At 54.7% G+C, this 56,069-nt stretch carries 60 protein-coding genes, 4 tRNA genes and 2 rRNA genes; 55 read left to right on the top strand and 11 right to left on the bottom strand.

The features are described from left to right. Positions 1-47 precede the first annotated feature (47 nt). The 51 genes from BFP92_RS16265 (at position 48) to bfr (ending at position 38,854) form a co-directional block, all read left to right on the top strand. A 23S ribosomal RNA gene (locus BFP92_RS16265) occupies positions 48-2,939 on the top strand. Positions 2,940-3,096: 157 nt separating this feature from the next. Then, positions 3,097-3,212 (top strand): 5S ribosomal RNA (rrf, locus tag BFP92_RS16270). A gap of 219 nt (positions 3,213-3,431) precedes the next feature. Then, positions 3,432-4,391 (top strand): bifunctional biotin--[acetyl-CoA-carboxylase] ligase/biotin operon repressor BirA, encoded by a 960-nt coding sequence (gene birA, locus BFP92_RS16275; RefSeq protein ID WP_065930315.1) that lies wholly within the window; start codon positions 3,432-3,434, stop codon positions 4,389-4,391. Further along, entirely contained in the window at positions 4,381-5,130 is a 750-nt protein-coding gene (locus BFP92_RS16280) for a pantothenate kinase (protein WP_065930316.1), read from the top strand. Before birA ends, BFP92_RS16280 begins: the two co-directional genes overlap by 11 nt. Before the next feature lie 7 nt (positions 5,131-5,137). After that, the gene (locus tag BFP92_RS16285; RefSeq protein WP_065930317.1) at positions 5,138-5,584 is read left to right on the top strand and encodes a hypothetical protein; all 447 of its coding nucleotides are present in this window, start codon (positions 5,138-5,140) and stop codon (positions 5,582-5,584) included. 142 nt (positions 5,585-5,726) lie between these two features. Continuing rightward, positions 5,727-5,811, top strand: a tRNA-Tyr gene (locus BFP92_RS16290). A 24-nt stretch (positions 5,812-5,835) separates the two neighbouring features. Beyond that, positions 5,836-5,909 (top strand) — tRNA-Gly (locus tag BFP92_RS16295). A gap of 26 nt (positions 5,910-5,935) precedes the next feature. Continuing rightward, a tRNA-Thr gene (locus tag BFP92_RS16300) sits at positions 5,936-6,011 on the top strand. 161 nt (positions 6,012-6,172) lie between these two features. Further along, a tRNA-Trp gene (locus tag BFP92_RS16305) sits at positions 6,173-6,248 on the top strand. A 45-nt stretch (positions 6,249-6,293) separates the two neighbouring features. Next, positions 6,294-6,662: a preprotein translocase subunit SecE gene (secE, locus tag BFP92_RS16310; RefSeq protein ID WP_003232399.1), complete on the top strand. Its 369-nt coding sequence runs from the start codon at positions 6,294-6,296 to the stop codon at positions 6,660-6,662. A 9-nt stretch (positions 6,663-6,671) separates the two neighbouring features. Further along, positions 6,672-7,205 (top strand): transcription termination/antitermination protein NusG, encoded by a 534-nt coding sequence (nusG, locus tag BFP92_RS16315; RefSeq protein WP_003176436.1) that lies wholly within the window; start codon positions 6,672-6,674, stop codon positions 7,203-7,205. 117 nt (positions 7,206-7,322) lie between these two features. Beyond that, entirely contained in the window at positions 7,323-7,754 is a 432-nt protein-coding gene (gene rplK / locus BFP92_RS16320) for a 50S ribosomal protein L11 (protein ID WP_003176435.1), read from the top strand. Next, the gene (gene rplA, locus BFP92_RS16325; protein WP_032884532.1) at positions 7,754-8,449 is read left to right on the top strand and encodes a 50S ribosomal protein L1; all 696 of its coding nucleotides are present in this window, start codon (positions 7,754-7,756) and stop codon (positions 8,447-8,449) included. The genes rplK and rplA overlap by 1 nt, the downstream gene beginning before the upstream one ends. Before the next feature lie 199 nt (positions 8,450-8,648). Further along, on the top strand, positions 8,649-9,149 hold the full coding sequence (gene rplJ / locus BFP92_RS16330) for a 50S ribosomal protein L10 (RefSeq protein WP_056861893.1): 501 nt from the start codon (positions 8,649-8,651) through the stop codon (positions 9,147-9,149). Positions 9,150-9,227: 78 nt separating this feature from the next. Then, positions 9,228-9,593 (top strand): 50S ribosomal protein L7/L12, encoded by a 366-nt coding sequence (gene rplL / locus BFP92_RS16335; protein WP_010566858.1) that lies wholly within the window; start codon positions 9,228-9,230, stop codon positions 9,591-9,593. 219 nt (positions 9,594-9,812) lie between these two features. Then, positions 9,813-13,886, top strand: coding sequence for a DNA-directed RNA polymerase subunit beta (rpoB, locus tag BFP92_RS16340; RefSeq protein WP_065930318.1), 4,074 nt, complete (start codon positions 9,813-9,815; stop codon positions 13,884-13,886). A gap of 64 nt (positions 13,887-13,950) precedes the next feature. Beyond that, positions 13,951-18,150 (top strand): DNA-directed RNA polymerase subunit beta', encoded by a 4,200-nt coding sequence (rpoC, locus tag BFP92_RS16345; protein WP_017135962.1) that lies wholly within the window; start codon positions 13,951-13,953, stop codon positions 18,148-18,150. Positions 18,151-18,367: 217 nt separating this feature from the next. Next, positions 18,368-18,739, top strand: coding sequence for a 30S ribosomal protein S12 (rpsL, locus tag BFP92_RS16350; protein ID WP_002555494.1), 372 nt, complete (start codon positions 18,368-18,370; stop codon positions 18,737-18,739). Positions 18,740-18,857: 118 nt separating this feature from the next. After that, entirely contained in the window at positions 18,858-19,328 is a 471-nt protein-coding gene (gene rpsG / locus BFP92_RS16355) for a 30S ribosomal protein S7 (RefSeq protein WP_002555493.1), read from the top strand. Between the two features lie 30 nt (positions 19,329-19,358). Then, a complete protein-coding gene (gene fusA, locus BFP92_RS16360; RefSeq protein WP_015886136.1) occupies positions 19,359-21,464 on the top strand; it encodes an elongation factor G in 2,106 nt (701 codons plus the stop codon). A gap of 30 nt (positions 21,465-21,494) precedes the next feature. Next, positions 21,495-22,688 carry an elongation factor Tu gene (tuf, locus tag BFP92_RS16365; RefSeq protein WP_003176426.1) on the top strand — a complete coding sequence of 398 codons (1,194 nt, stop codon included), beginning with the start codon at positions 21,495-21,497 and terminating at the stop codon, positions 22,686-22,688. Positions 22,689-22,847: 159 nt separating this feature from the next. Continuing rightward, the gene (rpsJ, locus tag BFP92_RS16370; protein WP_003186070.1) at positions 22,848-23,159 is read left to right on the top strand and encodes a 30S ribosomal protein S10; all 312 of its coding nucleotides are present in this window, start codon (positions 22,848-22,850) and stop codon (positions 23,157-23,159) included. A gap of 81 nt (positions 23,160-23,240) precedes the next feature. Then, positions 23,241-23,876 carry a 50S ribosomal protein L3 gene (gene rplC, locus BFP92_RS16375; RefSeq protein ID WP_003194649.1) on the top strand — a complete coding sequence of 212 codons (636 nt, stop codon included), beginning with the start codon at positions 23,241-23,243 and terminating at the stop codon, positions 23,874-23,876. 12 nt (positions 23,877-23,888) lie between these two features. Next, on the top strand, positions 23,889-24,491 hold the full coding sequence (gene rplD, locus BFP92_RS16380) for a 50S ribosomal protein L4 (RefSeq protein WP_017135963.1): 603 nt from the start codon (positions 23,889-23,891) through the stop codon (positions 24,489-24,491). After that, positions 24,488-24,787 (top strand): 50S ribosomal protein L23, encoded by a 300-nt coding sequence (gene rplW / locus BFP92_RS16385; protein ID WP_002555488.1) that lies wholly within the window; start codon positions 24,488-24,490, stop codon positions 24,785-24,787. Before rplD ends, rplW begins: the two co-directional genes overlap by 4 nt. A 14-nt stretch (positions 24,788-24,801) precedes the next feature. Then, a complete protein-coding gene (rplB, locus tag BFP92_RS16390) occupies positions 24,802-25,626 on the top strand; it encodes a 50S ribosomal protein L2 (protein ID WP_003176423.1) in 825 nt (274 codons plus the stop codon). Between the two features lie 16 nt (positions 25,627-25,642). Continuing rightward, positions 25,643-25,918, top strand: coding sequence for a 30S ribosomal protein S19 (rpsS, locus tag BFP92_RS16395; protein ID WP_002555486.1), 276 nt, complete (start codon positions 25,643-25,645; stop codon positions 25,916-25,918). Positions 25,919-25,929: 11 nt separating this feature from the next. Further along, positions 25,930-26,262, top strand: coding sequence for a 50S ribosomal protein L22 (gene rplV / locus BFP92_RS16400; protein ID WP_003103908.1), 333 nt, complete (start codon positions 25,930-25,932; stop codon positions 26,260-26,262). Between the two features lie 13 nt (positions 26,263-26,275). Further along, positions 26,276-26,962, top strand: coding sequence for a 30S ribosomal protein S3 (rpsC, locus tag BFP92_RS16405; RefSeq protein WP_003176422.1), 687 nt, complete (start codon positions 26,276-26,278; stop codon positions 26,960-26,962). Between the two features lie 12 nt (positions 26,963-26,974). Continuing rightward, entirely contained in the window at positions 26,975-27,388 is a 414-nt protein-coding gene (gene rplP, locus BFP92_RS16410) for a 50S ribosomal protein L16 (protein WP_003232424.1), read from the top strand. After that, entirely contained in the window at positions 27,388-27,579 is a 192-nt protein-coding gene (gene rpmC, locus BFP92_RS16415; protein ID WP_002555481.1) for a 50S ribosomal protein L29, read from the top strand. Before rplP ends, rpmC begins: the two co-directional genes overlap by 1 nt. Positions 27,580-27,581: 2 nt before the next feature. Next, positions 27,582-27,848 carry a 30S ribosomal protein S17 gene (gene rpsQ / locus BFP92_RS16420; RefSeq protein ID WP_003176419.1) on the top strand — a complete coding sequence of 89 codons (267 nt, stop codon included), beginning with the start codon at positions 27,582-27,584 and terminating at the stop codon, positions 27,846-27,848. Between the two features lie 23 nt (positions 27,849-27,871). Continuing rightward, a complete protein-coding gene (rplN, locus tag BFP92_RS16425; protein WP_002555479.1) occupies positions 27,872-28,240 on the top strand; it encodes a 50S ribosomal protein L14 in 369 nt (122 codons plus the stop codon). Between the two features lie 11 nt (positions 28,241-28,251). After that, complete coding sequence (gene rplX, locus BFP92_RS16430; protein ID WP_003176416.1) at positions 28,252-28,566, top strand: 50S ribosomal protein L24; 315 nt, start codon at positions 28,252-28,254, stop codon at positions 28,564-28,566. A 20-nt stretch (positions 28,567-28,586) separates the two neighbouring features. Continuing rightward, complete coding sequence (rplE, locus tag BFP92_RS16435; RefSeq protein WP_003176415.1) at positions 28,587-29,126, top strand: 50S ribosomal protein L5; 540 nt, start codon at positions 28,587-28,589, stop codon at positions 29,124-29,126. A gap of 13 nt (positions 29,127-29,139) precedes the next feature. Then, on the top strand, positions 29,140-29,445 hold the full coding sequence (gene rpsN, locus BFP92_RS16440; RefSeq protein WP_003176414.1) for a 30S ribosomal protein S14: 306 nt from the start codon (positions 29,140-29,142) through the stop codon (positions 29,443-29,445). A 208-nt stretch (positions 29,446-29,653) separates the two neighbouring features. After that, complete coding sequence (gene rpsH / locus BFP92_RS16445) at positions 29,654-30,046, top strand: 30S ribosomal protein S8 (RefSeq protein ID WP_010566853.1); 393 nt, start codon at positions 29,654-29,656, stop codon at positions 30,044-30,046. A 12-nt stretch (positions 30,047-30,058) separates the two neighbouring features. Beyond that, positions 30,059-30,592, top strand: coding sequence for a 50S ribosomal protein L6 (rplF, locus tag BFP92_RS16450; RefSeq protein WP_003176412.1), 534 nt, complete (start codon positions 30,059-30,061; stop codon positions 30,590-30,592). A 10-nt stretch (positions 30,593-30,602) separates the two neighbouring features. Next, on the top strand, positions 30,603-30,953 hold the full coding sequence (gene rplR, locus BFP92_RS16455; protein ID WP_017135964.1) for a 50S ribosomal protein L18: 351 nt from the start codon (positions 30,603-30,605) through the stop codon (positions 30,951-30,953). Positions 30,954-30,956: 3 nt separating this feature from the next. Then, positions 30,957-31,457: a 30S ribosomal protein S5 gene (gene rpsE, locus BFP92_RS16460; protein ID WP_003176409.1), complete on the top strand. Its 501-nt coding sequence runs from the start codon at positions 30,957-30,959 to the stop codon at positions 31,455-31,457. Between the two features lie 2 nt (positions 31,458-31,459). Beyond that, positions 31,460-31,636 carry a 50S ribosomal protein L30 gene (gene rpmD, locus BFP92_RS16465; protein ID WP_003176408.1) on the top strand — a complete coding sequence of 59 codons (177 nt, stop codon included), beginning with the start codon at positions 31,460-31,462 and terminating at the stop codon, positions 31,634-31,636. Between the two features lie 3 nt (positions 31,637-31,639). Further along, a complete protein-coding gene (gene rplO / locus BFP92_RS16470) occupies positions 31,640-32,077 on the top strand; it encodes a 50S ribosomal protein L15 (protein ID WP_003176407.1) in 438 nt (145 codons plus the stop codon). Then, the gene (gene secY, locus BFP92_RS16475; RefSeq protein ID WP_016969470.1) at positions 32,078-33,406 is read left to right on the top strand and encodes a preprotein translocase subunit SecY; all 1,329 of its coding nucleotides are present in this window, start codon (positions 32,078-32,080) and stop codon (positions 33,404-33,406) included. A gap of 28 nt (positions 33,407-33,434) precedes the next feature. Then, a complete protein-coding gene (gene rpmJ / locus BFP92_RS30490) occupies positions 33,435-33,551 on the top strand; it encodes a 50S ribosomal protein L36 (RefSeq protein ID WP_002555468.1) in 117 nt (38 codons plus the stop codon). Positions 33,552-33,680: 129 nt separating this feature from the next. After that, positions 33,681-34,037: a 30S ribosomal protein S13 gene (rpsM, locus tag BFP92_RS16480; RefSeq protein WP_003210063.1), complete on the top strand. Its 357-nt coding sequence runs from the start codon at positions 33,681-33,683 to the stop codon at positions 34,035-34,037. Between the two features lie 30 nt (positions 34,038-34,067). Further along, entirely contained in the window at positions 34,068-34,457 is a 390-nt protein-coding gene (gene rpsK / locus BFP92_RS16485) for a 30S ribosomal protein S11 (RefSeq protein ID WP_002555466.1), read from the top strand. A gap of 18 nt (positions 34,458-34,475) precedes the next feature. Then, a complete protein-coding gene (gene rpsD, locus BFP92_RS16490) occupies positions 34,476-35,096 on the top strand; it encodes a 30S ribosomal protein S4 (RefSeq protein WP_003210056.1) in 621 nt (206 codons plus the stop codon). A gap of 22 nt (positions 35,097-35,118) precedes the next feature. After that, positions 35,119-36,120, top strand: a complete 1,002-nt coding sequence (rpoA, locus tag BFP92_RS16495) for a DNA-directed RNA polymerase subunit alpha (protein WP_003176403.1) — start codon at positions 35,119-35,121, stop codon at positions 36,118-36,120. Between the two features lie 41 nt (positions 36,121-36,161). Further along, a complete protein-coding gene (gene rplQ / locus BFP92_RS16500; RefSeq protein WP_017135967.1) occupies positions 36,162-36,548 on the top strand; it encodes a 50S ribosomal protein L17 in 387 nt (128 codons plus the stop codon). Between the two features lie 240 nt (positions 36,549-36,788). Then, on the top strand, positions 36,789-38,234 hold the full coding sequence (locus BFP92_RS16505) for a catalase (protein WP_065930319.1): 1,446 nt from the start codon (positions 36,789-36,791) through the stop codon (positions 38,232-38,234). Between the two features lie 155 nt (positions 38,235-38,389). Next, entirely contained in the window at positions 38,390-38,854 is a 465-nt protein-coding gene (gene bfr / locus BFP92_RS16510) for a bacterioferritin (protein ID WP_065930320.1), read from the top strand. A 64-nt stretch (positions 38,855-38,918) separates the two neighbouring features. Here bfr and uvrA read toward each other — a convergent pair whose 3' ends face one another. Further along, positions 38,919-41,753 carry an excinuclease ABC subunit UvrA gene (uvrA, locus tag BFP92_RS16515; protein ID WP_065930321.1) on the bottom strand — a complete coding sequence of 945 codons (2,835 nt, stop codon included), beginning with the start codon at positions 41,751-41,753 and terminating at the stop codon, positions 38,919-38,921. A gap of 178 nt (positions 41,754-41,931) precedes the next feature. Here uvrA and BFP92_RS16520 point away from each other — a divergent pair, with 178 nt between their 5' ends. After that, positions 41,932-43,326 carry an MFS transporter gene (locus BFP92_RS16520; RefSeq protein ID WP_065930322.1) on the top strand — a complete coding sequence of 465 codons (1,395 nt, stop codon included), beginning with the start codon at positions 41,932-41,934 and terminating at the stop codon, positions 43,324-43,326. Between the two features lie 9 nt (positions 43,327-43,335). Further along, positions 43,336-43,863 carry a single-stranded DNA-binding protein gene (locus BFP92_RS16525; RefSeq protein ID WP_010467282.1) on the top strand — a complete coding sequence of 176 codons (528 nt, stop codon included), beginning with the start codon at positions 43,336-43,338 and terminating at the stop codon, positions 43,861-43,863. 746 nt (positions 43,864-44,609) lie between these two features. Here BFP92_RS16525 and BFP92_RS16530 read toward each other — a convergent pair. The 9 genes from BFP92_RS16530 to BFP92_RS16565 all read right to left on the bottom strand — a co-directional run bounded on the left by BFP92_RS16530 (position 44,610) and on the right by BFP92_RS16565 (position 52,874). Beyond that, entirely contained in the window at positions 44,610-45,686 is a 1,077-nt protein-coding gene (locus tag BFP92_RS16530) for an alpha/beta hydrolase (RefSeq protein WP_065930323.1), read from the bottom strand. Positions 45,687-45,770: 84 nt separating this feature from the next. Further along, the gene (locus BFP92_RS16535; RefSeq protein WP_083221753.1) at positions 45,771-47,114 is read right to left on the bottom strand and encodes an FAD-dependent oxidoreductase; all 1,344 of its coding nucleotides are present in this window, start codon (positions 47,112-47,114) and stop codon (positions 45,771-45,773) included. A gap of 54 nt (positions 47,115-47,168) precedes the next feature. Next, complete coding sequence (locus tag BFP92_RS30495) at positions 47,169-47,528, bottom strand: Rieske (2Fe-2S) protein (RefSeq protein WP_342356542.1); 360 nt, start codon at positions 47,526-47,528, stop codon at positions 47,169-47,171. Next, positions 47,510-47,827 carry a YciI family protein gene (locus BFP92_RS16540; protein WP_065930325.1) on the bottom strand — a complete coding sequence of 106 codons (318 nt, stop codon included), beginning with the start codon at positions 47,825-47,827 and terminating at the stop codon, positions 47,510-47,512. The genes BFP92_RS30495 and BFP92_RS16540 overlap by 19 nt, the downstream gene beginning before the upstream one ends. Further along, complete coding sequence (locus BFP92_RS16545) at positions 47,824-48,693, bottom strand: dioxygenase family protein (RefSeq protein WP_065930326.1); 870 nt, start codon at positions 48,691-48,693, stop codon at positions 47,824-47,826. The genes BFP92_RS16540 and BFP92_RS16545 overlap by 4 nt, the downstream gene beginning before the upstream one ends. A 16-nt stretch (positions 48,694-48,709) precedes the next feature. Then, on the bottom strand, positions 48,710-49,777 hold the full coding sequence (locus BFP92_RS16550; RefSeq protein ID WP_065930327.1) for a maleylacetate reductase: 1,068 nt from the start codon (positions 49,775-49,777) through the stop codon (positions 48,710-48,712). A 10-nt stretch (positions 49,778-49,787) separates the two neighbouring features. Continuing rightward, positions 49,788-51,251 (bottom strand): aldehyde dehydrogenase family protein, encoded by a 1,464-nt coding sequence (locus BFP92_RS16555; RefSeq protein ID WP_065930342.1) that lies wholly within the window; start codon positions 51,249-51,251, stop codon positions 49,788-49,790. Positions 51,252-51,322: 71 nt separating this feature from the next. Beyond that, positions 51,323-52,342: a hydroxyquinol 1,2-dioxygenase gene (locus BFP92_RS16560; protein ID WP_065930328.1), complete on the bottom strand. Its 1,020-nt coding sequence runs from the start codon at positions 52,340-52,342 to the stop codon at positions 51,323-51,325. A 40-nt stretch (positions 52,343-52,382) separates the two neighbouring features. Then, positions 52,383-52,874 (bottom strand): cupin domain-containing protein, encoded by a 492-nt coding sequence (locus BFP92_RS16565; protein WP_065930329.1) that lies wholly within the window; start codon positions 52,872-52,874, stop codon positions 52,383-52,385. 277 nt (positions 52,875-53,151) lie between these two features. Between BFP92_RS16565 and BFP92_RS16570 the strand changes: the two genes are divergently transcribed. Then, positions 53,152-54,087, top strand: coding sequence for a LysR family transcriptional regulator (locus BFP92_RS16570; protein ID WP_065930330.1), 936 nt, complete (start codon positions 53,152-53,154; stop codon positions 54,085-54,087). An 802-nt stretch (positions 54,088-54,889) separates the two neighbouring features. Here BFP92_RS16570 and BFP92_RS31285 read toward each other — a convergent pair. Further along, positions 54,890-55,102, bottom strand: a complete 213-nt coding sequence (locus tag BFP92_RS31285) for a hypothetical protein (RefSeq protein ID WP_139114078.1) — start codon at positions 55,100-55,102, stop codon at positions 54,890-54,892. Positions 55,103-55,683: 581 nt separating this feature from the next. On the opposite strand from BFP92_RS31285, the gene BFP92_RS16575 reads away from it, so the two are divergent. Continuing rightward, positions 55,684-55,974 carry a helix-turn-helix domain-containing protein gene (locus tag BFP92_RS16575; protein ID WP_065930331.1) on the top strand — a complete coding sequence of 97 codons (291 nt, stop codon included), beginning with the start codon at positions 55,684-55,686 and terminating at the stop codon, positions 55,972-55,974. The last annotated feature ends 95 nt before the right edge of the window (positions 55,975-56,069 follow it).

Below are 56,069 nucleotides of genomic sequence, written 5' to 3' on the forward strand. Positions count from 1 at the left end.
CGGCGAATGTTGTCTTCACAGTATAACCAGATTGCTTGGGGTTATATGGTCAAGTGAAGAAGCGCATACGGTGGATGCCTTGGCAGTCAGAGGCGATGAAAGACGTGGTAGCCTGCGAAAAGCTTCGGGGAGTCGGCAAACAGACTTTGATCCGGAGATGTCTGAATGGGGGAACCCAGCCATCATAAGATGGTTATCTTACGCTGAATACATAGGCGTAAGAGGCGAACCAGGGGAACTGAAACATCTAAGTACCCTGAGGAAAAGAAATCAACCGAGATTCCCTTAGTAGTGGCGAGCGAACGGGGACTAGCCCTTAAGTGGCTTTGAGATTAGCGGAACGCTCTGGAAAGTGCGGCCATAGTGGGTGATAGCCCTGTACGCGAAAATCTCTTAGTCATGAAATCGAGTAGGACGGAGCACGAGAAACTTTGTCTGAATATGGGGGGACCATCCTCCAAGGCTAAATACTACTGACTGACCGATAGTGAACTAGTACCGTGAGGGAAAGGCGAAAAGAACCCCGGAGAGGGGAGTGAAATAGATCCTGAAACCGTATGCGTACAAGCAGTGGGAGCCCACTTTGTTGGGTGACTGCGTACCTTTTGTATAATGGGTCAGCGACTTATTTTCAGTGGCGAGCTTAACCGAATAGGGGAGGCGTAGCGAAAGCGAGTCTTAATAGGGCGTCTAGTCGCTGGGAATAGACCCGAAACCGGGCGATCTATCCATGGGCAGGTTGAAGGTTGGGTAACACTAACTGGAGGACCGAACCGACTACCGTTGAAAAGTTAGCGGATGACCTGTGGATCGGAGTGAAAGGCTAATCAAGCTCGGAGATAGCTGGTTCTCCTCGAAAGCTATTTAGGTAGCGCCTCATGTATCACTGTAGGGGGTAGAGCACTGTTTCGGCTAGGGGGTCATCCCGACTTACCAAACCGATGCAAACTCCGAATACCTACAAGTGCCGAGCATGGGAGACACACGGCGGGTGCTAACGTCCGTCGTGAAAAGGGAAACAACCCAGACCGTCAGCTAAGGTCCCAAAGTTATGGTTAAGTGGGAAACGATGTGGGAAGGCTTAGACAGCTAGGAGGTTGGCTTAGAAGCAGCCACCCTTTAAAGAAAGCGTAATAGCTCACTAGTCGAGTCGGCCTGCGCGGAAGATGTAACGGGGCTCAAACCATACACCGAAGCTACGGGTATCACGTAAGTGATGCGGTAGAGGAGCGTTCTGTAAGCCTGTGAAGGTGAGTTGAGAAGCTTGCTGGAGGTATCAGAAGTGCGAATGCTGACATGAGTAACGACAATGGGTGTGAAAAACACCCACGCCGAAAGACCAAGGTTTCCTGCGCAACGTTAATCGACGCAGGGTTAGTCGGTCCCTAAGGCGAGGCTGAAAAGCGTAGTCGATGGAAAACAGGTTAATATTCCTGTACTTCTGGTTATTGCGATGGAGGGACGGAGAAGGCTAGGCCAGCTTGGCGTTGGTTGTCCAAGTTTAAGGTGGTAGGCTGAGATCTTAGGTAAATCCGGGATCTTAAGGCCGAGAGCTGATGACGAGCTAACTTTTAGTTAGCGAAGTGGTTGATGCCATGCTTCCAAGAAAAGCTTCTAAGCTTCAGGTAACCAGGAACCGTACCCCAAACCGACACAGGTGGTTGGGTAGAGAATACCAAGGCGCTTGAGAGAACTCGGGTGAAGGAACTAGGCAAAATGGCACCGTAACTTCGGGAGAAGGTGCGCCGGTGAGGGTGAAGGACTTGCTCCGTAAGCTCATGCCGGTCGAAGATACCAGGCCGCTGCGACTGTTTATTAAAAACACAGCACTCTGCAAACACGAAAGTGGACGTATAGGGTGTGACGCCTGCCCGGTGCCGGAAGGTTAATTGATGGGGTTAGCTAACGCGAAGCTCTTGATCGAAGCCCCGGTAAACGGCGGCCGTAACTATAACGGTCCTAAGGTAGCGAAATTCCTTGTCGGGTAAGTTCCGACCTGCACGAATGGCGTAACGATGGCGGCGCTGTCTCCACCCGAGACTCAGTGAAATTGAAATCGCTGTGAAGATGCAGTGTATCCGCGGCTAGACGGAAAGACCCCGTGAACCTTTACTATAGCTTTGCACTGGACTTTGAATTTGCTTGTGTAGGATAGGTGGGAGGCTTTGAAGCGTGGACGCCAGTCTGCGTGGAGCCAACCTTGAAATACCACCCTGGCAACTTTGAGGTTCTAACTCAGGTCCGTTATCCGGATCGAGGACAGTGTATGGTGGGTAGTTTGACTGGGGCGGTCTCCTCCTAAAGAGTAACGGAGGAGTACGAAGGTGCGCTCAGACCGGTCGGAAATCGGTCGTAGAGTATAAAGGCAAAAGCGCGCTTGACTGCGAGACAGACACGTCGAGCAGGTACGAAAGTAGGTCTTAGTGATCCGGTGGTTCTGTATGGAAGGGCCATCGCTCAACGGATAAAAGGTACTCCGGGGATAACAGGCTGATACCGCCCAAGAGTTCATATCGACGGCGGTGTTTGGCACCTCGATGTCGGCTCATCACATCCTGGGGCTGAAGCCGGTCCCAAGGGTATGGCTGTTCGCCATTTAAAGTGGTACGCGAGCTGGGTTTAGAACGTCGTGAGACAGTTCGGTCCCTATCTGCCGTGGACGTTTGAGATTTGAGAGGGGCTGCTCCTAGTACGAGAGGACCGGAGTGGACGAACCTCTGGTGTTCCGGTTGTCACGCCAGTGGCATTGCCGGGTAGCTATGTTCGGAATAGATAACCGCTGAAAGCATCTAAGCGGGAAACTAGCCTCAAGATGAGATCTCACTGGGACCTTGAGTCCCCTGAAGGGCCGTCGAAGACTACGACGTTGATAGGTTGGGTGTGTAAGCGCTGTGAGGCGTTGAGCTAACCAATACTAATTGCCCGTGAGGCTTGACCATATAACACCCAAGCAATTTGACTACTCGAAAGAGCATCAGATTGCGGTGTGTGAAGACGAGATGAACCGAAAGTTCGACGCTCACAAAACACCGAAAGCTGTCACATACCCAATTTGCTGAAGCGAAGCCATCTGGCTACGACTCAGTACCCGAATTTCTTGACGACCATAGAGCATTGGAACCACCTGATCCCATCCCGAACTCAGTAGTGAAACGATGCATCGCCGATGGTAGTGTGGGGTTTCCCCATGTGAGAGTAGGTCATCGTCAAGATTAAATTCCGAAACCCCTGATTGCTAACGCAATCAGGGGTTTTGTTTTGGGCGGTCGTATAGTGGGCAAAGCTTGCTCATGTTTAGCGTTAATCGCAACGCGACCAGCCTGAGCTGTCGCGAACGCTTTTGTGCGACCAGCAGTGCTAAATCCCGTCCTTTCTATGCAATGACCTTGCGCATGGCTATCATGCGTGCCTCATTGTGAGGCGATGCTTGCATGCTGACGTTGTTAACACTTCTCAAAGATGGTCGATTCCACTCCGGAGAGGCGCTGGGTGCTGCCCTGGGTGTCAGCCGCAGTGCTGTTTGGAAGCAGCTCCAGCATCTGGAGTCCGAATTGAACCTGCCCATCCATAAAGTTCGTGGCAGGGGGTATCAACTGGCATCTCCATTGGTGTTCTTGAATGCTGAAGAAATTCAAGGGCATGCTCCGGCTTTGACGTGGCCTGTTTACATATCAGATTCCATAGACTCCACTAATGCTGAGGCCTTGCGCCTCGTCGACGCCGGTTGCGCGGCGCCATTTCTGGTGCTTGCGGAGCAGCAAACAGCAGGAAGGGGTAGGCGGGGTCGTAAGTGGGTCAGTCCGTTCGCTCAAAACCTGTATTACAGCCTCGTATTGCGCATTGACGGCGGGTTAAGGCAATTGGAGGGGCTTAGTCTTGTCGTGGGATTGGCGGTCATGCAGGCCCTGCGTGAGCTGGGTGTCCAGGCTGCTGCATTGAAATGGCCGAACGACGTTCTGGTTGGGCAGAAAAAAATTGCCGGCATCTTGCTGGAATTGGTTGGGGATCCCGCTGATGTTTGTCACGTTGTCCTCGGTGTAGGGATCAACGTAAATATGCAGAAGGCCGCAGAGGTCGATCAGCAGTGGACGTCGGCGCAGTTGGAGACAGGTTCCCCTGTCGACCGTAATCACTTGGTCGCACGGCTTGGGCTCCAACTGCAAAGTCACCTGGAGCGACACAAGGCTTCGGGCTTTGCTGCGCTCCAGGAAGAGTGGGAGCGAAATCATTTGTGGCAGGGTAAGGCAGTATCTCTTATCGCGGGTGTTAACCAGATTGATGGTGTGGTGCTGGGTGTTGATCACCAGGGCGCGCTTCGGCTGAGTGTCGAGGGTGTCGAGAAAATATACAGCGGCGGTGAGCTAAGCCTGAGGTTGCGTGATGATTCTTGAGCTCGACTGTGGGAATAGCTTTATCAAGTGGCGTGTGCTCGATTTGCCTATGGCCAGGGCGTCCGCTGAGGGTGTTGTCGGCTCGGACCTTGAATTGATCGAGGGCCTGAAGGCGATCCCGGGGCTGTCATTGACGCGTTGCCGCCTGGTAAGTGTTCGGGCCGCTGAGGAGACCGGGCAACTGGTTGAGGCTTTGCAGGGGGCATTTGGGGTTGTTGTGTCTTGTGCTGCTTCGGCGAGAGAGATGGCGGGTGTACGTAATGGTTACGAAGAGTTTGAGCGTCTTGGGCTAGATCGTTGGTTGGCAATGCTCGGTGGTTTCAAGCTGGCATCAGGTGCCTGTCTGGTGCTTGATTTCGGTACCGCCGCCACTGCGGACTTTATTGCTGCCGATGGTGAGCACCTTGGCGGTTTCATTTGCCCGGGAATGCCCCTTATGCGCAGCCAGTTGCGAACGCACACACGCAAGATCCGCTACGACGATATTGCGGCGGAGCAGGCCCTGGCGCGCCTCTCGCCAGGGCGCACGACTGTTGAGGCCGTTGAGCGGGGTTGTACGCTGATGCTCAGGGGGTTTGTTTTGACCCAGCTTGAGTTGGCTCGAAGCTATTGGGGGGATGACTTCACGGTTTTTCTGACTGGCGGGGATGCTGACCTGGTCTCCGATGCCGTGCCTCACGCTCGTTTTGTTCCTGATCTGGTTTTTGTTGGTCTGGCGATGGCGTGCCCTTTGTCCTGAGGTGTTTATGCGTTGGCTGTTTTTGCTTTTGCTCGTTCTCAATGCCTTCTATTACATCTGGCATCAACAGGAAGCCCCGTTACGCGCTAAGGATGTAACGCCTCTGAGCCTCTATAAGGGTTCTCAGCAGGATATTCGCCTATTGAGTGAATCCTCTGGCCCCATGGTTCGGCGCGACCGAGTAAAAGCGCCTGACGCACAAAATACCTGCCTATACATTGGTGGCTTTGCTGATCAGCGTCAGGCTCAGTCGGTCGAGCAGCGCCTCATAAGCCTGGATATAAAGGTCAAAGTGCTTCTCCTCAATACGCCTGACGCCTCCGGTTATTGGCTGCGTGTGGCCCCTGAAAGCAGGAGGCTGGCCGACGATCTGCCGTTTGAAAACCTTGCTAAGGAATTCAATGAGTTAAAACATAAAATAATGTTGTGCGAAGGCGTTGCAACTGTCGAATAGTTTGCATAGAATGGCGCCCGCTTCGCAGTGAAGACCTTTACGGTCTACAGGGTGAAACGAAGGTCAACGCAGCTAACCTCATATTTTTAATGAGAAAATGCTTGACAGAAGGCCGGCGTGATGTAGAATGCCGGCTCGCTTAGGAGGGGTTCCCGAGCGGCCAAAGGGATCAGACTGTAAATCTGACGTCTACGACTTCGAAGGTTCGAATCCTTCCCCCTCCACCATTTTTAGCGTGAGCTGCAAGCTCCGCGGGTATAGTTTAGTGGTAGAACCTCAGCCTTCCAAGCTGATGATGCGGGTTCGATTCCCGCTACCCGCTCCAAGTTTGCAGGTTGTGCGATGTGTTTTGCTCTTGTAGCTCAGTTGGTAGAGCACACCCTTGGTAAGGGTGAGGTCAGCGGTTCAAATCCGCTCAAGAGCTCCATATAACAAGGCAGATATGAGAATATCTGCCTTTGTTTTAACAGCTGCCTCGGCTTGTTGGTGTCGCATTTGGCTTTATGGTCAAGTGATTTCAGGTCTAGTGGGGTTGGTTGTTGTAAAGTCTTTTTCAGGCCTGCATAATGGTCGGCCTGATTTTGTTTTAGGTCAGTAGCTCAATTGGCAGAGCGACGGTCTCCAAAACCGTAGGTTGGGGGTTCGATTCCCTCCTGACCTGCCAGATTCACGTGGTGTGTCTGGCTTTCTTTTCACAGGATCTTCATAGATGACTCCTAAGGCTGAAGCTCAAAGCTCTCGTTTCGATCTCGTCAAGTGGCTCGTAGTAGTCGCATTGGTGGTCGTAGGCGTTGTTGGCAATCAGTACTACTCTGCTTCGCCGATCCTGTACCGTGTACTCGCTTTGCTCGCTCTTGCTGCTGTAGCTGCCTTTGTAGGCCTGCAGACTGCCAAAGGCAAGTCTTTCGCGGTCCTGGTAAAGGAAGCTCGCACCGAAATTCGTAAAGTCGTTTGGCCGACTCGCCAAGAAACCACGCAGACCACGTTGATTGTTGTGGCTGTTGTTCTGGTTATGGCGTTGCTGTTGTGGGGGCTTGATTCCCTGCTCGGCTGGCTTGTTTCCTTGATTGTTGGCTAAGGGTGTCCCGTGGCTAAGCGTTGGTACGTTGTGCATGCTTACTCGGGTTACGAGAAGCATGTTATGCGCTCTTTGCTAGAGCGCGTAAAGCTCGCAGGCATGGAAGATGGCTTCGGCGAAATTCTGGTTCCCACTGAAGAAGTGGTTGAAATGCGCAATGGCCAGAAGCGCAAAAGCGAACGCAAGTTCTTCCCTGGCTACGTGCTGGTTCAGATGGACATGAATGAAGGTACTTGGCACTTGGTCAAGGACACTCCTCGTGTCATGGGTTTTATCGGCGGTACCGCTGATAAGCCTGCTCCGATCACTGACAAAGAGGCGGAAGCAATTCTGCGCCGCGTTGCTGACGGTAGCGACAAGCCTAAGCCGAAGACGTTGTTCGAGCCGGGTGAGGTTGTTCGTGTCACAGATGGTCCGTTTGCTGATTTCAACGGCACCGTCGAAGAAGTTAACTACGAAAAGAGCCGGATCCAGGTGGCAGTGCTCATTTTCGGTCGCTCTACTCCGGTAGAGCTGGAGTTCAGCCAGGTCGAGAAGGTCTAGCTGAGCAAGCATCCCAACCCCGCAGCCTTAGGCTGTGGGGTTTTGTCGTCACTGGGATAAACGCGCAAGTAACCGGGGAGCCTTTCGAGGCGTTTGAACCCGTAATTGGAGTGCCTCATGGCCAAGAAGATTACCGCTTACATCAAGCTGCAAGTGAAGGCCGCTCAGGCCAACCCAAGTCCACCTGTCGGCCCGGCTCTGGGTCAGCACGGCGTGAACATCATGGAATTCTGCAAGGCCTTCAACGCCCGTACTCAGGGTCTTGAGCCAGGTCTGCCGACTCCAGTGATCATCACTGTATACAGCGACCGTAGCTTCACTTTTGAAACCAAGTCGACCCCGGCTTCGGTTCTGCTGAAGAAAGCTGCCGGTCTGACTAGCGGTTCCGCTCGTCCTAACACCGTTAAGGTTGGCACCGTAACTCGTGCTCAGCTGGAAGAAATCGCGAAAACCAAAAACGCGGATCTGACTGCAGCTGATATGGATGCAGCCGTGCGTACCATCGCCGGTTCTGCTCGTAGCATGGGCCTTAACGTGGAGGGTGTGTAATGGCTAAGCTGACCAAGCGCCAAAAGGCTATCGCCGGCAAAATCGAAGCAGGCAAGGCCTACAGCTTTGTAGACGCCGCTGCCCTGCTGACCGAGCTGTCGACTGTCAAGTTCAGCGAGTCCGTTGACGTTGCTGTAAACCTGGGCGTTGACCCACGTAAATCCGACCAGGTCGTTCGTAGCGCTACTGTGCTGCCACACGGTACTGGCAAGACTGTACGTGTTGCTGTCTTCACCCAAGGCCCGGCAGCTGAAGCTGCTCTGGCCGCCGGCGCTGATCGCGTTGGCATGGACGACCTGGCTGCCGAAATGAAAGGCGGCGACCTGAACTACGACGTAGTCATTGCTTCCCCGGATGCAATGCGCGTTGTAGGTCAGTTGGGTCAGATCCTCGGTCCACGTGGTCTGATGCCTAACCCTAAAGTCGGCACCGTAACTCCAGACGTAGCTACCGCGGTTAAAAACGCCAAGGCTGGTCAGGTTCGTTATCGCACCGACAAAAACGGCATCATTCACACCTCCGTTGGCAAAGTCGGCTTCGATGCCGTCAAGCTGAAGGAAAACGTTGAAGCCCTGATCGCTGATCTGAAGCGTATCAAGCCAGCTTCTTCGAAAGGTATCTACGTCAAGCGCGTTACCCTGAGCACCACTATGGGCCCAGGTCTGGTCATCGACCAAGGCTCGCTGGACGTATAAGAGACACATTGGCGCGAGAGATCGCGTCAATTGAAAAAATTGGGGTCCCTGCCTGGCGGGGGCTATCCAAGACCGTAGGCGGCGCAAGCCTTAAACCTCAAGCCTACGCAGATGGTGCTCCCGGTTCCTTACCGAATCAGACACCAAAACGACATCCGGCTTCGGCCAGATGAAACGGTAACAAGCAGGAGTTAAACCCGTGGCAATTAATCTCGAAGACAAGAAGGCCATCGTCGCTGAAGTCAACGAGGCTGCCAAAGCTGCTCTGTCCGCTGTCGTGGCTGATGCCCGTGGTGTGACAGTAAGCGCTATGACCGGACTCCGTAAAGAGGCTCGTGAAGCTGGCGTATACGTACGTGTTGTACGTAACACCCTGCTCAAGCGCGCTGTTGCTGACACTGAATACAGTGTCCTCAACGACGTGTTCACCGGCCCGACTCTGATCGCGTTCTCCAAAGATCACCCGGGTGCTGCTGCCCGTTTGTTCAAGGAATTCGCCAAGAGTCAGGATAAGTTCGAGATCAAGGCAGCTGCGTTCGAGGGCAAGTTCCTCGCAGCTAACCAAATCGACGTACTGGCAACACTGCCGACCCGTAACGAAGCTATTTCTCAGCTGATGAGCGTGATTCAAGGCGCTACCAGCAAGTTGGCTCGTACTCTGGCCGCAGTTCGCGAGCAAAAAGAAGCTGCCGCAGCCTAAGGCTGAGCATCTCCTTTCGCGTATTTTTGTTTATTTCGATGGCCGCGTAGGCCGTCCCCCAATTCAGGAAATACAGTAATGTCTATCTCCCAAGAAGATATCCTCAACGCCGTAGCTGAAATGTCGGTTCTGCAGGTTGTTGAGCTGATCAAAGCTTTCGAAGAAAAATTCGGCGTTTCCGCTGCCGCTGCTTCCGCTGGCCCAGCTGTTGCTGCTGTTGCTGCTGAAGAGCAAACCGAATTCAACGTCATGCTGCTGGAAGCTGGCGAGAAGAAAGTAAACGTGATCAAGGCAGTTCGTGAACTGACCGGTCTGGGCCTGAAAGAAGCCAAGGCTGTAGTTGACGGCGCTCCTGCCCAGGTTCTGGAAGCAGTGTCGAAAGACGCCGCTGACAAAGCTAAAGCAGTGCTGGAAGAAGCAGGCGCTAAAGTCGAGCTGAAGTAAGCATCGACCTTGCGTCTCCAGCCCAAGCGTTAAGCTGAAGGCTGATGGCTGGTGGCTCTTGCCACCGGCCTTTTTCCGTTCTTGGCTGTCGACTCGGTCGCCGCCAATTACGCGCTGTAACCACCCGATGCGGTGGTGCAAACCATGGGGTTTGCAAGATTTTCTGGCTGCTCCCGTCGGAGGGGCCAAACAAGCAGGTGACCAAGCTGGGGAACGCTGATGGCTTACTCATATACTGAGAAAAAACGTATCCGCAAGGACTTTAGCAAGTTGCCGGACGTCATGGATGTCCCGTACCTTCTGGCTATCCAGCTGGATTCGTATCGTGAATTCTTGCAGGCGGGAGCGACCAAAGATCAGTTCCGCGACGTGGGCCTGCATGCGGCCTTCAAATCCGTTTTCCCGATCATCAGCTACTCCGGCAATGCTGCGCTGGAGTACGTGGGTTATCGCCTGGGCGAACCGGCATTTGATGTCAAAGAATGCGTGTTGCGCGGTGTTACGTACGCCGTACCTTTGCGGGTAAAAGTCCGCCTGATCATTTTCGACAAAGAATCGTCGAACAAAGCGATCAAGGACATCAAAGAGCAAGAAGTCTACATGGGCGAAATCCCACTGATGACTGAAAACGGTACCTTCGTAATCAACGGTACCGAGCGTGTTATTGTTTCCCAGCTGCACCGTTCCCCGGGCGTGTTCTTCGACCACGACCGCGGCAAGACGCACAGCTCCGGTAAACTCCTGTACTCCGCGCGGATCATTCCGTACCGCGGTTCGTGGTTGGACTTCGAGTTCGACCCGAAAGACTGCGTGTTCGTGCGTATCGACCGTCGTCGCAAGCTGCCGGCCTCGGTACTGCTGCGCGCGCTCGGTTACACCACTGAGCAGGTGCTGGACGCTTTCTACACCACCAACGTATTCAGCCTGAAGGATGAAACCCTCAGCCTGGAGCTGATTGCTTCGCGTCTGCGTGGTGAAATTGCCGTTCTGGATATTCAGGACGAAAACGGCAAAGTGATCGTTGAAGCGGGTCGTCGTATTACTGCGCGCCACATCAACCAGATCGAAAAAGCCGGCATCAAGTCGCTGGAAGTGCCTCTGGACTACGTCCTGGGTCGCACCACCGCCAAGGTTATCGTTCACCCGGCTACAGGCGAAATCCTGGCTGAGTGCAACACCGAGCTGAACACCGAAATCCTGGCAAAAATCGCCAAGGCCCAGGTTGTTCGCATCGAGACCCTGTACACCAACGACATCGACTGCGGTCCGTTCATCTCCGACACACTGAAGATCGACTCCACCAGCAACCAATTGGAAGCGCTGGTCGAGATCTATCGCATGATGCGTCCTGGTGAGCCGCCAACCAAAGACGCTGCCGAGACCCTGTTCAACAACCTGTTCTTCAGCCCTGAGCGTTATGACCTGTCTGCGGTCGGCCGGATGAAGTTCAACCGTCGTATCGGTCGTACCGAGATCGAAGGTTCGGGCGTGCTGTGCAAGGAAGACATCGTCGCGGTACTGAAGACTCTGGTCGACATCCGTAACGGTAAAGGCATCGTCGATGACATCGACCACCTGGGTAACCGTCGTGTTCGCTGCGTAGGCGAAATGGCCGAAAACCAGTTCCGCGTTGGCCTTGTGCGTGTTGAGCGTGCGGTCAAAGAGCGTCTGTCGATGGCTGAAAGCGAAGGCCTGATGCCGCAAGACCTGATCAACGCCAAGCCAGTGGCTGCGGCGGTGAAAGAGTTCTTCGGTTCCAGCCAGCTTTCCCAGTTCATGGACCAGAACAACCCGCTCTCCGAGATCACCCACAAGCGCCGTGTTTCCGCACTGGGCCCGGGCGGTCTGACCCGTGAGCGTGCAGGCTTCGAAGTTCGTGACGTACACCCGACGCACTACGGTCGTGTTTGCCCGATCGAAACGCCGGAAGGTCCGAACATCGGTCTGATCAACTCCCTGGCCGCTTATGCGCGCACCAACCAGTACGGCTTCCTCGAGAGCCCGTACCGCGTGGTGAAAGACGCTCTGGTCACCGACGAGATCGTATTCCTGTCCGCCATCGAAGAAGCTGATCACGTGATCGCTCAGGCTTCGGCCACGATGAACGACAAGAAAGTCCTGATCGACGAGCTGGTAGCTGTTCGTCACTTGAACGAGTTCACCGTCAAGGCGCCGGAAGACGTCACCTTGATGGACGTATCGCCCAAGCAGGTAGTTTCGGTTGCAGCGTCGCTGATCCCGTTCCTGGAACACGATGACGCCAACCGTGCGTTGATGGGTTCCAACATGCAGCGTCAAGCTGTACCAACCCTGCGCGCTGACAAGCCGCTGGTAGGTACCGGCATGGAGCGTAACGTAGCCCGTGACTCCGGCGTTTGCGTCGTGGCTCGTCGTGGCGGCGTGATCGACTCCGTTGATGCCAGCCGTATCGTGGTTCGTGTTGCCGATGATGAAGTTGAAACTGGCGAAGCCGGTGTCGACATCTACAACCTGACCAAATACACCCGCTCGAACCAGAACACCTGCATCAACCAGCGTCCGCTGGTGAGCAAGGGTGATCGCGTTCAGCGTAGCGACATCATGGCCGACGGCCCGTCCACCGACATGGGTGAACTGGCACTGGGTCAGAACATGCGCATCGCGTTCATGGCATGGAACGGCTTCAACTTCGAAGACTCCATCTGCCTGTCCGAGCGTGTTGTTCAAGAAGACCGTTTCACCACGATCCACATTCAGGAACTGACCTGTGTGGCACGTGATACCAAGCTTGGGCCAGAGGAAATCACTGCAGACATCCCGAACGTGGGTGAAGCTGCACTGAACAAGCTGGACGAAGCCGGTATCGTTTACGTAGGTGCTGAAGTTGGCGCAGGCGACATCCTGGTAGGTAAGGTCACTCCGAAAGGCGAGACCCAACTGACTCCGGAAGAGAAGCTGCTGCGTGCCATCTTCGGTGAAAAAGCCAGCGACGTTAAAGACACCTCCCTGCGTGTACCTACCGGTACCAAGGGTACTGTCATCGACGTACAGGTCTTCACTCGTGACGGCGTTGAGCGTGATGCTCGTGCACTATCCATCGAGAAGACTCAACTCGACGAGATCCGCAAGGACCTGAACGAAGAGTTCCGTATCGTTGAAGGCGCGACCTTCGAACGTCTGCGTTCCGCTCTGGTAGGCCGTAAGGCTGAAGGCGGCGCAGGTCTGAAGAAAGGTCAGGACATCACCGACGAAGTACTCGACGGTCTTGAGCATGGTCAGTGGTTCAAACTGCGCATGGCTGAAGATGCTCTGAACGAGCAGCTCGAGAAGGCCCAGGCCTACATCGTTGATCGCCGCCGTCTGCTGGACGACAAGTTCGAAGACAAGAAGCGCAAACTGCAGCAGGGCGATGACCTGGCTCCAGGCGTGCTGAAAATCGTCAAGGTTTACCTGGCAATCCGTCGCCGCATCCAGCCGGGCGACAAGATGGCCGGTCGTCACGGTAACAAAGGTGTGGTCTCCGTGATCATGCCGGTTGAAGACATGCCGCACGATGCCAATGGCACCCCGGTCGACGTCGTCCTCAACCCGTTGGGCGTACCTTCGCGTATGAACGTTGGTCAGATCCTTGAAACCCACCTGGGCCTCGCGGCCAAAGGTCTGGGCGAGAAGATCAACCGTATGATCGAAGAGCAGCGCAAGGTTGCTGACCTGCGCAAGTTCCTGCACGAGATCTACAACGAGATCGGCGGTCGCAACGAAGAGCTGGACACCTTCTCCGACCAGGAAATCCTGGATCTGGCGAAGAACCTGCGCGGCGGCGTTCCAATGGCTACCCCGGTATTCGACGGTGCCAAGGAAAGCGAAATCAAGGCCATGCTGAAACTGGCAGACCTGCCGGAAAGCGGCCAGATGCAGCTGTTCGACGGCCGTACCGGCAACAAGTTTGAGCGCCCGGTTACTGTTGGCTACATGTACATGCTGAAGCTGAACCACTTGGTAGACGACAAGATGCACGCTCGTTCTACCGGTTCGTACAGCCTGGTTACCCAGCAGCCGCTGGGTGGTAAGGCTCAGTTCGGTGGTCAGCGTTTCGGGGAGATGGAGGTCTGGGCACTGGAAGCATACGGTGCTGCATACACTCTGCAAGAAATGCTCACAGTGAAGTCGGACGATGTGAACGGTCGGACCAAGATGTACAAAAACATCGTGGACGGCGATCACCGTATGGAGCCGGGCATGCCCGAGTCTTTCAACGTGTTGATCAAAGAAATTCGTTCCCTCGGCATCGATATCGATCTGGAAACCGAATAACACGTGACGCGAATCGAGAGCGGGGCTGTTTAGCCCGCTCTCTGCTCCGCCAGGAGGAAAGGCCTTGAAAGACCTACTGAATTTGCTGAAAAACCAGGGTCAAGTCGAAGAGTTCGACGCCATCCGTATTGGGTTGGCATCGCCTGAGATGATCCGTTCGTGGTCGTTCGGTGAAGTTAAAAAGCCGGAAACCATTAACTACCGTACGTTCAAACCTGAGCGTGACGGCCTGTTCTGCGCCAAGATCTTTGGCCCGGTAAAGGATTACGAGTGCCTGTGCGGTAAGTACAAGCGCTTGAAGCACCGTGGTGTGATCTGCGAGAAGTGCGGCGTTGAAGTTGCGCTGGCTAAAGTTCGTCGTGAGCGCATGGCGCACATCGAACTGGCTTCGCCGGTTGCCCATATCTGGTTCCTGAAATCGCTGCCGTCCCGTATCGGCTTGCTGATGGACATGACCCTGCGTGATATCGAACGTGTTCTCTACTTCGAGAGCTATGTCGTTATCGATCCAGGCATGACCACCCTTGAAAAAGGTCAGTTGCTGAACGACGAGCAGTACTTCGAAGCGCTGGAAGAGTTCGGCGACGACTTTGATGCCCGTATGGGTGCCGAAGCTGTTCGCGAGCTGCTGCACGCTATCGACCTGGAGCACGAGATTGGCCGTCTGCGCGAAGAAATTCCGCAAACCAACTCGGAAACCAAGATCAAGAAGCTGTCCAAGCGTCTGAAGTTGATGGAAGCCTTCCAGGGTTCCGGTAACTTGCCAGAGTGGATGGTGCTGACCGTTCTGCCGGTTCTGCCGCCAGACCTGCGTCCGCTGGTACCGTTGGACGGTGGTCGTTTCGCGACGTCCGACCTCAACGACCTGTACCGCCGCGTGATCAACCGTAACAACCGCTTGAAGCGCCTGCTTGATCTGTCCGCTCCGGACATCATCGTGCGCAACGAAAAGCGTATGTTGCAAGAAGCTGTCGATGCCTTGCTCGACAACGGCCGTCGTGGCCGCGCTATCACCGGTTCCAACAAGCGTCCTCTGAAATCCTTGGCTGACATGATCAAGGGTAAACAAGGCCGTTTCCGTCAGAACTTGCTCGGTAAGCGTGTTGACTACTCGGGTCGTTCGGTAATTACCGTAGGCCCGACCCTGCGTCTGCACCAGTGCGGTCTGCCCAAGAAGATGGCACTTGAGCTGTTCAAGCCATTCATCTTCGGCAAGCTGGAAATGCGCGGTCTCGCGACCACCATCAAAGCGGCCAAGAAAATGGTCGAGCGCGAACTGCCAGAGGTTTGGGACGTTCTCGCTGAAGTGATTCGCGAACACCCGGTTCTCCTCAACCGTGCACCGACCCTTCACCGTCTGGGTATCCAGGCGTTTGAACCGGTACTGATCGAAGGTAAGGCTATCCAGCTGCACCCTCTGGTCTGTGCTGCGTACAACGCCGACTTCGACGGCGACCAAATGGCCGTGCACGTACCGCTGACACTGGAAGCCCAGTTGGAAGCGCGTGCGTTGATGATGTCGACCAACAACATTCTGTCGCCAGCCAACGGTGAGCCAATCATCGTTCCGTCGCAGGACGTTGTATTGGGTCTGTACTACATGACTCGTGAAGCGATCAACGCCAAAGGCGAAGGTCGTGTGTTCGCTGACCTGCAAGAAGTTGACCGTGTGTTCCGTGCCGGCGAAGCCGCACTGCACGCCAAGGTCAAAGTGCGGATCAACGAAACCGTCAACGACCGTGATGGCGGCAGCGTGAGCGGCACCCGTATTGTCGACACCACTGTCGGCCGTGCGCTGCTGTATCAAGTTGTGCCAAAAGGTCTGTCGTACGACGTCGTCAACTTGCCGATGAAGAAAAAGGCGATCTCCAAGCTGATCAACCAGTGCTACCGCGTGGTTGGTTTGAAAGAGACCGTGATCTTCGCTGACCAGTTGATGTACACCGGCTTTGCTTATTCGACCATTTCCGGCGTTTCCATCGGTGTTAACGACTTCGTTATCCCGGATGAAAAAGCCCAGATCATCAATGCTGCAACTGATGAAGTGAAAGAAATCGAAAGCCAGTACGCCTCCGGCCTGGTAACCCAGGGCGAGAAGTACAACAAAGTGATCGACCTTTGGTCCAAGGCCAACGACGAAGTGTCGAAGGCGATGATGGCGAACCTCTCGAAAGAGAAGGTTATCGACCGTCATGGCGTAGAAGTCGATCAAGAGTCGTTCAACTCGATGTACATGATGGCCGACTCGGGCGCACGGGGTTCTGCTGCGCAGATCCGTCAGCTCGCCGGTATGCGTGGCCTGATGGCCAAGCCGGACGGTTCCATCATCGAAACGCCGATTACTGCGAACTTCCGTGAAGGTTTGAGCGTACTTCAGTACTTCATCTCCACTCACGGTGCTCGTAAGGGTCTTGCGGATACCGCGTTGAAAACGGCTAACTCCGGTTACCTGACTCGTCGTCTGGTAGACGTTGCACAAGACTTGGTTGTGACAGAAGTCGACTGCGGCACCGAACACGGTCTGCTGATGACTCCGCACATCGAAGGCGGCGACGTTGTAGAGCCGTTGGGTGAGCGCGTACTGGGTCGAGTAATCGCCCGTGACGTATTCAAGCCAGGCACCGAGGAAGTTATCGTTCCTGCCGGCACCCTGGTAGATGAAAAGTGGGTCGAGTTCATCGAACTCAACAGCATCGACGAAGTGATTGTTCGCTCGCCGATCAGCTGCGAAACCCGCTACGGCATTTGTGCCAAGTGCTACGGCCGTGACTTGGCTCGTGGTCACCAGGTGAACATCGGTGAAGCGGTTGGCGTAATTGCTGCCCAGTCCATCGGTGAGCCGGGTACCCAGCTGACCATGCGTACGTTCCACATCGGTGGTGCGGCAAGCCGGACCTCCGCAGCTGACAGCGTTCAGGTGAAGAACGGCGGTACCGTCCGTCTGCACAACCTGAAACACGTTGAGCGAGTGGATGGTTGCCTGGTTGCTGTGTCCCGTTCCGGTGAGCTGGCAATCGCTGATGACTACGGTCGTGAGCGTGAGCGTTACAAGCTGCCGTACGGTGCTGTGATCTCGGTTAAAGAAGGTGACAAGGTCGACGCTGGCGCAATCGTGGCCAAGTGGGATCCGCACACTCACCCAATCGTTACCGAAATGAAAGGTACCGTGACCTACGTGGGCATGGAAGAAGGCATCACGATCAAGCGTCAGACTGACGAATTGACCGGTATGACCAACATTGAAGTACTCGACGCGAAAGATCGTCCAGCTGCCGGTAAAGACATCCGTCCTGCCGTTAAGATGGTCGACGACAACGGCAAGGACTTGTTGCTGCCAGGCACTGACGTAATTGCTCAGTACTTCCTGCCGGCCAACGCCCTGGTCGGTGTAGCGGATGGTGCGAAGATCGCGATCGGTGATGTTATCGCGCGTATCCCGCAAGAAACTTCGAAGACCCGCGACATCACCGGTGGTCTGCCGCGTGTTGCCGACTTGTTCGAAGCTCGTCGTCCGAAAGAAGCGTCGATTCTGGCTGAAGTCAGCGGCACCATCGCGTTCGGTAAAGAGACCAAAGGCAAGCGCCGTCTGGTCATTACCCCGAACGATGGTACTGATCCGTACGAAGAGCTGATTCCGAAGTGGCGTCACCTGAACGTCTTCGAAGGCGAACAGGTAAACCGCGGCGAAGTTATCTCCGACGGCCCGAGCGATCCACACGACATCCTGCGTCTGCTGGGTGTGAGTGCGCTGGCCAAGTACATCGTTAACGAGATCCAGGACGTTTACCGTCTGCAAGGCGTGAAGATCAACGATAAGCACATCGAGACCATCCTGCGTCAGATGCTGCGTAAAGTTGAAATCGCTGAATCCGGCGATTCCAGTTTCATCAAGGGCGACCAGATGGAACTGACTCACGTACTGGTAGAAAACGAACGTCTGGGCGCGGAAGACAAATTTGTCTCCAAGTTCACTCGTGTGTTGCTGGGTATCACCAAGGCGTCGCTGTCCACTGAGTCGTTCATCTCGGCGGCCTCCTTCCAGGAGACCACTCGCGTACTGACCGAAGCAGCGGTAACCGGCAAGCGCGATTACCTGCGCGGCCTGAAAGAAAACGTAGTCGTGGGTCGTCTGATCCCGGCAGGTACCGGTTTGGCTTACCACAGCGAGCGCAAGCGCCGCCGTGATGCTGACAAGCCGCTGCGCGTAAGCGCCAGTGAAGTGGAAGCTGCACTGACCGAAGCGCTGAACTCAAGCGGTAACTGAGTTCTGCGATAAATAAGTCTGGGCCCTGGCAGCCCCCATTCGTCGGATCGAGGCATTTTTGTCCCGGTTCGATGAGAGGGGAGGTCGGGGCCTTGCCTTGACTGGGGGCAAGATCCTCTTTAGACTCTTGTACCCCTAAATTTGGCGGGAATTCGTTCCTGCCATTTTGCTTTTCTTGCAAGACAATAGCGTCGCAAGACAACAGTGGAGCTAGTAGATGGCAACTATCAACCAGCTGGTACGTCAGCCGCGTAAGCGTATCGTCGAGAAATCCGACGTGCCTGCGCTGCAGAACTGCCCGCAACGTCGTGGCGTATGCACTCGTGTGTATACCACCACGCCGAAAAAACCTAACTCGGCACTGCGTAAAGTATGCCGTGTGCGTCTGACCAACGGTTTCGAGGTTTCCTCGTACATCGGCGGTGAAGGCCACAACCTGCAAGAGCACAGCGTGGTACTGATCCGCGGCGGTCGTGTAAAAGACTTGCCAGGTGTCCGTTACCACACCGTACGGGGCTCCTTGGATACTTCCGGCGTTAAAGGTCGTAACCAGGGTCGTTCGAAGTACGGTACCAAGAAGCCTAAGTAGTAGCGGCTTTTTGTAAAACTGAATCATCTTATTTTCTGAGTCGATAAGAGTAAGGTCGGAGGCGTCCCGAAAGGGCACTGATTCCGAACGAACCTGAAGACCGTTTGAGGGCTTATCCATGCCAAGAAGACGCGTAGCAGCCAAGCGCGAAGTGCTTGACGATCCAAAATACGGAAGCCAAATTCTGGCCAAGTTCATGAACCACGTGATGGAAAGCGGCAAGAAAGCCGTTGCCGAGCGTATCGTTTATGGCGCGCTGGAAAAGGTTAAAGAACGCAAGAACAGCGACCCCCTGGAAATCTTCGAGAAAGCTCTCGACGCCATCGCTCCGCTGGTCGAAGTGAAGTCGCGCCGTGTAGGCGGTGCTACTTACCAGGTTCCGGTCGAAGTTCGTCCGTCCCGTCGTAACGCTCTGGCAATGCGCTGGTTGGTAGACTTCGCCCGTAAGCGCGGCGAGAAGTCTATGGCTCTGCGTTTGGCCGGCGAGCTGTTGGACGCTGCTGAAGGTAAAGGTGCTGCTGTTAAGAAGCGTGAAGACGTGCACCGTATGGCTGAAGCTAACAAAGCTTTCTCGCACTACCGCTTCTAATCTTAGCTTCACTAATTTTGCGAGGGCTTTATGGCTCGTACTACTCCGATTAGCCGCTACCGTAACATCGGTATCGTTGCTCACGTGGATGCTGGTAAAACCACCACCACCGAGCGCGTACTGTTTTACACCGGCAAAAGTCACAAGATGGGCGAGGTGCATGACGGCGCCGCGACCACAGACTGGATGGTTCAGGAGCAGGAGCGTGGTATTACCATTACTTCTGCTGCTATTACCGCCTTCTGGAAAGGTTCCGAGAAGCAGTACAAGGATGAGCACCGCTTCAACGTAATCGATACCCCGGGCCACGTAGACTTCACCATTGAAGTTGAGCGTTCCCTGCGCGTACTCGACGGCGCTGTCGTTGTGTTCTGCGGTACCTCGGGTGTTGAGCCGCAGTCGGAAACCGTATGGCGTCAAGCCAACAAATACGGTGTTCCACGTCTTGTTTACGTAAACAAGATGGACCGTGCTGGTGCCAACTTCCTGCGCGTGATCGGTCAGATCAAGCAGCGCCTGGGTCACACCCCGGTGCCAATCCAGTTGGCTATCGGTTCCGAAGACAACTTCCAAGGCCAGATCGATCTGCTGACCATGGAAGCTGTTTACTGGAACGATGCTGACAAAGGTATGGTTCCTGTTCGCAAGCCTATCCCTGCTGAGCTGCAGGAACTGGCTGACGAATGGCGCAACAACATGGTCGAAGCTGCGGCCGAAGCCAACGAAGAACTGATGAACAAGTACCTCGAAGGTGAAGAACTCACCAACGTGGAAATCAAGGCTGCTCTGCGTCAGCGTACTATCGCTGGTGAGATCGTCTTGGCTGTTTGCGGTTCCTCGTTCAAGAACAAGGGCGTTCCCCTGGTTCTCGATGCTGTGATCGACTACCTGCCGGCACCAGTGGATATTCCCGCCATCAAGGGTACTGACCCGGATGACGAGACTATCGAGCTGGAGCGTCATGCAGACGACGCAGAACCGTTCTCCGCTCTGGCATTTAAAATTGCCACTGACCCATTCGTGGGTACCTTGACCTTCGTCCGCGTTTACTCGGGCGTGTTGAACTCCGGCGACGGCGTGATCAACTCGGTTAAAGGCAAGAAAGAGCGCGTGGGTCGTATGGTGCAAATGCACGCAAACGCCCGCGAAGAGATCAAGGAAGTACGCGCTGGTGACATCGCGGCCTTGATCGGCATGAAGGACGTCACCACTGGTGAAACCTTGTGCAACGCTGACAAGCCAATCATCCTGGTTCGTATGGACTTCCCGGAGCCGGTTATTTCGGTTGCCGTAGAGCCTAAGACCAAGGATGACCAGGAAAAAATGGGTATTGCTCTGGGCAAACTTGCTCAGGAAGATCCATCTTTCCGCGTTAAGACTGATGAAGAGACTGGTCAAACGATCATCTCCGGCATGGGCGAGCTGCACCTGGACATCCTGGTTGACCGGATGCGCCGTGAGTTCAACGTCGAAGCCAACATCGGTAAGCCTCAGGTTTCCTATCGTGAGCGCATCACGAAGAATTGTGAAATCGAAGGCAAGTTCGTTCGTCAGTCCGGCGGTCGTGGTCAGTTCGGTCACTGCTGGATCCGTTTTGCTCCTGCTGACGAAGGTCAGGAAGGTCTGCAATTCGTGAACGAAGTAGTTGGTGGTGTTGTTCCTAAGGAATACATCCCGGCTATCCAGAAGGGTATCGAAGAGCAGATGAAGAACGGTGTTGTTGCCGGCTATCCGCTGATCGGCCTGAAAGCAACCGTTTTTGACGGTTCTTACCACGACGTCGACTCCAACGAGATGGCGTTTAAGGTGGCTGCTTCCATGGCAACCAAGCAACTGGCCCAGAAGGGCGGTGGTGAGTTGCTTGAGCCAATCATGGCGGTAGAAGTTGTTACACCTGAAGACTATATGGGTGATGTCATGGGCGACCTTAACCGTCGTCGCGGCATGATCTTGGGTATGGAAGACACGGTTTCCGGCAAAGTGATTCGCGCCGAGGTTCCGTTGGGTGAGATGTTCGGTTATGCGACCGACGTTCGCTCCATGTCCCAGGGTCGCGCAAGCTACTCTATGGAATTCAAAAAATACAACACAGCTCCGGCGCACATCGCTGAAACTGTATCCAAAAAACAAGGCTGATTCAGTCCTTTAGGCAAGGAGTTAATTGTCGTGGCTAAAGAAAAATTTGATCGTTCCCTACCGCACGTCAACGTTGGCACCATCGGTCACGTTGACCACGGTAAAACCACTCTGACTGCTGCTCTGACTCGCGTTTGCTCCGAAGTATTCGGTTCCGCAATCGTTGATTTCGATAAGATCGACAGCGCACCAGAAGAAAAAGCTCGTGGTATCACCATCAACACCGCGCACGTTGAATACAACTCGCTGATCCGTCACTACGCTCACGTTGACTGCCCAGGTCACGCTGACTATGTGAAGAACATGATCACCGGTGCTGCCCAGATGGACGGCGCGATCCTGGTTTGCTCGGCCGCTGATGGTCCGATGCCACAAACCCGTGAGCACATCCTGCTGTCCCGCCAGGTTGGCGTTCCGTACATCGTGGTTTACCTGAACAAGGCTGACCTGGTAGACGACGCTGAGCTGCTGGAACTGGTTGAGATGGAAGTGCGCGATCTGCTGAGCACTTACGACTTCCCAGGCGACGACACTCCGATCATCATCGGTTCTGCTCGTATGGCTCTGGAAGGCAAAGACGATAACGAAATGGGCACCACGTCCGTTCGTAAACTGGTTGAGACTCTGGACAGCTACATCCCAGATCCAGTTCGTGTTATCGACAAGCCGTTCCTGATGCCAATCGAAGACGTATTCTCGATCTCCGGTCGCGGTACTGTTGTAACTGGTCGTATCGAGCGCGGTATCGTCAAGGTTCAAGATCCACTGGAAATCGTTGGTCTGCGTGACACTACCGTCACCACCTGCACCGGTGTTGAAATGTTCCGTAAGCTGCTCGACGAAGGTCGTGCTGGCGAGAACTGCGGCGTTCTGCTGCGTGGTACCAAGCGTGACGACGTTGAGCGTGGCCAGGTTCTGGTTAAGCCAGGTTCGGTTAAGCCGCACACCAAGTTCGAAGCTGAAGTGTACGTGCTGAGCAAAGAAGAAGGCGGCCGTCACACTCCGTTCTTCAAAGGCTACCGTCCACAGTTCTACTTCCGTACTACCGACGTAACCGGTAACTGCGAACTGCCGGAAGGCGTAGAAATGGTAATGCCAGGCGACAACATCAAAATGGTTGTCACCCTGATCAAAACCATCGCTATGGAAGACGGTCTGCGTTTCGCAATCCGTGAAGGCGGCCGTACCGTTGGTGCTGGCGTTGTAGCTAAAATCATCGAGTAATTATCTCTTCTGAGATAGCTCTGATGTTTTGAAAAGGCCCCCGCTCAGCGGGGGCCTTTTTTATTGGGTTGACACCTATCAGGGCCGTCTATAGAATTGCGCCTCCTTTTAACGGGCGTATTGCGCTCGCTGGGAATAGCAGCCGGAGTCTGAAATCCAATGCAAAATCAGCAAATCCGTATCAGGTTGAAGGCTTTTGACCATCGCCTGATCGACCAATCCACCCAGGAAATCGTGGAAACCGCGAAACGTACTGGTGCTCAAGTGCGTGGTCCAATTCCACTGCCTACCCGTAAAGAGCGGTTCACCGTTCTGGTCTCCCCGCACGTCAACAAAGACGCGCGTGACCAGTACGAGATCCGTACTCATAAGCGCGTACTGGACATCGTCCAGCCAACGGATAAAACCGTTGATGCACTTATGAAGCTTGATCTGGCGGCCGGTGTGGAAGTACAGATCAGCCTCGGCTAAGACTTGGGTCTTAGTCGTGTAACGCTCTGAAATGGGCGGCCATAGCGGGTGAAAGCCCCGTACACTCATGAGGTTTACAACATGACTATTGGTGTAGTCGGTCGTAAATGCGGTATGACCCGTATTTTCACCGAAGAAGGTGTCTCCATTCCGGTCACGGTCATTGAGATCGAGCCGAATCGCGTCACCCAGTTCAAAACTGAAGAAACCGATGGCTATCGTGCAGTGCAAGTCACTGTCGGCGAGCGTCGTGCTTCGCGCGTGACTGCTGCTCAAGCAGGTCACTTCGCTAAAGCAAACGTTGCAGCTGGTCGCACTGTTATGGAGTTCCGTCTCGAAGACGGCGACTACCAGGCTGGCGATCTGATCAACGCTGAAATCTTCGCCGCTGGTCAACTGGTTGATGTAACCGGTCAGTCCAAGGGTAAAGGCTTCCAGGGTACGATCAAGCGTTGGAATTTCCGTGGCCAAGACAACACTCACGGTAACTCCGTTTCCCACCGCGTCCCGGGCTCTATTGGCCAGTGCCAGACTCCTGGTCGTGTATTCAAGGGCAAAAAAATGTCCGGTCATATGGGCGCTGAGCGCGTGACCGTGCAGTCCCTCGAAGTAGTGCGCGTCGACGCTGAACGCAATCTGTTGTTGGTCAAGGGTGCTGTTCCTGGCGCTACTGGCGGCAACCTGGTTGTACGTCCAGCGGCCAAGGCTCGCGGTTAAGGGGAAGCTGACATGCAATTAAATGTAAATGACGCTCAAGCGATCGAAGTTTCCGAACTGACATTTGGCGGCGAATTCAACGAGACGCTGGTTCACCAAGCAGTCGTGGCCTACATGGCCGGCGGCCGTCAAGGTAGCAAGCAGCAAAAGACCCGTTCCGACGTACGTGGTGGCGGTAAGCGCCCTTGGCGTCAGAAAGGTACTGGCCGTGCTCGTGCCGGTACTATCCGTAGCCCAATCTGGCGTGGCGGCGGTACCACTTTCGCAGCTCGTCCACAGGATCACACTCAGAAGCTCAACAAGAAGATGTATCGCGCAGCACTGCGCTCCATCCTTGCTGAACTCGTGCGTACTGATCGTCTGGTCGTGGTTCAAGACTTCGCTGTTGAAAGTCCAAAAACCAAAGATCTGCTGGGCAAACTGAACAACATGAGCCTGACCGACGTTTTGATCGTGTCGGAAGCTGTTGATCAGAACCTGTACCTGGCTGCTCGCAACCTGCCACACGTTGATGTACGTGACGTGCAAGGTTCCGATCCAGTTAGTCTGATCGCATACGACAAGGTGTTGATCACCGTGTCGGCCGTGAAGAAATTCGAGGAGCTGCTGGGATGAACCAGGAACGCGTATTTAAAGTTCTGCTTGGCCCGCACGTTTCCGAAAAGGCTACGGTTCTGGCTGACAAGAAAGGCCAGTTCGTTTTCAAGGTTGCAACTGACGCAACCAAGCTGGAAATCAAGAAGGCCGTCGAAAGCCTGTTCAGCGTGAAAGTAGAGCGTGTTACTACCCTGAATGTTCTGGGTAAGAGCAAGCGCACTGCTCGCGGTCTGGGCAAGCGTAATGACTGGAAGAAGGCAGTTATCTCCCTTCAGCCAGGCCAAGATCTCGATTTCAGCAGCAGTGCTGAGTAAGGAAGGGGTGCATCATGGCAATCGTTAAATGCAAACCGACTTCCCCTGGCCGCCGTTTTGTGGTCAAGGTGGTCAACCAGGAGCTGCATAAAGGCGCTCCTCACGCACCGCTGCTCGAGAAAAAATCGAAGACTGGTGGTCGTAACAACAATGGTCGTATTACCACTCGTCACATCGGTGGTGGCCATAAGCAGCATTATCGTCTGGTCGATTTCCGTCGCAACGACAAAGATGGCATCTCTGCCACTGTCGAGCGTATCGAATACGATCCAAACCGTACTGCTCACATCGCTCTGCTGCTGTACGCAGATGGCGAGCGTCGCTACATCATCGCCCCTAAAGGCGTGAGTGCTGGTGACCAGCTGATCGCAGGTGCTTTGGCACCGATCAAGCCGGGCAACGCTCTGCAACTGCGTAACATTCCAGTTGGTAGCACCGTACACGGCATCGAATTGAAGCCAGGTAAAGGCGCGCAAATCGCTCGTTCCGCTGGTGCTTCGGCTCAGCTGATCGCTCGTGAAGGTGTCTACGTGACCCTGCGTCTGCGTTCTGGTGAGATGCGTAAAGTGCTGGCTGAATGCCGCGCGACCCTGGGTGAAGTCTCGAACTCCGAGCACAGCCTGCGTTCGCTGGGTAAAGCTGGTGCCAAACGCTGGCGTGGCGTTCGCCCAACCGTTCGTGGTGTTGCCATGAACCCGGTTGACCACCCACACGGTGGTGGTGAAGGTCGTACCTCTGGTGGTCGTCATCCGGTATCGCCATGGGGCTTCCCGACTAAGGGCGCGAAGACTCGTGGTAATAAGCGTACCGACAAAATGATCGTCCGTCGTCGCAAGTAAATAGAGGGATACGACAGTGCCACGTTCTCTGAAAAAAGGTCCTTTTATTGATCTTCACCTACTGAAGAAGATCGAAGTGGCGGCGGAAAAGAACGATCGCAAACCAGTTAAGACCTGGTCGCGTCGTTCGATGATCCTGCCACAAATGGTCGGTCTGACCATCGCAGTACACAACGGTCGTCAACACGTCCCAGTTCTCGTTAACGAAGACATGGTCGGCCACAAACTGGGCGAGTTTGCCGGTACCCGCACTTATCGTGGGCACGTGGCAGACAAGAAAGCCAAGCGTTAAGGGGTTAGGAAATGGAAGTAGCCGCTAAGTTGTCGGGCGCTCGAATCTCCGCCCAGAAAGCCCGCTTGGTCGCCGACCAGATCCGCGGGAAGAAGGTGGGCGAAGCGCTCAACCTGTTGGCTTTCAGCAGTAAGAAAGCCGCCGAGATCATGAAGAAAGTGCTGGAGTCGGCCGTAGCCAACGCCGAGCATAACGAAGGCGCAGACGTTGATGACCTGAAGGTCAGCACCGTTTTCGTCAACGAAGGGCGTTCGCTGAAGCGCATCATGCCACGTGCCAAAGGCCGTGCTGATCGCATCGTCAAGCGGTCTTGCCATATCACTGTCAAGGTTGCTGACAAGTAACGGAGTCGAAGAGATGGGTCAGAAAGTACATCCCATTGGCATTCGCCTGGGAATCGTCAAGGAGCACACCTCCGTCTGGTACGCAGACGGTCGGACTTATGCGGACTATTTGTTCGCTGATCTGAAGGTGCGTGAGTATCTCCAAGACAAACTAAAAAGCGCGTCCGTAAGCCGTATCGATATCCATCGTCCGGCACAAACTGCACGTATCACCATCCACACCGCTCGTCCAGGTATCGTTATCGGGAAGAAAGGTGAAGATGTTGAGAAACTGCGTCAGGACCTGACCAAGCAAATGGGTGTGCCTGTGCACATCAATATCGAAGAGATCCGTAAGCCGGAGCTCGACGGTATGCTGGTTGCGCAGAGCGTAGCTCAGCAGCTGGAGCGTCGTGTAATGTTCCGTCGCGCTATGAAGCGCGCTGTACAGAACGCCATGCGCATTGGTGCCAAAGGCATCAAAATCCAAGTGAGCGGTCGTCTCGGCGGTGCTGAAATCGCACGTACTGAATGGTATCGCGAAGGTCGTGTGCCACTGCACACCCTGCGTGCCGACATCGACTATGCCAACTACGAAGCTCACACCACTTACGGTGTGATCGGTGTAAAGGTTTGGATCTTCAAGGGCGAAGTAATTGGTGGTCGCCAAGAAGAACTGAAACCACAAGCACCAGCGCCTCGTAAAAAAGCTGCTAAGTAAGGGGTACGCCAAATGTTGCAACCTAAGCGTACGAAGTTCCGCAAGCAGATGACAGGCCACAACCGTGGTCTGGCTCAGCGCGGTAGCAAAGTCAGCTTCGGCGAGTTCGCGCTGAAGTCTGTAGCTCGTGGTCGTCTCACCGCTCGTCAGATCGAGTCAGCGCGTCGTGCACTGACCCGTCACGTTAAACGTGGCGGCAAGATCTGGATCCGTGTATTCCCGGACAAGCCGATCTCCAAAAAACCTCTCGAGGTTCGGATGGGTAAAGGTAAGGGTAACGTGGAATACTGGGTAGCCCAGATTCAGCCAGGCAAAGTCCTGTATGAAATCGAGGGTGTAACTGAAGAGCTGGCGCGTGAGGCTTTTGCCCTGGCTGCTGCAAAGCTGCCGCTCGCCACCGCCTTTGTTAAACGGACGGTGATGTGATGAAAGCGAATGAACTTCGTGAAAAATCCGCACAGCAGCTGAACGAGCAACTGCTCGGCCTGCTGCGCGACCAGTTCAATCTGCGTATGCAGAAAGCAACTGGCCAGTTGGGGCAGTCTCATCTGCTCTCGCAAGTTAAGCGTGACATCGCTCGCGTGAAGACTGTGCTCAACCAGCAGGCAGGTAAGTGATCATGGCTGAAGCCGAAAAGACTGTCCGTACGCTGACTGGCCGTGTTGTCAGCGACAAGATGGACAAAACCATCACCGTACTGATCGAGCGTCGCGTTAAGCACCCGATCTACGGTAAATATGTTAAGCGTTCGACTAAGCTGCACGCGCACGACGAAACCAACCAGTGCCACATCGGCGACAAAGTCACTATTCGTGAAACTCGTCCGCTGGCCAAGACCAAGTCTTGGGCACTGGTTGATGTTCTCGAACGCGCTGTGGAAGTCTAAGGACTAGGGGTCGGAGAAATTATATGATTCAGACTCAATCCATGCTCGATGTGGCCGATAACAGCGGCGCTCGCCGTGTTATGTGCATCAAGGTGCTGGGTGGCTCCCATCGTCGTTACGCTGGTATCGGTGACATCATCAAAGTTACCGTGAAGGAAGCAATTCCTCGCGGTAAAGTGAAAAAAGGCCAAGTGATGACTGCTGTTGTAGTCCGCACTCGTCACGGCGTACGCCGTGCTGATGGCTCTATTATCCGCTTTGATGGCAACGCTGCTGTTCTTTTGAACAACAAGCAAGAGCCGATCGGCACCCGTATCTTTGGGCCAGTGACCCGTGAACTTCGTACTGAGAAGTTCATGAAGATCGTCTCGCTCGCCCCAGAAGTGCTGTAAGGAGATCCGACATGCAAAAGATTCGTCGTGACGACGAGATCATCGTGATCGCCGGCAAAGACAAAGGTAAGCGCGGTAAGGTGCTTAAGGTTCTCGCTAATAACCGTCTGGTTATCGGCGGTCTGAACCTGGTTAAGCGTCATACCAAGCCTAACCCGATGTCGGGCGTACAAGGCGGTATCGTCGAAAAAGAAGCTCCACTGGACGCTTCTAACGTCGCCATTTTCAACGGCGAAACCAACAAGGCTGACCGCGTTGGTTTCAAAGTAGAAGACGGCAAGAAAATTCGTGTCTTCAAGTCGACCCAAAAAGCGGTTGATGCTTGAACACTGCTAGGTAGAAGACCATGGCACGACTAAAAGAGATTTACTGGAAAGAAATCGCACCGAAGCTTAAGGAAGAACTTAAGCTTTCGAACGTGATGGAAGTTCCACGCGTTACCAAAATCACCCTGAACATGGGTCTGGGCGAAGCGGTCGGTGACAAAAAAGTCATCGAGCACGCTGTTGCTGACCTGGAAAAGATCACCGGTCAAAAAGTCGTTGTGACTTACGCTCGGAAATCCATCGCTGGCTTTAAAGTCCGTGAAGGTTGGCCGATCGGCGTCAAAGTGACTCTGCGCCGTGAGCGTATGTATGAATTCCTGGATCGTCTGCTGTCGATCTCCCTGCCTCGGGTTCGCGACTTCCGCGGCCTGAATGCCAAGTCCTTCGATGGTCGTGGTAACTACAGCATGGGCGTGAAAGAGCAGATCATCTTCCCGGAAATCGACTACGACAAGATCGATGCTCTCCGCGGTCTGGACATCACCCTGACCACCACTGCCAAGAACGATGATGAAGGTCGCGCCCTGTTGCGTGCTTTCAAATTCCCGTTCCGCAACTGATTGGAGTAGGACCATGGCCAAGATGAGCATGAAAAACCGCGAGCTGAAGCGTCAGCTCACGGTTGCCAAGTACGCCAAGAAGCGTGCAGCACTGAAAGCAATCATCGTTGATCTGAACGCAAGTCCAGAAGCACGTTGGGAAGCGACAGTTGCTCTGCAGAAGCAGCCACGTGACGCAAGCGCTTCGCGCATGCGTAACCGCTGCCGCCTGACCGGTCGTCCACACGGCGTTTACCGCAAGTTCGGCCTCGGCCGTAACAAACTGCGTGAAGCGGCAATGCGTGGTGACGTACCAGGTCTGGTTAAAGCCAGCTGGTAAGTACTTTCAACGTCCAGGCGGGCAGAAACGCAAGATACTGACCGCCGGTGACCTTGAATCTGGATCAAGCCCCTTTTGGGGCTTGTTTCATTTCCGGAGTGTGTCTAAAATACGCGGCTCGCCTGAGCCCGTGTTTTTTATGGCCGGAGATTCTCGGCGACATATGTAGCCGCAAGGCTAATTTTTTTGTATTAGGAGCGTCTAGCCCATGAGTATGCAGGACCCGTTAGCGGACATGCTAACTCGTATCCGTAATGCCCAGATGGCTGAAAAGTCCGTCGTAAGCATGCCATCTTCCAAGTTGAAGGTAGCTGTTGCCAAAGTCCTGAAAGACGAAGGCTACATTGCGGGTTATCAGATCAGCAGCGAAACCAAGCCACTGCTGTCCATCGAGCTGAAGTACTTCGAAGGCCGTTCGGTCATTGAAGAAGTGAAGCGCGTTAGCCGTCCAGGCCTGCGTCAGTACAAGTCCGCTGAAGATCTGCCGAAAGTTCGTGGCGGTCTGGGCGTGTCTATCGTCTCCACCAACAAAGGTGTGATGACGGATCGTGCTGCGCGCGCTGCCGGTGTCGGCGGCGAAGTTCTTTGCACTGTGTTCTAAGGGGGGATAAGCATGTCTCGCGTCGCTAAGAACCCCGTTAAGCTGCCGGCCGGTGTCGAAGTAAAATTCGCAGGCCAACAGCTTTCGGTGAAGGGTGCCAAGGGCACTCTTGAACTGAACATCCATTCGTCCGTTGAGATCGTTGAAGAAGCTGGTGAGCTGCGTTTCGCGGCTCGCAATGGCGATCAACAAACTCGCGCAATGGCCGGTACCACGCGTGCGTTGGTAAACAACATGGTCCAAGGCGTAAGCCAAGGCTTCGAGCGTAAGCTCCAGCTGGTCGGTGTTGGTTACAAAGCGCAAGCAAAAGGCACGGTTTTGAACCTGGCCCTTGGCTTCTCGCACCCAGTGGATTACGAACTGCCGGAAGGCATCACCGCTGAGACCCCTAGCCAAACCGATATCCTGATCAAGGGTATTGATAAGCAGCTGGTAGGTCAGGTGGCCGCTGAGATCCGCGACTTCCGTCCACCAGAGCCGTACAAAGGCAAAGGTGTGCGCTACGCGGACGAAGTCGTCCGTCGTAAAGAAGCCAAGAAGAAGTAGGGCATAGCAAATGACCGACAAAAAAGTTACTCGACTGCGTCGCGCTCGCAAAGCACGCCTGAAAATGCACGAACTCGAAGTCGTGCGTCTCTGCGTGTACCGCTCGTCGCAGCACATCTACGCCCAGGTCATCTCGGCCGACGGCAACAAAGTCCTGGCCAGCGCCTCGACTTTGGATAAAGAACTGCGTGATGGTGCCACCGGCAACATCGACGCGGCCACAAAGGTTGGCCAGCTGGTCGCTACACGTGCTAAGGCCGTGGGCGTCTCGCAAGTGGCTTTCGACCGCTCTGGCTTCAAGTACCACGGTCGCGTGAAAGCGCTGGCTGATGCTGCTCGTGAAGCTGGGCTGGAGTTCTAAGTTATGTCAAATAACGACCAAAAGCGCGACGAAGGCTACATTGAGAAGCTGGTTCAAGTTAACCGCGTAGCCAAAACCGTTAAAGGCGGCCGTATCTTCACTTTCACCGCGTTGACCGTGGTGGGTGATGGTAAAGGGCGTGTTGGCTTCGGCCGTGGCAAGTCACGTGAAGTGCCTGCTGCGATCCAGAAGGCAATGGAAGCTGCTCGTCGCAACATGATCCAAGTTGATCTGAACGGCACCACGCTGCAGTACGCAATGAAGTCCGCTCACGGCGCTTCGAAGGTGTACATGCAGCCTGCTTCTGAAGGTACCGGTATCATCGCTGGCGGCGCTATGCGTGCTGTCCTCGAAGTTGCTGGCGTCCAGAACGTTCTGGCCAAGTGCTACGGCTCGACTAACCCGGTAAACGTGGTTCACGCCACTTTCAAGGGTTTGAAAGCTATGCAATCTCCTGAGTCCATCGCTGCCAAGCGTGGTCTGACTGTCAAGGAGATCTTCTGATCATGGCTACCGTTAAAGTAACGCTGATCAAAAGCATGACCGGCCGCATTCCTAACCACAAACTGTGCGTTAAAGGTTTGGGTCTGCGTCGCATCGGTCACACTGTAGAAGTCCAGGATACTCCCGAGAATCGCGGGATGATCAACAAGGCTTACTACATGCTGCGTGTAGAGGGTTAATCGATGAAACTCAATGATCTGAGTCCAGCGCCGGGTTCCCGTCGCGAAAAGCATCGTCCGGGCCGTGGTATCGGTAGCGGTTTGGGTAAGACTGGTGGCCGTGGCCACAAAGGTCAAACCTCCCGCTCCGGTGGCACCATTGCTCCTGGCTTTGAAGGCGGTCAACAGCCGCTGCATCGTCGCCTGCCTAAGTTCGGTTTCGTATCCCTGAAAGCCATGGATCGCGCAGAAGTGCGTCTGTCCGAGCTGGCTAAAGTGGAAGGCGATATCGTTACTGTGCAGACCCTGAAAGATGCCAACGTGATCAACGTCAACGTACAGCGTGTGAAAATCATGCTGTCCGGTGAAGTGACTCGCGCTGTCACTATCGGCAAGGGAATCGGCGCCACCAAAGGTGCGCGTTCGGCTATCGAAGCAGCTGGCGGCAAGTTCGAGGAATAAATGGCTAAGCAAGGTGCTCTCTCAGCGCTCGGCAAAGGCGGTATGTCTGAACTTTGGGCTCGTCTGCGTTTTCTGTTCCTGGCGATTATCGTCTACCGAATAGGCGCACACATCCCGGTTCCAGGTATCAACCCGGACCGACTCGCAGACCTGTTTCGACAGAATGAGGGGACCATTCTTAGCTTGTTCAACATGTTTTCCGGCGGCGCGCTGGAACGGATGAGCATCTTTGCACTGGGGATCATGCCGTACATTTCGGCATCGATCATCATGCAGTTGATGACCGCCGTGAGCCCGCAGCTGGAGCAGTTGAAGAAGGAAGGTGAAGCTGGCCGTCGCAAGATTAGCCAGTACACCCGCTACGGCACTGTCGTTCTCGCCCTGGTTCAAGCTATCGGCATGTCCGTTGGCCTGGCGGGGCAGGGCGTTGCGTTCACTGGTGACTTTGGCTTCTATTTCGTCGCGGTATCCACGTTTGTGGCTGGTGCGATGTTCATGATGTGGCTGGGTGAGCAGATTACTGAGCGTGGTGTTGGTAACGGTATCTCGATGTTGATTTTCGCAGGTATCGTCGCCGGTCTTCCGAGAGCAATTGGGCAGTCTTTCGAGTCTGCGCGTCAGGGTGATATCAATATCTTCGCCTTGGTTGCCATCGGTTTGCTGGCAGTAGCGATTATCGGTTTTGTGGTGTTCATTGAGCGTGGCCAGCGTCGTATTGCTGTTCACTACGCCAAGCGTCAGCAGGGCCGCAAGGTCTTTGCTGCGCAGACCAGCCACTTGCCGCTGAAAGTGAATATGGCCGGTGTTATTCCGGCAATTTTCGCGAGCAGCATTTTGCTGTTTCCGGCTTCGTTGGGTACCTGGTTTGGTCAGTCTGAAAATATGGGCTGGCTGCAGGACCTCTCTCAGTCGATCGCTCCTGGTCAGCCGTTGAATATTCTGCTGTTTAGTGCAGGGATTATTTTCTTCTGCTTCTTCTATACGGCGTTGATGTTCAATCCGAAAGACGTAGCGGAAAACCTGAAGAAGTCCGGTGCCTTTATTCCGGGTATCCGTCCAGGTGAGCAGTCGGCACGCTACATTGATGGCGTTCTGACTCGTTTGACCCTGTTCGGTGCTCTATATATGACGGCCGTGTGCTTGCTTCCCCAGTTCCTGGTGGTTGCAGCAAACGTTCCGTTCTACCTTGGCGGGACCTCGTTGCTGATCGTGGTCGTGGTTGTGATGGACTTCATGTCCCAAGTACAATCGCACCTCGTTTCGCACCAGTACGAATCCCTGATGAAGAAAGCCAACCTGAAGGGCTACGGCAGCGGCATGTTGCGCTGAGTACCCCATAAGGTTCGAGGAGTTGGTGATGAAAGTTCGTGCATCGGTGAAAAAGCTGTGCCGTAACTGCAAGATTATTCGCCGCGAAGGTGTTGTTCGAGTAATTTGCAGCGCGGAACCGCGTCACAAACAGCGCCAAGGCTGAGTGTGATCCGCTTGAAGCCCGGCAGCTAGTGCGCTGCCGGGTTGATTATTTGTTATTACAGCGATATTATCTCGCGCCCTATTTCTTGGCTTCCGGGGCGTAGGTAGCTGTCAATTGGAGTCCCACTGAATGGCCCGTATTGCAGGCGTTAACATTCCAGATAACAAGCACACTGTTATCTCGCTGACCTACATCTATGGTGTTGGTCGCACTACTGCGCAGAAAATTTGCGCAGACACTGGGGTAAACCCAGCCGCAAAGATCAAGGATCTGAGCGACGAGCAGATTGAGCTGTTGCGTGGCGAAGTGGCGAAGTTCACCACTGAAGGTGACCTGCGTCGCGAAATCAACATGAAAATCAAGCGTTTGATGGACCTCGGTTGCTACCGTGGTCTGCGTCATCGTCGTGGTCTTCCAGTACGCGGTCAGCGTACCAAGACTAACGCGCGTACCCGTAAAGGTCCGCGTAAGCCGATCCGCAAGTAATCGCCCACGCGAATCGACAGGAAAATTATCATGGCAAAACCTGCTGCTCGTCCTCGTAAAAAAGTTAAAAAGACAGTGGTTGATGGCATCGCCCACATCCATGCTTCTTTTAACAACACCATCGTGACCATCACCGACCGTCAAGGTAACGCGCTGTCTTGGGCTACCTCTGGTGGTTCGGGTTTCCGCGGTTCCCGCAAGTCCACTCCGTTTGCTGCTCAAGTAGCTGCTGAACGTGCTGGTCAAGCTGCGCTGGAATACGGCCTGAAAAACCTCGACGTTAACGTCAAAGGTCCAGGTCCAGGTCGTGAGTCTGCTGTCCGTGCTTTGAACGGCTGTGGCTATAAGATCGCCAGCATCACCGACGTGACGCCAATCCCGCACAACGGGTGCCGTCCGCCGAAGAAGCGCCGCGTGTAATCCAGGAGATTGTAAAGAATGGCTCGTTACATTGGTCCAAAATGCAAACTCGCTCGTCGCGAAGGCACCGATCTCTTCTTGAAGAGCGGCGTGCGCGCGATCGAATCGAAGTGCAACATTGAAGCAGCACCTGGTATCCACGGCCAACGCCGCGGTCGCCAGTCCGATTACGGCACCCAACTGCGTGAAAAGCAGAAGGTCCGTCGTATCTACGGCGTTCTCGAGCGTCAGTTCAGCGGCTACTACAAAGAAGCTGCTGGCAAGAAAGGTGCAACCGGTGAAAACCTGCTGCAACTGCTCGAATGCCGTCTGGACAACGTTGTATACCGTATGGGCTTTGGTTCGACTCGTGCCGAATCCCGTCAGCTGGTATCGCACAAATCCGTCAGCGTAAACGGCCAAACCGTTAACGTTCCGTCCTACCAGGTTCGTGCTGGTGACGTGGTCGCGATTCGCGAGAAAGCAAAAAACCAACTTCGCATTGTCCAAGCTCTCGATCTGTGTGCCCAACGTGGCCGCGTAGAATGGGTAGAAGTAGACACTGAGAAGAAGTCGGGCGTTTTCAAGAACGTTCCTGCTCGCAGTGATCTGTCCGCCGACATCAACGAAAGCCTGATTGTCGAGCTCTACTCCAAGTAAGGGCTAGAAAATAGGTGCATCCATGCAGATTTCGGTAAATGAGTTCCTGACACCCCGCCACATTGATGTGCAGGTTGTCAGTCCAACCCGCGCCAAGATCACTCTCGAGCCTCTCGAGCGTGGTTTTGGCCACACCCTGGGCAACGCGCTGCGCCGCATCCTGTTGTCCTCAATGCCCGGCTGTGCAGTAGTCGAGGCCGAGATTGACGGTGTGCTCCACGAGTACAGCGCCATCGAAGGTGTACAGGAAGACGTAATTGAAATCCTGTTGAACCTTAAAGGTCTGGCTATCAAGCTGCACGGCCGTGACGAAGTTACGCTGACCTTGTCGAAGAAGGGTTCGGGGGTGGTTACCGCTGCCGATATTCAGCTGGATCATGATGTCGAGATCGTTAATCCCGATCACGTAATCGCTAACCTGGCGTCTAACGGCGCCCTGAACATGAAGCTCACCGTAGCTCGTGGTCGTGGTTATGAACCGGCCGACTCGCGTCAGAGCGATGAAGACGAAAGCCGCAGCATTGGTCGCTTGCAGCTTGACTCTTCGTTCAGCCCGGTTCGCCGTATCGCATACGTGGTGGAAAACGCCCGTGTCGAGCAGCGTACTAACCTGGACAAGCTGGTTATTGATCTGGAAACCAACGGTACTCTGGATCCTGAAGAGGCTATCCGCCGCGCTGCAACCATTCTGCAACAGCAGTTGGCTGCGTTCGTCGACCTCAAAGGTGACAGCGAACCAGTGGTAATCGAGCAGGAAGACGAGATCGATCCGATCCTGCTTCGCCCGGTTGACGATCTGGAACTGACTGTACGTTCGGCTAACTGCCTTAAGGCGGAAAACATTTACTACATCGGCGACCTGATTCAGCGTACCGAAGTAGAACTGTTGAAGACTCCGAACCTGGGCAAGAAATCCTTGACTGAAATCAAGGACGTTCTGGCCTCCCGCGGTCTGTCCCTCGGCATGCGCCTCGACAACTGGCCGCCTGCAAGTCTTAAGAAGGACGACAAGGCGACTGCCTGATCGTCGTAATCACCGAACGTGAGTTTGGTAAGGAATGAACCATGCGTCATCGTAAAAGTGGTCGTCACCTGAGCCGTACCAGCTCGCACCGCAAGGCCATGTTTCAAAACATGGCGGTGTCGCTGTTCGAGCACGAGCTGATCAAAACTACACTGCCGAAAGCTAAAGAACTGCGTCGCGTTGCTGAGCCGCTGATCACTTTGGCCAAGACAGACAGCCTGGCTAACCGCCGTTTGGTTTTCGACCGTACTCGTTCGAAAGCTATCGTTGGTAAGCTCTTCAACGACCTGGGCAAGCGTTACGCTACCCGTGAGGGTGGCTACCTGCGCATCCTCAAGTGCGGCTTCCGCACTGGCGACAACGCGCCAATGGCGTACGTCGAGTTGGTTGATCGTGCTACTGCCGGCGAAGCTGTAAGCGCCGAGTAAGACGACACGCTGTAACGAAGAACCGGGCCTAGTGCCCGGTTTTTTGTGGGCGATAGAAAAGCCGTCTATATTTCTCAAGTGACTGTCGGTTCTCTTCTTAAACAAACTCTACTCGCCCTGATGGGTGTTAGTTATTTTCTATCAAAGTCCATGATTTAATGCATTTGATGGTGTCATCTTGATGGTCAATACTCCCTCCAAGCCGATTAGCCGGCAGTTCTAAGCCTGACCTGAGGAAGATTGAGCATGAGTACAATTCTGACTACCGCCAGCGGCGCTCCCGTCGCTGATAACCAGAACTCCCGCACGGCGGGCCCGCGTGGCCCATTGCTGCTCGATGACTTCCACCTCATCGAAAAGCTGGCGCACTTCAACCGTGAGAACATTCCTGAGCGTCGTGTGCACGCCAAGGGTTCAGGCGCCTACGGCACTTTTACGGTCACCCGCGATATCACCCAATACACACGCGCGAAACTGTTTGAAGCCGTCGGAAAGCAGACGCCGACTTTCCTGCGGTTCTCCACCGTTGGGGGCGAGCGTGGTTCGGCGGATACGGCTCGCGATCCGCGTGGTTTTGCGCTGAAGCACTATACCGAAGAGGGTAACTGGGACATTGTTGGCAACAACACGCCGGTATTTTTCATTCGTGACCCACTGAAGTTCCCTGACTTCATCCATACCCAAAAGCGTTTGCCGCAAACGAACTTGAAAAGCGGGCAGATGGTCTGGGACTTTTGGTCATGGTCCCCAGAGGCCTTGCACCAGATCACAATTTTGTTTTCGGACCGTGGCACCCCTGATGGGTACCGCCATATGCATGGCTTCGGTAGTCATACCTACAGCTTGGTCAATGCCAAAGGCGAGCGCCATTGGGTCAAGTGGCACTACAAAACCCAGCAAGGTATCAAGAACCTGACACCTGAGGAGGCAACGCGCATTGCCGGAACGGATCCTGATTACGCTCAGCGCGACCTGTTTGGGGCAATTGAACGGGGTGACTTCCCTAAATGGGACGTGTGCATCCAGGTCATGACAGAGGCTCAGGCCGCTGCTCACTACGAAAACCCTTTCGATGTGACTAAAACCTGGTCGCAGCAGGAGTTTCCGTTGATCAAGGTGGCTGAGTTGGAGCTGAACCGTAATCCAGAGAATTACTTCGCTGAAGTCGAGCAGGCATGCTTCGGTCCAAGCAATATGGTTCCGGGTGTTGGTCTGTCGCCAGATCGCATGCTTCAAGGCCGGGTGTTTGCCTACGCCGATGCTCATCGCTATCGTGTTGGCACCAACCACCAGCAATTGCCGGTCAACGCGCCAATAATTCCAGTCAATAACAATCAGCGCGACGGTTCCATGTCCGTTGGTTTTGGTGGTGCGTCTCCAAACTATGAGCCAAACAGCTATGCCGATGCACCTAAACAAGCACCGCAGTATGCCGAGCCGTCATTGGCGCTGAGCGGCGCTGCCGATCGTTATGACCACCGTGAAGACACTGACTACACCAGCCACGCCGGTGCGTTGTTCCGTCTGATGAGCGACGCTCAGAAGGCCCTGCTGATCAACAACATTGCCGGTTCAATGGCAGGTGTTAGCAGCGACGTGATTCGGCGCGTACTTCCGTACTTTTTCGAAGCGGACCCTGCTTATGGCCAGGGCATTTCAACCGCAGTGGGCGTAACGCTTAGCTGACTCTAAACGAGAAGCAGAACCGCCCTCATTTGGGCGGTTTTTGCGTTATTTCCGCCACTTTTCTTGGAATATCTTCGCTTTTCTGCCGTTTGTCCCGTGACCTTCGAGTCAGCATGGTTCAAACTACAGACTTTCAAGCAGGGAGATGTAGGGCGATGCAAGGTCACCCCGACGTAATCGATTACCTCAACACGTTGCTGACGGGCGAACTGGCAGCTCGTGACCAATATTTCATCCATTCGCGTATGTACGAAGACTGGGGCTTTACCGAGCTCTACGAGCGTATCAACCACGAAATGGAAGAAGAGGCACAGCACGCCGATGCGCTGATGCGCCGTATCCTGATGCTCGAAGGCACGCCGCGCATGCGTCCCGACGACCTGGACGTGGGCACCACGGTGCCTGAGATGCTCGCTGCCGACCTTCGTCTCGAGTACAAGGTGCGTGCCGCGCTCTGCAAGGGCATCGAGCTCTGCGAGCAGCACAACGACTATGTCACTCGCGAGATCCTGCGCGTGCAGTTGAATGACACCGAAGAAGATCACACCTACTGGCTTGAAAAGCAGTTGGGGTTGATCAAGTTGATTGGTCTGGAGAATTACCTGCAATCGCAGTTCTGATTCCAGCTACAAAAAAGCCCCTGTCACCGCAAAGTGACAGGGGCTTTTTCATGAGCGCGATAAATCAGGCTTTGTCGCGCGCCAACAGTGGCTTCAAGTAGTAACCAGTATGCGACTGCGGCATCTCGGAGACCTGCTCCGGCGTGCCCACCGCAATGATCTGGCCACCCTTGGAGCCGCCTTCCGGTCCCAGGTCTACCAGCCAGTCGGCGGTCTTGATCACGTCGAGGTTGTGCTCGATTACCACGACTGTATTGCCGTGGTCGCGCAAGCGGTGCAATACGTCGAGCAATTGCTGAATATCCGCAAAGTGCAGGCCCGTGGTCGGCTCATCAAGGATATACAGGGTCTTGCCCGTATCGCGCTTGGACAATTCACGGGACAACTTCACCCGCTGCGCCTCACCGCCCGACAACGTAGTCGCCGACTGCCCCAGCTTGATGTACGACAGGCCCACATCCATCAACGTCTGCAGCTTGCGCGCCAATGCCGGAACCGCGTCGAAGAACTCCCGCGCTTCCTCGATGGTCATCTCCAGGGTTTCGTGGATGTTCTTGCCCTTGTACTTGATCTCCAGGGTCTCGCGGTTGTAGCGCTTGCTCTTGCACACATCGCACGGCACGTAGATGTCCGGCAGGAAGTGCATCTCCACTTTGATCAGGCCATCGCCCTGGCAAGCTTCGCAGCGGCCACCCTTGACGTTGAACGAGAACCGGCCAGGCCCATAGCCCCGTGAGCGAGACTCTGGCACGCCGGCAAACAGTTCGCGTATCGGCGTGAACAACCCGGTATAGGTCGCGGGGTTCGAGCGGGGTGTGCGGCCAATCGGGCTCTGGTCGATATCGACCACCTTGTCCAGGTGCTCCAGGCCCTTGATGCTGTCGTGTGCAGCCGCTTCCAGGGTGGTCGCGCCGTTCAGGGCGGTGGCACTCAGGGGGAACAGCGTGTTGTTGATCAGCGTCGATTTGCCCGAGCCGGAAACACCGGTCACGCAGGTCAGCAGGCCCAGCGGAATCTCCAGGTCGACATTGCGCAGGTTGTTGCCGCGCGCGCCCTTGAGGTGCAACGCCATTTTTTTGTTACGTGGCGTGCGCTTGGCTGGCACTGCGATTTTCACGCGACCGGACAGGTATTTGCCGGTCAACGAGTCCGGGTGAGCCATCACTTCGGCAGGCGTGCCCTCAGCCACAATATGCCCGCCATGCACACCCGCACCTGGGCCGATGTCGACCACGTAATCGGCCAGGCGAATCGCGTCTTCATCGTGCTCAACCACGATCACCGTGTTGCCGATATCGCGCAGGTGTTTGAGCGTACCCAGCAGGCGATCATTGTCACGTTGGTGCAGGCCGATCGACGGCTCGTCGAGGATGTACAGAACGCCCACCAGGCCGGCACCGATCTGGCTGGCCAAGCGAATCCGCTGGGCCTCACCACCGGACAAGGTATCCGCGCTGCGATCCAGCGACAGGTAGTCCAGGCCGACGTTGACCAGGAACTGCAAGCGCTCACGAATTTCCTTGAGAATCTTGTCGGCAATTTCCCCACGGCGACCGGTCAGCTTGAGCACACCGAAGTATTCACAGGCATCGCCGATCGGCAGGTTGGTGACCGCCGGCAATGTTTTCTCACCGACCCACACATGCCGCGCCTCGCGACGCAGGCGCGTGCCGCGGCAGTCCGGGCAAGGTTGGGTGCTGAGGAATTTCGCCAGCTCTTCGCGCACGCTGGCCGACTCGGTCTCGCGGTAGCGACGTTCCAGGTTCGGCACGATGCCTTCGAACGGGTGGGAACGCTTGACGATATCGCCACGGTCGTTCAGGTACTTGAAGTCTACGTTCTGCGAACCACTGCCGTGCAGGATGACTTTCTGCTGCTCGGCCGGCAGTTGGTTGAACGGCACTTCCAGGCTGAATTTGTAGTGCGACGCCAACGACCCCAGCATCTGGAAGTAATAGACGTTGCGCCTGTCCCAGCCGCGTATTGCGCCCTCCGCCAACGTCAGGTCACCATTGACCAGGCGCTTGATGTCGAAGAACTGCTTCACCCCAAGGCCATCGCACGTCGGGCAGGCACCGGCCGGGTTGTTGAAGGAAAACAGCTTGGGTTCCAATTCGCTGATCGCATGGCCGCAGATCGGGCAGGCAAAACGTGCGGAGAAGATGATCTCTTCGCCGGGCTCGTCATCCATTGGTGCGACCAGGGCAATGCCATCGGCCAGCTTCAGCGCGGTCTCGAACGATTCCGCCAAACGCTGCTGCAAATCGGCACGTACTTTAAAGCGGTCGACCACCACATCAATCGAATGCTTCTTCTGCTTGTCGAGTTTCGGCGCTTCATCCAGCTCATACAGCTTGCCGTTGATGCGCGCCCGCACAAAGCCCTGGGCACGCAGCTCTTCGAAGACCGACAGGTGCTCACCCTTGCGCTCACGGATCACCGGCGCCAGCAGCATCAGCTTGGCGCCTTCCGGCTGGGCCAGTACCAGGTCGACCATCTGGCTGACGGTCTGGGCTTCCAGCGGAATATCGTGGTCCGGGCAACGGGGAATACCTACGCGGGCATACAGCAGACGCAGGTAGTCGTAGATCTCGGTGATGGTGCCCACGGTGGAGCGCGGGTTGTGGGAGGTCGACTTCTGTTCGATGGAAATCGCCGGCGACAGGCCTTCGATGGTGTCGACGTCGGGTTTTTCCATCATCGACAGGAACTGCCGGGCATAGGCCGACAGCGATTCAACATAGCGGCGCTGGCCCTCGGCATACAGCGTGTCGAACGCCAGGGACGATTTGCCCGAGCCGGACAAGCCGGTGATGACGATCAGTTTGTCCCGGGGCAGGGTCAGGTCGATGTTCTTCAGGTTGTGGGTTCTAGCCCCACGAATCAGGATCTTGTCCAAGATGGCCTCGCACGGCGGGCGTAAATAATGCCGGAGTATACGGCTAAAGACTGGATGAATATACACTGTCAAAGTGCCGGGTGCAGCCTTAGATGAAAGCTGCGCGGCAAAGCGCCGCATATACCCTCTCAATCGATGGGACTGGTAGAATCGCCGCCGGTTCACACGAGGTTTTTCCATGCACGATCCCCACAGCGAACGCATGAGTAGCGGCGAGACCCGAGCAGCAAGCGGTCTGGCCCTGGTGTTCGCGTTCCGTATGCTAGGCATGTTTATGGTGTTGCCGGTGCTGGCGACCTATGGAATGGATCTCGCAGGAGCGACCCCCGCACTGATCGGCCTGGCGATTGGCGCCTATGGCCTGACCCAGGCGATTTTTCAGATTCCGTTCGGGATCATTTCCGACCGTATCGGCCGGCGTCCCGTCATCTATCTGGGGCTGATCGTGTTCGCCCTCGGCAGTGTGCTCGCGGCGCAATCCGATTCGATCTGGGGGGTGATTGCCGGGCGCGTCCTACAGGGCGCCGGGGCGATTTCCGCGGCAGTGATGGCGCTGCTCTCGGACCTGACCCGTGAACAACACCGCACCAAGGCCATGGCCATGATCGGCATGACCATCGGCCTGTCCTTCGCCGTTGCGATGGTGGTCGGCCCCTTGCTGACCCGCGCCTTCGGTTTGCACGGGCTGTTCCTCGCCACCGGCGGCATGGCGTTGTTCGGCATCGTGATCGTGGCCTTCATGGTGCCGCGCTCCACCGGCACGCTGGCGCACCGTGAGTCGGGCGTTGCACGCAAGGCGTTACTGCCGACGCTCAAGCACCCGGACCTGCTGCGCCTGGATTTAGGTATCTTCGTGTTGCACGCAATGCTGATGTGCAGCTTCGTCGCGTTGCCCCTGGCACTGGTGCAAAAAGCCGGTTTGCCCAAGGAGCAGCACTGGTGGGTGTACCTCACCGCCTTGCTGATTTCGTTCTTCGCCATGATCCCGTTCATCATCTACGGCGAGAAGAAACGCAAAATGAAACGAGTTTTGCTCGGCGCCGTCGCGACGCTGATGCTCACTGAGCTATTCTTCTGGCAGTTCGGCGACAGCCTGCGGGCACTGGTCATTGGTACGGTGGTGTTTTTCACCGCATTCAACCTGCTGGAGGCATCATTGCCTTCGTTGATCAGCAAAGTTTCACCGGCCGGCGGTAAGGGCACAGCGATGGGGGTGTATTCCACCAGCCAGTTCCTCGGTTCGGCGCTGGGCGGCATCATGGGTGGCTGGATGTTCCAGCATGGCGGTTTGTCGGTTGTGTTCCTGGGATGCGCCGGGCTGGCTGCACTTTGGCTGGCCTTTGCTGTTACCATGCGCGAACCTCCGTACGTCACAAGTCTGCGCCTGCCGTTGTCGCCCGAAGCAATTCGTGAAGCTGGCCTGGTAGAGCGCTTGAAGGCCGTCGTCGGAGTAACAGATGCAGTGGTGGTCGCTGAAGAGGCGGCCATTTACATCAAATTGGACACCGAATTATTGGATCGCGCGACGCTCGAGCAACTGGTCAACCCAGTGCCGACAGCGCGCCCAGCTTAGGAGAACGTTATGGCCCGTGGGGTTAACAAAGTCATATTGGTCGGTACATGCGGCCAGGATCCCGAAGTTCGCTACTTGCCTAACGGTAACGCCGTGACCAACCTGAGTCTGGCAACCAGCGAACAGTGGACCGACAAGCAGACCGGCCAGAAGGTCGAGAAAACCGAATGGCACCGCGTGTCGATGTTCGGCAAGGTTGCAGAGATCGCCGGTGAGTACCTGCGCAAAGGTTCGCAGGTCTACATCGAAGGCAAGCTGCAAACCCGCGAGTGGGAAAAAGACGGCATCAAGCGTTACACCACTGAAATCGTGGTCGACATGCAAGGCACCATGCAACTGCTGGGCGGCCGTCCACAGCAGGGCGATCAACAAGGCGGGGGCAATAACTACCAGCAATCCGCTCCGGCCCCCCGCCAGCAGGCTCCGCGCCCGCAGCAGTCGGCCCCGCAACAGTCGCGCCAGGCACCGCCTCCACAGCAGGCCGCGCCACAGCCGGCTCCGGATTTCGACAGCTTTGATGACGATATCCCGTTCTAACCTACATAAAAGCAAAGCGTAAAGGTGATTGATTGGCTCGGCGGGTTTAAGTACCTAAATCATTGCCTTACGTGAGTAAGCCAAAGCCTTCTTTGCTGTAAAGCTAAGAGGGCTTTTTTTGCCCGGTGTAAAGCTACAAATAATTTAACTACACAAGAGAGGAGTGTAGAGATAAAAGTCTACATTACTAAACGTAAAGGAGGAGTGTGCTGTGGATGTGAAAATGGTACGACATCCTTCTGGGTTGAACCTGCCAATCCTCCTTGACGATGATGGCCTGCCGGTTCCGCTTGCAAATGAGTGGATCTTGCAAAGGCGAGGCCTAAGCCCTAACACTCTCACGAGAAACCTCAGGGAGTTGGCGATTCTATTTGCTTGGCTTGATTCTCTTCGCATTGATCTTGGTGCATGCATGGCTGGTGACTGAACCTGTACAGCAGTCTAAATGTTTCGCTGGCCCCTGCATCATTGCGTACCTATGACAGTAGGATTCAGCCCGCGCGGAGTATGGAAAAGGGAATCCGATTTCGCTTTGCACTGGCGTGTAGGACAAACCAGACATGAGGCTGGAGCCCACTAGAAACCGGCGTATACACGCCATCTCCGAGCATACTTCGGAATGCGGTTCCGCCAAACGGTTCGGCCGCGCAGGTTTTGTGAAGTCCGAGTATCAGTGCGACATAAAAGTAAATTTCCTAATTATTTTAAGTACGCGCTTGGACATAAGTCTCCACGTTAATTTTATTTTATCTTTCGAAGCCTTTTATCGCATGGGCCGATGCTAGATCGGACACTTTCTGATAGACCAACCCATCCTTCGTCTGCAACTTACGGCCCAACGCACCTTCAATCCAACGCAACAAGAGCGCCGCCACTTCATCACTGTTGCTTTCACACATGGGTAGGTGACCGTTTCCGTGGATGCCATGCTCAGCCAAATCGAGATGGTCGACAGCGACCTCAGCGTCCCGCAAAAAAGACACAGTTGCTGGGTCTACTTCTTTCATGAAGGACTTTTCGCCTGTGACAACTGCAACCGGAATGCCTGCCAAAGCAGGAATACGTCGTGCCCTGTTTTCGAGTTCACTGGCATCATTGGCAGGGGGATCGAAAGCAAGTGGCGTCGACGTGATACCCCACTTCAATGTTCCGAGCCCTGGGATAGGTTCGGAGAATGGAGGCCCGAAAGGTTCTACCGCGATAATTGCCCGAACTTTTTCAGGGCGAGCATTGGCGATTACCCAACCACAAGGTGCCCCCATTGAATGGGTCAGCAAAATGGAGGGACCAATTCTGTCCAGTAGTTCGCTGCCACAACGACGTGCATGCTCGTGTGTTACAGCGAGATCAGCAATGAACGGCCCTTGGCCCGCGATAAATTGATCGAGCGCCCTCTCCCTGGCCGGCCCCTCAGGCCATAAAGAATCTGGGGCAACTGACCCGTCGGGCCGGTCCCCCAGGAACATCGCGCGACACAACTCATACGTCATTGCAGGAGCCGCAGAGCCCAGCAGATCCCCATTGTAAGGTGAGCGGCCGTGACCGGTCCGATCCACTACATAGACCGCGAAGCCTTGTTTAAGAAAATACTGCGCCCAACCGGGCCGCCCATCAGGTGTGGTGATGAAATCAGTTCCTTGCCCGCCACCGCCGTGAATCATGACGATCGGCCAAGGACTGAGGAGCTGCTCTGGCACCTGAAAGTGCACTGACATTTGTCCATAGGCAGCCGTGCCCATGTCGGATGGGTGCCGCTGCACCCCAACCCAAAAATGGCCTTGGGCAGCAATAGAAACCGGTTGGTTCTGCTTATCGGTAGTCATCTTCGTTCTCCAAGTCGTAGCTAACTGCAATCTCCGTGGATGGGCAGACACGCTGTGCCACCTCACGGGATCAGCAGGCGTCAATCACTGGGTTTTCAGCGCTTCCAGCCCATGGTCTCCGGTCTGGGAATTCATTAGCGTTAGATCGATCCCGGCCGCAGGCGTCGGGTCTGCATCCGCCCAGCGTGAACCGGCTCGAAGGGTGTCGCCAATGAGCTTGAACGCGAACAACATCACCATTTGAGAGATTTTCGGGTTCCCTGCTGCGACACGAGCGTTTTCAAGATCCTTCCGCCTCTGGTTCACGTCACCTTCCATGAGGACTCGCATGTTCTCGACCGCACCTGGGGAAGCAACCTCCCAGAAAACACGGCGGCGTTCAGTGGCGTAACGGTTCAGGATGTCCTCATCCTCCTCACCGCGGATAACTGCCGACAACACATCGGCAAGGATCATTCCGTCCCATATACCGCAGCTCAAACCCAGTCCTCCTACGGGGCTGGTCGCATGAGCCGCATCCCCGGCGAGGAACACTCGCCCGGTGCGGAAGGTCGCAGCAGCACGTTGGTGGAGTCGATACTGACGCAGCTGGACCAGTTCATAGGGAACGCCTTGCGCAATGAACGGCCTGGCGCAGTTGGCTTCAAAACGATCCTCAACGTTCTCAGGATCCAGTTCGGCATCCTCTGAATAGGCAATTCGCCAGAGATTTGTCTTGCGATCCATCAGCACCACCACTGCGTGGTCCGTTGGGTGAGTGACAAAATTTGCGTCGCTGTAACCACAACTTGCCAAGTCCGCGCGGATGTTCGCTGCTACAAAGCGAACGGGCCAAGTTGTGCCTTCGAACTCAATATCCAAACCGTTACGCACAGCACTCCGAGCACCGTCAGCACCGATGAGCCAGTCTGCGGTGATGGATTTGGCCCCCTCAGGGGTGCTCAGGTTGATAGTCACACTGCCTGTGTTGTCCACAATCTGCTCGAACTGATGGGAGAAGAGGACCTTGACCCCCAGTTTTTCGGCATGTCTTAGTACAACTTTCGCCAGCGTGTCCTGACCGAGGTGCAAGTTATATGGGTAGGTGATTCCATTCATGACGGAAGTATTCAGTCGGACGACTTCCTTTAGATCTGGATAAAATTGAGCAAACCCGGTCCCCATGGAACTTATCTGCTTCAGATCTTCGAGTAAGCCCAGTTTTTCCAGCACTGTGATCGTGGATGGAAAATATACGGGCGCGCGGGGGGTAGCTGGTATCTCCGGTTCGCTTTCAATAACTGTCACGCTCATACCCTCTTGGGCCAGCGCCAAAGCGGTAAGCAGCCCTACAGGGCCCGCACCAACGATAATTACATCATTAGATAATTCACTCATATACTTCTCCGAACCGCTCAGCCGAGCAGGTAAATCATTATTAATTAGCATTGGGCTGGACGTCCCAGTGCGGCGACTTGATGACAAGTCCGATATGTCGACTGGTTAAGCCAAAGAGCTCGTACGAAAAACCGCACCCTCGACAACGCTAACTGGAACTATTTGTAAACGGTTTCCTGCGCAAGGCCCCTCAATGCAGTAGCCGTCCTCTATTCTGAACAAAGCACTATGGTGTGCGCACATCAGAACTCGCTTCTGGTAAACCTCAAATTTTCCTGGTCTATAATCCAGTCTTACCGAGAAATGAGGGCACTCATTAATATAAGCGAATACTTCTTCATCTCGCCTTACTAATACCAACGCCTGCTGTGTGCCACTTACGAGTGCGGAAACACTGATGGCGCGCCCGTCTTCAATGTCGTCCACATCGCACAGAAACAGCTCACTCATATAGTCAGTTCGCATATACTTAACCCGCGAGACCAGTTCCAGGGGCGCACTTCAAAGCTGGCAAAAACGCCCGATTTCATATAGGGATCTTCTGCCAGGAATGCGTCCACTTCTTCCAAGGTTTGCGCCTGAATCACCAGCAGTGTTCCATTCATCTGCCGAGAATCCTGGGTCAGGGTTGGTCCGCCAAGAATTACACGCACGGCATGCGGTGCCGGGTCATTCAAATAAGCGCGATGGGAGGCCCGAAGCTGCTCTCGCAGGGAAAGGACGTCTGGCTTATCCGTTGCAAAGAGCAGGTAGAAATTGCTCATGACGCTTCCAGGGCAAAATCAAACTCGGCGAGATAGAACGGCTCATTGAAACCGAATTCTCTAGCACGGGGATGATCAACATCTGTCAGGCGAAAGGACACCTTCAGAGAGTCCTTCACTCCAAATACAGCATCCGATTCGAGGTATTCGTCTTCTTCATTAAAGAGATGAGTCACTAACTCATGATGTCCCTCGGCAGCAATTTTGAAATGAACGTGCGCCGGACGCCAAGGGTGGCGCCCGCCTACTTTGAGCAGGCGACCAACCGGGCCGTCATCAGGGATCGGATAACGAGGAGGCAATATGGACTGTATCGCGTAATTTCCAACTTTGTTGGTGTGATACTTTCCTCTTAAATTGTCCAAGGATTGTAATTTATCTTGCCCTGAATACATGCCGTTTGAGGCCGCCTGCCAAACATCCAGGACCGCATCCGCAATAGGCCTGCCAAAATCATCGGTGATCTTTCCGCACAGCAGCAATGGCACGTCCTGGCTAGTAGACATGTTTTCGCCATAGCCACGATCAGGCATACCTTCAATATAGAAAGGACCGAATACCGTGCTTTCGGTCGCGCTTGCACTACGATCATGATTGAGCGCGTCGACCAACATGGATACACCAAGAACATCCGATAATAGAATAAACTCTTGGCGAACTGCGCCGTCACAGGTCTTCCCTGTTTCGGTCAAAAATCTAATTGCGGTTAGCCATTCCTCTTCGGTTGGTCTTGTATCCAGGACAAACGCGTGCAAATGTTTGACGATGCCTTGAAGTAACTTACGATGGCGATCGCCAATAGCACCGTCAAAGCTATGAATCGCTTTTTCCGTAATAATATGGGACGACAGGTCTGGACTTTTCATTATTTTCATTCTCAAACTATTGTGGCGACAGTCCGTGAAATGCACGCTCCAACAGCGCTTCAATGGCGTCTTGCTCAAACAGCCTCGGATTGTAGTAAGGGGTAGCACAGGCAATTCGAGCCGCTTCTGCCGGACCTTCCGCTGGGAACCCGATCTGCTCTAGAGCCAACGGAACGCCGAGCTTTTGATTCAACTCGAACAGCAACTGACCGGCGTCCTCAGCTTTTTCACCGCCCAGGGCTCGCGCAACCCGAGACAATGGCTCTTTAGCCGCTTCTCGGTTGTAGTGGGCTGCGTGCGGAAGCACGATTGCGTGTGTTTGGGCATGGGGCAAATTGAACGTGCCGCCTAAGGTGTGGCAAAGCTTATGGTGAATCGCCATGCCTACTGACCCTAGGCAGATTCCTCCCAACCATGCGCCATACAACACTTGTGAACGAGCCTCTAGGTCAGCGGGATCGCGGACCACGCAAGGTAAAAAGCGCGCAAGCGCACTTATCGCTTCCTCCGCCATCAGGCCAATGATGGGGTTCGCATTTTCTGCATACAGTGCCTCGACAGCATGAGCCATCGCATTCATCCCTGAACAAGCAGAGACTTGTGCTGGGAGGCTTAGGGTAAGCGTTGGGTCATAGATGACCGATTTCGGTAGTACCCGACTATCGCGCCCCGTCTTCTTCAGACGGTTCTCAGTCAGGCCATAAATGGAGGTCATCTCAGACCCGGCATAAGTCGTCGGTACTGCCAGGATCGGTAGGCCGAAACTCAACGCGATTGCCTTGCCAAGACCTATCGTCGAGCCTCCACCAACTGCCACGCAGCAGTCAGCGCCCAAACGGTTCGCTTCATCCCGAGCCGCCTCAGCTGTTTCGATCGGCACATGCATCACCGCTTGAGAGTAGATACCTGCGCAACGCTCGCCGAGCATGAAAGCAACATGCTCCCCTAGTTCCCTTTGCTCGGGGGTGGTGAGAACAAGGGCGCGCTTGGCACCGAGACGCTCCACCTCTTCCCCAAGCGACTCAAGCTTGCCGGGACCGAATACCACTCGGGTTGGTACACTCTGGTACACAAATTCGTGCATCGCTGTCACCTTAGCGCTTGTAATGCTTGGGAATGGTGGCGTCTACGTTGACCCAGGTTGAACGCACTTCGGTGTAGTCATGAATTGCCTCAAACCCCATCTCACGGCCATAGCCCGACTTACCGAGCCCCCCGAATGGGCTGCCAGGGCTAACGCGTTTGTAGCAATTGATCCAGCACATACCGGCGTTGATTTTGTCAGCCATGCGGTGGGCCCGTTGCAGATCACGTGTCCATAAACCGCTTCCCAGCGCATATTCGGTGCAGTTGGCAATTGCAAGCGCTTCCTCGTCGTCCTTGAAACGCATCACAGTGACGAAAGGACCGAAGACCTCTTCTTGCGCAACACGATCGCCAGGTAATGCTTCAATAATCGTTGGCTCAATAAAGTAGCCGTTTGCAAGATCCGGATGCTCGGGGGCCTTACCGCCCGAAAGCACGGTGCCCCCCTGTTGCTTGGCGATCTCAACATAAGAGAGGACACGATCGCGATGGACAGCCGAAGTCAGAGGCCCCATTTCCGTGTTCGGGTCCAAAGGACTGCCCAATCGAATAGAACGTGCCAGAGTGATGAACTGATCTAGGAACTGGTCGGCGATTCGCTCGTGAAGGATCAGGCGAGATCCGGCGATACAGGCTTGGCCCTGGTTATGAAAAATCGCCCAGGCAGCACCGTTGACCGCAGCGTCCAGATCTGCGTCCTCAAAAACGATATTTGCACCTTTCCCGCCAAGCTCCAGCTGTATACGTTTTAGATTCCCGGCTGATCCTTGGACGATTCGACGCCCTGTTTCCGTTGACCCGGTGAAACAAATCTTGCCGACATCCGAGTGTTCAACGAGACGCTGTCCCGCAGTATTACCGTAACCAGGCACCACGTTAACAACGCCGGGTGGAAAACCAACCTCACTCATCAACTCGGCGATTCGCAAGGTGGAAAGCGGGGTTATTTCCGAAGGCTTTATTACCACCGTATTGCCTGCGGCCAAGGCCGGGCCCATTTTCCAGCTCGTAAACATCAGCGGAAAATTCCAAGGTACGATCTGCCCCACCACTCCTATAGGCTTACGTTGCACATAGTTCAGGAAGCCGGCATCGACGGGGATAACAGCGCCTTCGATCTTGTCTGCCATCCCGCCGAAATACCTGAAGCAAGCAGCCGTGCGCGGAACGTCCAACATGCGAGAGTCACGAATGGGATGACCGGTGTCGAGCGACTCGAGCTGCGCCAGCTCCTCGGCGTTGCTTTCGATCGCGTCCGCGAGTTTGAGCAAAAGGTGGCCCCGCTCTGCGGCTGGCTTACCTTGCCAAGCGGGAAACGCATTCTTGGCTGCTTTCACCGCGCGATCGACGTCTTCAGCTTCGGCAGCAGCAATACGTGTAATGAGCGTCCCGTCAGCCGGGCACAACACATCAATAGTATTGCCAGAGATGGCGGGCACGAATTCGCCGGCTATGAACAGATTATTTTGCACAAGAGGGCCCTTAGGGCGCCGGTTCTGCACCCCAGTAAGTTTTCATAGGTTAGCTAAATGGAAGCGAGGTTTTAGAACTCGACCGGGTAGGGAGACACTTCCCCGCTCTCATAGCGTTGAGGCAGATCAGGGGTTGCGTTTTCCCAGACCAATAGCATTGAGCGCTTGGTCGAATAACCCTGATGGCGGATGTCCGCTGGCATAGCAGCAATGTCACCGGCACGCATGGTTAAACGGGCCCGTGGCGCGCCGTCATTCTTGTCGCCAACGTCCCAGATGATTTCGTCAGAGAGCTGCAAGAACCATTCAACCCGATCGTTACCGTGGAGAATGGGAAGGGTATATTCTTCAGTCGTTGGGCAAAACAGGCTCGCCTTGCACACTGAGGTTACTGATGGATTCCAAGTAACGTCGGAGCGGGACAGATATTTGAACAAACTAAAACCGTGGAGCTGACCCTCGAAACCTTCTGCAGCGTGAATCTCGGGTTCAACCTGTGACACATCGCTAAAGTGCCGGTTAACCGGCAAGTCATCGCGCAATGGCGAATCACCAGGCAGACCGGGCATTCTCTTGGTTGCGATGCGGATACGCTCGATGGCTTCGATGTTCGAACCATTCTTGCGACCGAAGGCGCTCCCGGTTTCCTCCGGGGCGGCAAAAGGGTCAAACCCTTCGTTCGTCCAGTCGCGGAGGACAGCCTTGAACGTCGCCATGATTTTTGGTGTCTCGAACATTTCGATGTAGTCGATACCTGCGGTCTTCAGCACGCCATTGTAGGTTCCGGCGTACAGCTCTACCGAGCCGTAGTGGTTGCGAGTACCAATCACCTGGTCGAAGTTCACCCAGCCGTAAAAGAACCCCCATGCCACATCACGCATCATGGCACGCAGGAAGGCATCGACGGGCATCAGGTGTGTGCGGATTTGCCCCTTTGTAGGCCACTCAATGCGAGCGAAGTACTCGTCCCTAGACAGGTTGAACTGACCCAGCTGAAAAGCGTGATATCCGGTTCTGGAGTGTTTCGCCAACATTTCCACTTCATCAGCAGCAAAACCAGCAACTGGCACCACTGTCTCTAACATGGCCATGATCTATTTCTCTTATTTTATTTATATGGAATGAGCTCGGTCACTTCTCGCAAATGGCTTCCCATTTTTCGACGGACAGTGGCCCGCGAATGGTTTGTTGCACAAGCGTTGACGCCTTAGAAGACTCGAAGCGGTAAGCACAGCCCGCCGGCAGCAAGCATTGATGGCCGCGCGCCAAGAGGATGTAGCCCATAGGCTTTCCTTTGGGCGATTCACCAGCCAACCGTGTGCCGTCACCTTCCTGCACTGCTACGTCAAGCTTGAGAAAATCGACTCGTACTTCTCCGTCGAGGGAAATGACGCACTCGTCGTGAGAGCAGGTGTACCAAGGGGAAACACCTTCAGCGCGAATGGTCTCGATTACGTACTCCATGTTCAGCCCCACGACGACTTTTTCGTAGGGCGCTGATTTACTGGCGACGTCGAACACGTTAGAAAAGGCGTAGTGGCGGGCATCACCCTGGATGATCTCGATCGAACCCTTTTGATGGTTTTCGAGCGAACCGAACGAGGTGGAAAAGGCTGTGTACATGGGGGATCACCTTTCTTGTTTTTTTGGAGCGACAGCCCAAGGCTACGGCAGCCCGACCAGCACAACAATTAGGCGTCTAGCGACAACAGTGTTTGTCAATCGCGAACAATAACTCTCCTCTGACACGTATCTTCGACTCGAAATCGCAGGTGGATCCACGGTCCGTGCTGTTGCGCTTCAAGAACTATCGAGGCTAGATTCCGCAAATGCGCCGATATTTTTGGAGTGCCAGAACGGCTTGGATTGACAGACTTTATCTACCTAATCGGGTGAAATTGTGGACCATTTACTCAGCATTGAGGCTTTCGTGCGTGTTGCGGAAGCCAACAGTTTCATCAAGGCGGCTCAACAGCTTGGCGTAACGCGGTCGGTCATCAGTCACCGTGTCCAGCAGCTTGAAGCGTTCATCAACGCGCCCCTTTTTCACCGCAGTACTCGCCATGTGCGACTTTCCGAGGTAGGCCAAGATTATTACAAGGAATGCTCGGAAACAGTAGCTCACCTCCATTCGCTGACTGAGCGTATGCGCGACTCCCACACCGGCCCAAGCGGGAAGCTACGGATCCAAGTGCTTCCTGGATTCGCTGCTCAATTCAGCATCTTGTTGTCTGAGTTCACGGAACTCTATCCCGATTTGGAAATGGACGTGGTAGTGAACGACAAAGTCGCGGACCCCATTGAGGATGGTCTGGACGTCGCGCTCCAGATCTTTAGTCCGATGGCTGAGACGCTTATCGAACGCAAGCTGTTTAGCGTCCGTCGTCTCTTTTGCGCATCTCCCGTTTATCTCGCCCGAAACGGTTTTCCAGTTCACCCCAGCGATTTGCTACATCATCGAATAATGCTTTATGAGGGTTACCCGACTCGTAACAAATGGGCCTTCAAACGGGGGAACGAGGAACTGGAGATCAGTCTGTTTGGGCATGTGCGTTCGACGTCTGTCCACCTGCTACGAGACTGCGCACGGATGGGTTCAGGAATCGCGTGTCTGCCCACGCTGGTCGCCACTGAAGATCTGGTTGCCGGCAACCTCGTTCCTGTTCTCACAGACTACACGCTCAGCTCTTTCAATTTATCAGCAGTTTATCCGGCGACTCACAGGCGAGCGCTTAAGGTCCAGCGCCTGCTCGATTTCCTCGTCAATCGGATCACGGACGAGCCGGCCTGGGATCGACCGCTGATTCAGAGGGGATGGCTCGCGGCTGACACCTGATAGACCCGCATATTTGGCTTACCCGCTTCCTAATGACTGATCGATAAGTGTCGGTAACAAGATCATTCGTAGTCCGCTTCTGAACCTGGCGTCTTCAGCTGCGAGTGCCGTGAATCGCGATACGAAGGGTCGGGTTGCCCAGAGATTGTTCACGGGCAGCTGATTTTTGAACGGAGTATTTGGATGTTTTCGCAAGACGCGCGGAGTAGTTCAGGCGCGTAGGGGATGCGGAATCGGGAAAGTTTTATTTGCTCGAGTTTAAAATTCCACATTGGGAATGGTCACGACAGCAACCATCCATGAATGGGATTCTGGCTGATTGCTGCCTGTTCCAGTCGAAGGTTTCGACCTGCCGCCCTTTCCGGCTTTTGAAGCCGTCTGCTCTAAGCTCTTGGGTTTTATATAGGTTGCATACCAACGTACTTGATATTGGTCCGAGCATCCGCTTATGGCCGGCTTATGCCGGTCACGGACACGCCGCGGGCTCGTCCAGCATGGAGTGCAGAGGATGGCGGACATTTCTTCGTGGAAATGACCTGCCCACTTCGTCTTGGGCTTGGCCGCGTAAAAGCCTATCTCTGCGTCTAAAGAAATATAGGGGTTTGGTCAGCTGCGCCGACTGCAGCCTAAGATCTGCCATCGGTAGGTCATCCTTGCTCGATAGCGCTCAAGCATGAACCAGGGATGGACCATATGTTGATCTTTGCGTATACGTGAAGAGTATAGGTGACGCCACGCATCGGTCAGGCCAATCTCGTTGCGGGCAACTCCTACAGCTCAGCCAATAGTGTTTTTAACCCGTTTACCGACCACGGGCGGCTAACCATTCTTTCATGAGGGCGCCATCCCTTGTCATTTCTTCACGCAAGGATTGTACTTCGCTCACTGTAAAAAATGAGCCCGCGCGACGGCTGTCTTCGGTCAGGCTCGATGATTCGAGTATGACCAGTCTTGATAGTGTTTCTCGCATGGTTAGAACGCCCAGCGGGACATTCAGCGATATTTTGGTAAGCATGTGGGCCCCTCCGTGCGAAATCATATAAATTAGCGATGGGCGGTCGTTTTGCTTATACAACTTTCAAATGCCGAGCGCGTTGTAGTATATGCATTTTTCCAGCTTAAGTTACTCAATGTCTGACGCTAACTCGGGTGTGTAATAGCGCTTCCCTGTAACTAGGTACGAGTCTAGGCTTCCATGTTCTTCACTGTGGCATTGCGAAAACTTCCAAAGTTTTTCCATCTGCCATGACGGAGTTCCATTCACGTAGGGCGGGGTGACTATCATCACATCGGTTACAGAAAGTTCGTTTGAGGCGCTACAGATCACCGTGGCCAGAACAGCTGGATCCATTGTTTGTAGCATCGTCCGAGATGTGTATCCATCGCTATGACGGGTTAGAGTGATGTAAAACCATGGCGCATGCATCGAGTGCTCCACGTAGCGCCAGTGCAGGCCTTCCGCACCTAATGCAGAAAGATCGACGTACGCTTCCTGTCGTGTCATATACATAGCGTTGACCTCAAAAAAGACCACTATAGATTGTAGTCCTATAGTGGTCTATGGGGCTTGATCATCCATTTTGCGTGGTGCGCGAAATGGAGCTAAAGCAAGCGTTTGGTCAGGCACTTAGGCTGCTGAGAACTTCCAAGAGGCTGACCCAGGAGGACTTTTCAAGCATCAGCAGTCGGACATATCTGAGCACCCTTGAGCGCGGTCTCAAATGCCCCACTTTGGAAAAGCTCGAAGGGCTGGCATCGGTCATGGAGGTCCATCCTTTAAGCGTCCTAGCGGCTGCTTATCAGATCAAGGGCGATGACGGCGGCCTCGACTCTTTGTTAGCACGCATACGGGCGGAGGTTAGCTCTTCAGCCCTTGGATCTAAATAGCTCGGCTCTCCCTGTCGAGTGAGCCTCTCTCTTTTTTGTATTTCGGGATTCGCTGATCGCTAAAATGAGGGCTTAGCGCCGGCGGTCGCCTAGGA

The organism is Pseudomonas sp. 58 R 3, from assembly GCF_900006605.1.
In the GTDB taxonomy this organism is placed as follows: domain Bacteria; phylum Pseudomonadota; class Gammaproteobacteria; order Pseudomonadales; family Pseudomonadaceae; genus Aquipseudomonas; species Aquipseudomonas salomonii.

What these genes read in the sequence shown, in the direction of transcription:
- rplW (WP_002555488.1), top strand. Translation starts at nt 24,488, where the DNA reads ATGAACCAGGAACGCGTATTTAAAGTTCTGCTTGGCCCGCACGTTTCC.
- BFP92_RS16560 (WP_065930328.1), bottom strand. Translation starts at nt 52,342, where the DNA reads ATGGCCATGTTAGAGACAGTGGTGCCAGTTGCTGGTTTTGCTGCTGAT.
- birA (WP_065930315.1), top strand. Translation starts at nt 3,432, where the DNA reads ATGCTGACGTTGTTAACACTTCTCAAAGATGGTCGATTCCACTCCGGA.
- rplL (WP_010566858.1), top strand. Translation starts at nt 9,228, where the DNA reads ATGTCTATCTCCCAAGAAGATATCCTCAACGCCGTAGCTGAAATGTCG.
- rplO (WP_003176407.1), top strand. Translation starts at nt 31,640, where the DNA reads ATGAAACTCAATGATCTGAGTCCAGCGCCGGGTTCCCGTCGCGAAAAG.
- rplC (WP_003194649.1), top strand. Translation starts at nt 23,241, where the DNA reads ATGACTATTGGTGTAGTCGGTCGTAAATGCGGTATGACCCGTATTTTC.
- BFP92_RS30495 (WP_342356542.1), bottom strand. Translation starts at nt 47,528, where the DNA reads ATGCGAACTGACTATATGAGTGAGCTGTTTCTGTGCGATGTGGACGAC.
- rplF (WP_003176412.1), top strand. Translation starts at nt 30,059, where the DNA reads ATGTCTCGCGTCGCTAAGAACCCCGTTAAGCTGCCGGCCGGTGTCGAA.
- rplN (WP_002555479.1), top strand. Translation starts at nt 27,872, where the DNA reads ATGATTCAGACTCAATCCATGCTCGATGTGGCCGATAACAGCGGCGCT.
- rplX (WP_003176416.1), top strand. Translation starts at nt 28,252, where the DNA reads ATGCAAAAGATTCGTCGTGACGACGAGATCATCGTGATCGCCGGCAAA.
- rpsC (WP_003176422.1), top strand. Translation starts at nt 26,276, where the DNA reads ATGGGTCAGAAAGTACATCCCATTGGCATTCGCCTGGGAATCGTCAAG.
- fusA (WP_015886136.1), top strand. Translation starts at nt 19,359, where the DNA reads ATGGCTCGTACTACTCCGATTAGCCGCTACCGTAACATCGGTATCGTT.
- rpmD (WP_003176408.1), top strand. Translation starts at nt 31,460, where the DNA reads ATGGCTACCGTTAAAGTAACGCTGATCAAAAGCATGACCGGCCGCATT.
- rpsH (WP_010566853.1), top strand. Translation starts at nt 29,654, where the DNA reads ATGAGTATGCAGGACCCGTTAGCGGACATGCTAACTCGTATCCGTAAT.
- rpsJ (WP_003186070.1), top strand. Translation starts at nt 22,848, where the DNA reads ATGCAAAATCAGCAAATCCGTATCAGGTTGAAGGCTTTTGACCATCGC.
- rpoA (WP_003176403.1), top strand. Translation starts at nt 35,119, where the DNA reads ATGCAGATTTCGGTAAATGAGTTCCTGACACCCCGCCACATTGATGTG.
- rpmC (WP_002555481.1), top strand. Translation starts at nt 27,388, where the DNA reads ATGAAAGCGAATGAACTTCGTGAAAAATCCGCACAGCAGCTGAACGAG.
- rpsN (WP_003176414.1), top strand. Translation starts at nt 29,140, where the DNA reads ATGGCCAAGATGAGCATGAAAAACCGCGAGCTGAAGCGTCAGCTCACG.
- rplD (WP_017135963.1), top strand. Translation starts at nt 23,889, where the DNA reads ATGCAATTAAATGTAAATGACGCTCAAGCGATCGAAGTTTCCGAACTG.
- rplE (WP_003176415.1), top strand. Translation starts at nt 28,587, where the DNA reads ATGGCACGACTAAAAGAGATTTACTGGAAAGAAATCGCACCGAAGCTT.
- secY (WP_016969470.1), top strand. Translation starts at nt 32,078, where the DNA reads ATGGCTAAGCAAGGTGCTCTCTCAGCGCTCGGCAAAGGCGGTATGTCT.
- rplA (WP_032884532.1), top strand. Translation starts at nt 7,754, where the DNA reads ATGGCTAAGCTGACCAAGCGCCAAAAGGCTATCGCCGGCAAAATCGAA.
- rpsD (WP_003210056.1), top strand. Translation starts at nt 34,476, where the DNA reads ATGGCTCGTTACATTGGTCCAAAATGCAAACTCGCTCGTCGCGAAGGC.
- rpoB (WP_065930318.1), top strand. Translation starts at nt 9,813, where the DNA reads ATGGCTTACTCATATACTGAGAAAAAACGTATCCGCAAGGACTTTAGC.
- BFP92_RS16540 (WP_065930325.1), bottom strand. Translation starts at nt 47,827, where the DNA reads ATGAGCAATTTCTACCTGCTCTTTGCAACGGATAAGCCAGACGTCCTT.
- rpsL (WP_002555494.1), top strand. Translation starts at nt 18,368, where the DNA reads ATGGCAACTATCAACCAGCTGGTACGTCAGCCGCGTAAGCGTATCGTC.
- BFP92_RS16535 (WP_083221753.1), bottom strand. Translation starts at nt 47,114, where the DNA reads ATGCTAATTAATAATGATTTACCTGCTCGGCTGAGCGGTTCGGAGAAG.
- BFP92_RS31285 (WP_139114078.1), bottom strand. Translation starts at nt 55,102, where the DNA reads ATGCTTACCAAAATATCGCTGAATGTCCCGCTGGGCGTTCTAACCATG.
- BFP92_RS16285 (WP_065930317.1), top strand. Translation starts at nt 5,138, where the DNA reads ATGCGTTGGCTGTTTTTGCTTTTGCTCGTTCTCAATGCCTTCTATTAC.
- BFP92_RS16565 (WP_065930329.1), bottom strand. Translation starts at nt 52,874, where the DNA reads ATGTACACAGCCTTTTCCACCTCGTTCGGTTCGCTCGAAAACCATCAA.
- BFP92_RS16525 (WP_010467282.1), top strand. Translation starts at nt 43,336, where the DNA reads ATGGCCCGTGGGGTTAACAAAGTCATATTGGTCGGTACATGCGGCCAG.
- BFP92_RS16575 (WP_065930331.1), top strand. Translation starts at nt 55,684, where the DNA reads ATGGAGCTAAAGCAAGCGTTTGGTCAGGCACTTAGGCTGCTGAGAACT.
- BFP92_RS16545 (WP_065930326.1), bottom strand. Translation starts at nt 48,693, where the DNA reads ATGAAAAGTCCAGACCTGTCGTCCCATATTATTACGGAAAAAGCGATT.
- BFP92_RS16280 (WP_065930316.1), top strand. Translation starts at nt 4,381, where the DNA reads ATGATTCTTGAGCTCGACTGTGGGAATAGCTTTATCAAGTGGCGTGTG.
- rplP (WP_003232424.1), top strand. Translation starts at nt 26,975, where the DNA reads ATGTTGCAACCTAAGCGTACGAAGTTCCGCAAGCAGATGACAGGCCAC.
- rplV (WP_003103908.1), top strand. Translation starts at nt 25,930, where the DNA reads ATGGAAGTAGCCGCTAAGTTGTCGGGCGCTCGAATCTCCGCCCAGAAA.
- rpsG (WP_002555493.1), top strand. Translation starts at nt 18,858, where the DNA reads ATGCCAAGAAGACGCGTAGCAGCCAAGCGCGAAGTGCTTGACGATCCA.
- rpsM (WP_003210063.1), top strand. Translation starts at nt 33,681, where the DNA reads ATGGCCCGTATTGCAGGCGTTAACATTCCAGATAACAAGCACACTGTT.
- bfr (WP_065930320.1), top strand. Translation starts at nt 38,390, where the DNA reads ATGCAAGGTCACCCCGACGTAATCGATTACCTCAACACGTTGCTGACG.
- secE (WP_003232399.1), top strand. Translation starts at nt 6,294, where the DNA reads ATGACTCCTAAGGCTGAAGCTCAAAGCTCTCGTTTCGATCTCGTCAAG.
- rpsK (WP_002555466.1), top strand. Translation starts at nt 34,068, where the DNA reads ATGGCAAAACCTGCTGCTCGTCCTCGTAAAAAAGTTAAAAAGACAGTG.
- rplR (WP_017135964.1), top strand. Translation starts at nt 30,603, where the DNA reads ATGACCGACAAAAAAGTTACTCGACTGCGTCGCGCTCGCAAAGCACGC.
- rpmJ (WP_002555468.1), top strand. Translation starts at nt 33,435, where the DNA reads ATGAAAGTTCGTGCATCGGTGAAAAAGCTGTGCCGTAACTGCAAGATT.
- rpsQ (WP_003176419.1), top strand. Translation starts at nt 27,582, where the DNA reads ATGGCTGAAGCCGAAAAGACTGTCCGTACGCTGACTGGCCGTGTTGTC.
- rplK (WP_003176435.1), top strand. Translation starts at nt 7,323, where the DNA reads ATGGCCAAGAAGATTACCGCTTACATCAAGCTGCAAGTGAAGGCCGCT.
- BFP92_RS16550 (WP_065930327.1), bottom strand. Translation starts at nt 49,777, where the DNA reads ATGCACGAATTTGTGTACCAGAGTGTACCAACCCGAGTGGTATTCGGT.
- BFP92_RS16520 (WP_065930322.1), top strand. Translation starts at nt 41,932, where the DNA reads ATGCACGATCCCCACAGCGAACGCATGAGTAGCGGCGAGACCCGAGCA.
- BFP92_RS16530 (WP_065930323.1), bottom strand. Translation starts at nt 45,686, where the DNA reads ATGACTACCGATAAGCAGAACCAACCGGTTTCTATTGCTGCCCAAGGC.
- rplQ (WP_017135967.1), top strand. Translation starts at nt 36,162, where the DNA reads ATGCGTCATCGTAAAAGTGGTCGTCACCTGAGCCGTACCAGCTCGCAC.
- rpsE (WP_003176409.1), top strand. Translation starts at nt 30,957, where the DNA reads ATGTCAAATAACGACCAAAAGCGCGACGAAGGCTACATTGAGAAGCTG.
- rplB (WP_003176423.1), top strand. Translation starts at nt 24,802, where the DNA reads ATGGCAATCGTTAAATGCAAACCGACTTCCCCTGGCCGCCGTTTTGTG.